This is a genomic window from Longimicrobiaceae bacterium, assembly GCA_036375715.1.
Lineage (GTDB): Bacteria > Gemmatimonadota > Gemmatimonadetes > Longimicrobiales > Longimicrobiaceae > DASVBS01.
The window spans coordinates 56,830-114,500 of record DASVBS010000028.1; the positions used below are offsets into that span (position 1 = coordinate 56,830).

The following is a 57,671-nucleotide window of genomic DNA, read 5'->3' on the forward strand; positions in this document are numbered from 1 at the left end:
CGTGGGCCGCCGGTGCGTCGGCCAGCGGAAGCTCCTCGGCCACAACCGGACGTAACGTCCCCTCCTGCAGCCCTGCGAAGAGTGCCTCGTGGATCGATCGTAGATCGTCGTCGGGGGTGTTGGCCAGGGTCATCCCCCGGACCTCGGTTTCACGCGACATGAGGTCGCGCGGGTCGATCTCCACCTCACCCCGGCTGCCGACCACCACGACCCGCCCACGCGGTGCGAGCACGCGTAGATCGATCGCCAGGTTCCGGTTCGCCAGCATCTCCAGTATGACGTCGAAGCCGCCGGGCGCAGCCTCCGCAAGCCTCTCTGCATGATCCGGCGCATGATGATCGAGCGCGCGGGCCGCACCCTGCTCGATGACTTCGTCGCGTCCTTCCGTCGTCCCACCAGTGCCGGTGACCTCCAGCCCGGCGGAAGCCGCGAGTTGGACGGCGGCGAGCCCGACCCCTCCGGTGGCGCCGTGAACGAGCAGACGCTCGCCCGCACGCGCCTGCCCGCGCTGGAACAGGGCGCGATACGCCGTCGCATATGGCACCCCCAGCGCGGCCGCCGCCGGATAGCCGACCCCATCGGGGATGGGGTGGAGCCGGTCTTCGTGACAGCAGACGTATTCCGCGTACGCCCCCGCGGCGCGGTGATCGGTGTACACCCGATCTCCGACTCTCCAGCGCTCCACACCCGGTCCCAGAGCGACGACCTCGCCGGCTGCGTCCGAACCTGGAGTGTACGGGAGCGCCGGCAAAGCACGATACCGACCGGATCGGCGATAAGCGTCCACGGGGTTCACGCCGATAGCGTGAACCCTCACCAGCACCTCGCCGGCCTGCGGCCGTGGATCGGGGACTTCTTCGAGACGCATCACTTCCGTGGGACCGAATTCTCGTATGACGATCGCTTTCATTTCCGTTCTACGTGCAAACCACTTCCATGAAACCTGGTGCCCGTGAACGATAACCGTTCGCCGTGGCATCACAATTGGCATCACGGCCAGCTTCAAGTTGGCAATGAGGCCAGCTTGACAACTGGCACGATGGCCAGCTCCGCAGGCGCACAGCGGGCGGTTGTGGCGGGTGGTGGCTCGCGCTCCCGCTCCCGTTGGCTTCGCTCTGGCTTATCGTTTCATGGTGCGCTCTGGAGCGGCCCAGCTTGCGGGGTAACTTCGAATTGCCGATGCTTCGGACGACTCGCAGGAGTCCTGCCGCAGAAGCGGGACGACGCGTTATCCCCGAGCGCAGCAACGTCGCCCCGCGGGACCCTCCGCTCAAGCCGGGTGTACTGCTCGCTCCGGTATGTGGCTATCCTCCTAAGGAGTTATCCTTGAAGCATTTCAGCCCGTCAAAGGGGGTCTCCGGCCGCGCCGGAAGACGCCTGGCAGTTCTTGCTACAGGCGGCTTCGCGTTCCTGCTCGCCGGGTGCGCGGAGGAGGAAGTTCGTCAGCTCGGCGCCCAGATGGGCGACCCGTCGGAGGAGCAGGTCGCGGAGCTGACATCTCCCGATCCGGCCTTCGCCCCGGAGGATACTGCTACGCGAACCGTGGCCGAGGCCATCGCAGCCCGCCTCGCCTTCCTGGAGGATTCGCTCGCAAAGGTAGAAGCCGAGCGCGCGGCTGCGGCCGCGGATACCGCCGGGAGCGACAGCCTGACGGCGCCGACCCCGCTAGCGGCTCAGCCGACATACCGGGCCGGCGAGGATCCGGAATTCGCCCGTCGCCACGGCTGGCCGGTGCATGGGCCGCTTCCGCTCCCGGGGTCGATCCTTCCCGAGAACCGCATCGTCTGCTACTACGGGAATCCGAACTCGACCCGGATGGGCGCGCTCGGCGAATACCCCAAGGACGAGATGCTACGCCGCCTGATGTCCGAGGTCGAGCGCTGGCGGCGGGCAGACCCCTCGCGGCCGGTGAGGCCGTGTCTGCATATGGTGGCGGTAGTCGCGCAGGGCGAGCCGGGGAGGAGCGGCCATTACCGCAGTATCATGCAGGATACGACCGTCAAGATGGTCTACTCCTGGGCCCGGGAAATCGGCGGCCTCTTCTTCGTCGATCTCCAGGTGGGTACGGATCGGCTGGAAAACATCCTCCCGCGCTTCGAATGGATCCTGAAGGAGCCCGACGTCCACCTCGCGATCGATCCTGAGTTCATGATGAAGGGAGGCGAGCGCCCGGGCACGAAGATCGGGACGATGGATGCGGCGGACATCAACTACGCATCCGAGCAGCTCGCGCGGATCGTCCGGGAGAACAACCTGCCGCCCAAGATCCTCGTTGTGCACCGCTTCACGCGGTACATGATCACCAACCACGAGCAGATCCGCCTTCGCCCGGAGGTGCAGATCGTCATCGACATGGATGGATGGGGGGCGTCGTGGCTGAAGCGCGATTCCTACCGTGACTACATCGTGCGCGAGCCGGTGCAGTTCACGGGGTTCAAGCTCTTCTACCACAACGACACCAAGAAGGGCGATCCCCTCATGACGCCGGAAGACGTCCTGCGGCTCGAGCCGAAACCACTGTACATCCAGTACCAGTAGCCGACCCGCTTCCAAGACCGGTCACTACCCGGGTGGCTCGGAGCCGCTACATCCCGGAGGGATAGGTCTCGGGCGCCTCGTCGCCACTGTGCCACAATTCGCCCGCCTCCAGAGGCACCACGGCACTGCTACGGTCGATGTGGATCACGGCGTCGAACTGACTTGCGAGTCTGGCCTGGAAGTAGTGGCTGAGGCGCTCCGTTCGCGGCCGGTAGATGACGCCTATGGCGCGCTCGAGTCGGTCGCTGTCGAGCGCCGACTCCAATTCCGGATCGCCCCGCATGACCACGAGGAAGTTCGGATTCCCACCCTGATGGAACAGCGCTTCGTAGCTCCCCCGCAGGCCGGACTGAACGGGCTTGAGCTCAGGCGGTGAATCCCAGTCCGAAGCGGCGGTGACGGTCCCCGAATAGGTGGTGAAGCCGACGTTGAACACCGCTTCCCCCCACTGCTCTCGCGCCAACTGCCCCAGGTTCAGCTCTCCCCGCCTCCCCATATCGGTTGCGCGCGCGTCACCCACGTGGGTGTTGTGCGCCCAGACCACGACCCGGGCATTCCCTCTCGATTCCTCGAAGTAGTGGACGAGCGCCTCCAGCGTCTGCGCCATGTGGCTGTCGCGCAGGTTCCATGAGGAGACTCTCCCCGCGAACAGGCTGCGGTAGTACTCCTCCGCGTTCCTGACCAGGCGTGCGTTCTGTTCGGCATAGAAGTATTCGTCCTCGGGGATCCTTCCGTCCCGGGATGCGAGCTCGGCAGCGCGCTGCCGTAGCTCCTCGAGCTGCTGGACCACCTCGTCCTCGCACGAGCGACTGGCGCCGATCTCCGCCGCATATCCGTAGTCCTGCGAATCGTCCCTGACCTGTTCGAAGCAGGCGTAGCGGTGGCGGGCACGCTTCGCGGCCTCGGGGTCTACCTCCTCGAGATAGCGGATGACCTCGTACATCGAAGCGTACATGCTGTAGAGGTCCAGCCCGTAGAACCCGACCACGCGATGCCGATCGGTGACCGACCGATTGTACTCGCGAAGCCAGTCGACGAAGGTGAGGATGTCGGCGTTGCGCCACATCCAGGCGGGAAACCGGCGGAAGCCGCCCAGGGCGTCGGCGGCGCTGATATCCTCCCCCGTCGCTCGAACGAAGCGGTTCACTCGATAGGCGTCGGGCCAGTCAGCCTCCACGGCGACCAGGTTGAAGCCCTTTTCCTCGATCAGACGTCTGGTGATCAGCGCGCGCTCATGATAGAACTCATGCGTCCCGTGGGTGGCCTCGCCCAGGAGCACAAGGCGGGCATCGCCGAGCGACTGGAGCAGGGGATCGTAATCCGGATGGTGTCCGCTGAGGGGTCGGGCCCGGGAGGAGATCAACGCGGTCAACGGCGTGTTCATCGCCGCCTCCTTTCGTGGTACGGCGCCGTCCTGCTTCGAGACAGACGTCGCACGTTCCGGTCCGAGGGGCGGAAGATCGTGAATTATGAATTACGAATTACGAATTACGAGGACCCCTTTTCAAATTTCAACTTTGAATTTTCAAGCGGCTGTCGAGGCCATTGTCACCCTGAGCGACAGGGGAGGATCCGACGGGAATAGTCCCGGGTTGCGATCCTTCGCTTCCCTCAGGATGACAGGGAGGAGCAAGTAATTCGTAATTCGTAATTCCTAATTGTTTTTTCAATGAGATCTTGCCGTTTGCTGTGCTGGCTGGTCGCTTGGGCGGCCCTCTGCCCGGTGGCGGCTTCGGCTCAATCAGAGAGCGGGAGCGGGGAAGCGCTCTTCACCTCGCGGGACGCGGTCTGGGCGGCGGGATTTGCCGCGGGAACCCTCGTCCTGGCGCCGCTCGACGTGAGCATCGCCACGGCTGTGCGGGACTCGTCCCTCCAGCAGCAGCCCCTGATCTCCCTATCCGCCGGAGGACTCCGCCTGCTCGGCCTGCCCGGTACGTTCCTGATTACCGGGGGGATGTACGCGATCGGGCGCCTGGCGGATCGACCGGTCCTGGCGGACATCGGGCTGCACAGCTCCGAGGCAGTCGCCCTGGCCGCCGCGATCACGCTCGGGACGAAAACGCTCACCGGGCGCGCCCGCCCCTACACAGACGAGGGCAATTCGCTGAACTTCGCCCTCGGACGGGGCTGGATGAACGACGCATACCAGTCGCTGCCTTCGGGGCATGCGACGGTCGCCTTCGCCACCGCGGCGGCCATCACGGCCGAAGTCGAGGAGCGCTGGCCTGAGGCCGAGCTGGGGGTCGGCGGGGCGCTGTTCAGCGCCGCGGCGCTGGTGGGAGCCTCGCGAGTGTACCACAACGTTCACTGGGCAACCGACGTGATGATGGCCGCGGGGCTCGGCACCTTTACGGGCTGGAAGGTCACGCGGTACGCTCACCGCAATCCGGACAACCCTCTGGACCGGTGGTTGCTCGGCGTCACCCTCTCTCCCTCGCCGGCGGGCACTTCCGCCCGCCTGTGGCTCCTGCCCGCCTTCTGAACATGCCTGACCCGGATCGGGTCACACTCGTCCAAATGCTCTACCCGCAGCAGCGCCTGGCAACGCGTCCCCTCCCTGCGCGGGCGCGACCGTCCAGGGACGGAACCGCTGATGTATCCCGTTTCGGGCGGGCATTACCCGGCGCTGTGGGCGGCGTACTCGGCGCGGCCGCGGCGGCAGAGGGGCGGGGCGTGATCGTTGCAGTATGTGCGGCTGTCCTCCAGCCCCACGTGCGATGGCAGCTCCCCCTCCCACCGAGACTCGCCCGCGCGCAGATTCCCGATCCGCCGGTCTGATTATCGGCCGCCTGGCGGAAGTCTCCGAACGCCAGTGCGATCGTGCGGCGCGACTGGCCATCATGCTCCTGCACGCGTCATCCGCGCGGGTGTACACGCGCCTCTCGGGTGAGAGGTTGCGCGTGCTGGGATCGTCGGATCCGCAGGATCAAGGGCTACCCGGACGGATACCGGACAGCGTGGCGGGCCGGGTCATGCGGACGGGGCGGGCGGTCGCCTTGCCGCCGAGCGGGCTGACAGCCCCGGCTGCTCGCGAGGCGGCCGAGCGATCCGACAGCGGCCGACCGCGCGGACAGGAAGCCTGCTTGGGAGTGCCGCTGCGCAGACGAAATGGCACCATCGTCGGAGCCCTGGTAGTGACCGATCGTGGCGAGCGCAGGTGGGAGGAGAGGGAGGTCGACCTCCTCGCAGATCTGGCGGCCCTGATAGGAGATGCCGTTCGCCCGCCGACACCCGACCGACCGCGAGGTGTAACCTCCCCACCCCACGAGTCGGTATCCACCGAGCTCCAAAATGCGACCAGAGGTGGTCCGCGGGGCGGCAGCGCTCCTCCACGGCGGTCGGTGGAGGTCTTTGCGCAGGCAGATGACGCTACGCTCGTCGAGATGATCCGCGAAAGCATCGTGGGAAGCCTGCACCTCGGGGCTCTGCGGGCGGGCGATCGGCTGCCCAGCATCCGTCAGACGGCGCGAGCCTTTTCCGTCACACCCTACATGGTCCTGCAGGCGTACGCCGAACTCGAGTTGGAGGGGCTGGTTGAGCGGCGCGAGCGGTCCGGCGTCTTCGTGGCCAGCTTCGACAGCGGTTCGGTAAGCACGCTTCCCGAAACCGGGGCTTGGCTCACCGAGGTGTTGACACAGGCCTGCCAGCACCAGGTCAAGATTCCTCTGCTCCCGGACCTGATCGGGCGCTGGACGAACGCCAGCCGTATCCGCTGCGCGTGCGTGGAAGCGTGCTACGACAGCCGCTTCACCCTCGCCCTGGAGCTTTCCCAGCAGTTCGGCATTCAGCCCCGCCTGGTCACAGCCGAGCTGAACCCCGCCGAGCTGCAGGGGATCGACTTCGTCACCACCACCGCTTACCACGCGGCGCAGGTTGGCCCGATGGTCGCGGCGGCCGGCAAGCCGATGATCATCGCCACGATCAGCCCGCTGATCCTGAGCTCGGCCCTCAACCACCTGCGCGAGCGCGATCTCACCGTGATCTGTGTCGACCGCACCTATGGCGAGCGGCTCCGGGCGTTGCAGGGCGGCGCGTACCGGGACCGGGTGCGCGTGATCACCACGGACGACGAGACTGCGATCGCCGCTCTGGACCGCCGCGAGGCTGTTCTTCTCACGCCGGCGGCCCGGCAGCGCCTCGTGCAGCCCGACTTCAGGTTGATCGCTCCCATGTACCCCGCCTACTCCCTCGACTTCGCGCGCAAAGTCGCGGAGTCGCTGATCCGGCTGAACCTGAAGGGGTCGCACGCGTGACCCTGGCCGGCGGATCGCGGGAGGGGGAGGCTCGTTCGATCTTCGTGGTGACGGCGCCCGGCCTGGAACGGGTAGCCGCCCGCGAGCTGCTCGACCTGGGAATCTCGGGTGAGGTGCAGGCGGGAGGGGTCGAGGTCAGGGGTGGGCGGAGCACGCTCTACGACCTCAACCTGCGACTGCGCTCGGCCAGCCGAGTGCTGGTCCGAATCGCCGAATTCCGCGCCCGGACCTTCTTCGAGCTCGAGCGCCACGGCGCGCGTGTGCCGTGGAAGGAGTACATCGCGCCCGGGCGCCCGGTACGGGTGAGGGTCACCAGCCGGAAATCCAAGCTCTACCACGAGGGGGCCATCGAGGAGCGATTGCTGAGAGCGATCGGCTCCGAGGCCGCACAGGGCGGGGCCGAAGAGACAGAGGGAGAGGCGGAGCAGCTCTTCGTCGTGCGCACCTTCTACGACCGCTTCCTGATCAGCGTGGACAGCTCCGGTGCCCTCCTGCACCGACGGGGTTACCGGCAGGCTCTGGCGCGGGCGCCGCTACGCGAATCCGTCGGTGCGGCCCTGCTCCTGGCGAGCGGGTGGGATGCCAGAGAGCCTCTGCTGGACCCCTTCTGCGGGTCGGGCACGATCCCCATCGAGGCGGCGCTCATCGCGCGTCGGATCGCTCCGGGGCTGGCGTCGCGGGACCGGTCGGCCCGGAACTACGCCTTCCGCAGCTGGCCCGAATTCGACGCCGACCTCTTCGACGAGCTGGTGGCGCGCTGCCGTGAAGAGGAGCTCCCCACCACGCCGGTGCGCATCGCCGGCTCAGATCGGGACGCGGGCGCGGTCGCCGCCGCGCTCGCGAATGCTGGGCGGGCCGGGCTCGAAAACGACGTCGAGATCACGCAGCGACCGCTCTCCGCCGCGTCCCCCGCGGGCGATGGCGGTTGGATCGTCACCAACCCTCCCTATGGAGCGCGGGTCGGCAAGACCCGAGCGCTGCGCGACCTCTATGCAGCCCTGGGCAAGGTCGCACCGCGCCTCGCACCGAGCGGACGATTGGTGCTGCTCTCCGCCCATCGCGTCCTCGAAGCGCAGACCGGCCTGCCGCTGCACGAGCTCTTCAGCACGCGTAACGGCGGGATTCCGGTACGAGCCCTGATGAGCGACTGTCTGAACGACGGAGGAGGCAGTCGCCGAGACGGGTAAATCGCCAGAGGGCGCCGAGGACTACGCAGAGATAAGGGAGGACGAAGAAACTCGTAATTGGCAATTCGTAATTCGTAATTCGCAATCCGCCGGTGCTTCACCCCGTTATCCGCTCCCGCCCGTATTCCTCCAGCGACTCGGGCTTCATCTCGATGCTGTAGCCCGGCGCGGCGGGCGGCATATAGCGCCCGTTGCGGATCACCACCGGATGGACGAAGTGCTCGTGGAGGTGATCCACGTACTCCACGATCCGGTCCTCCAGTGAGGCGCTGACGCAGATGTAGTCGAACAGCGCGAGGTGCTGCACGTACTCGCACAGGCCGACCCCACCCGCGTGCGGGCATACGGGGACGCCAAACTTCGCCGCCATCAGCAGCACCGCGAGGACTTCGTTCACCCCACCCAGGCGGCAGCTGTCGATCTGACAGAAGCGGATCGCCTCCGCCTGCAGGAGCTGTTTGAAGATCACCCGGTTGTGACACTGCTCGCCGGTGGCGACCCCGATCGGCGCGATTGCCCGCGCGATCGCCGCATGACCCAGCACGTCGTCGGGACTCGTCGGCTCCTCGATCCACCAGGGGTCGAAGCGGGCCAGCTCCTTCATCGCGGCGATCGCCTCGTCGACCCCCCAGCGCTGGTTTGCGTCCATCATCAGCTTGCGATCGGGGCCGATCTCCTCCCGCAGGATCGCGGCGCGCCGCACGTCGTCCTGCAGGTCCATCCCGACCTTGAGCTTGAAGTGGGTCCACCCGGCCTCCACACCCTCCCGGCAGAGCTTGCGGACCTGGTCGTCGTGATACCCGAGCCACCCCGCGGAGGTGGTGTACGCCGGATACCCGTCGCGCAGCATCTCCTGCTCTCGCTGCTCCCGCGTTGGACGGTTACGCCGCAGAATGTCCAGCGCCTCCTCCGGGGTGAGCGCGTCGGTGATGTAGCGGAAGTCGATGGCGGAGACGATCTCCTCCGGCTCCATGTCGACGAGCAGCTTCCAGAGCGGCTTCCCCTCCACCTTGGCAATGAGGTCCCAGACCGCGTTAACCACCGCCGCCGTCGCCAGGTGAATCACCCCTTTCTCAGGTCCTACCCAGCGGAGCTGCGATTCCGACGTGAGCCGGCGCCAGAAGCCCCGCATGTCGGCGCGAATCTCCTCCAGCGTGAGACCGACGAAGAGCGGCGAGAGCGACCGCACCGCCGCCACGCAGAGCTCGTTGCCCCGTCCCAGGGTGAACGTAAGACCGTGGCCACTGAGCCCGTCCGACCGGTCCGTATGCAGGATCACGTACGCCGCGGAGTAATCCGGGTCCGGATGCATCGCATCGGACCCGTGGCGCCCCAGCGAGGTGGGGAAGCGAACGTCGACGACGTCGACATGGGTGATCCGGGTCATCGTCGCCAGGCGCGTCAGTTCGAGCCCCAGGCGCGGAGCCGTTGCCGGGCGGAACCCAGCCCCTCGATCCCCAATTCGACCACGTCGCCGTCCTTGAGATAGCGGGGTGGCTTCTGGCCCAGACCGACGCCGGCGGGTGTGCCCGTGGAGATGATGTCGCCCGGGCGCAGGGACATGAACTGGCTCAGGTAGCTGATCAGCGTCGGGATCTTGAAGACCATGTCCGCCGTCGTGCCATCCTGCATCGTCTCCCCGTTCACCTTCAACCACATCCGCAGGTTGTCGAGGTCGGCGATCTCGTCCGGAGTGGCGACGAAAGGCCCGAGCGGCGCGAAGGTGTCACAGCTCTTACCCTTCACCCACTGTCCCCCCCGCTCGAGCTGGAAGGCACGCTCGGAGTAATCGTTGTGCAGCGCGTAACCGGCGACGTGCTGCATGGCGTCTTCCTCCGAGACGTATAGCGCGGGGCGGCCGATCACCACCGCCAGCTCCACCTCCCAGTCCGTCTTCTGGCTGCCCCGCGGGATGATGACGTCGTCGTTCGGGCCACAGAGCGCGCTGGTGGCCTTGAAGAAGACCACCGGCTCCTTCGGCAGCTCCATGTTCGACTCCTCCGCGTGATCGCGGAAGTTGAGACCGATGCAGATGATCTTGCCCGGTCGAGCAACGGGCGGTCCCAGCCGCACGTCGTCTCCCACTTCCGGAGCCGTAGCACCGTGCCGATCGACCCACTCCGCCAACCGCTCCACGCCGTGGCCGCCGAAGAAGATCTCGTCGAAATCGGACCCGAAGCCCGACACGTCGATACGCTTCCCATTCGGCAGGATCACCCCCGGCTTCTCGAGCCCCGGCTCACCGAAACGAATCAGCTTCATTGAAAGGTTGTCAGATTTTCAGGTTCACGAAGCCGCCATCGATCGGGTAGTTGCTTCCCGTGATGAACGCGGCGTCGTCTGAGCATAAGAAGAGCGCCAGCTTGGCGATCTCCTCAGGCCGACCCATCCGGCCGATCGGCTGCGTCTTTGCCAGCTTCTCGAACATCTCCGCCTCCCGCCCCGGGTAGTTCCGCGCGAGGAATCCATCGACGAACGGCGTGTGAACGCGCCCGGGAGAGATGCAATTGCAGCGGATGCCGTGATCCACGTAATCGGTGGCGACCGAGTAGGTCATGGTCAGCACGGCACCCTTGCTCATCCCGTACGCAAAGCGGTCGGGAATGCCGACCATCGACGCAACCGAGGCCAGGTTGAGGATCACACCGCCGCGCCCCTTCATCGACGGCACCGCCGCCTTCAGGCAGTTGTAGACGCCCTTCACGTTCACGGCGTAGATCCGGTCGAAGTCCTCCTCGGTTGTGGTCTCCACCGTGCCGACGTGCGAGATTCCCGCGTTGTTCACGAGGACATCCACCGGGCCGAACGAGACGCTGACAGCCGCGAAAGCCTCCATTACCTCGTCCTGCCGGCTCACGTCGCATTCGCGGAAGATGGCGCGGCCGCCCTCAGCCACGATCTCTTCCGCCGTGCTCGCACCCCCCTCGGCGTTTACATCCAGAATGGCGACCTGCGCTCCATGGCGTCCGAAGAGCCGGGCGATCTCCTTACCGATCCCGGATCCCCCGCCGGTGATGATCGCCACCCGATCCTGCAGCTTGCCTCCGGCCATGGTCCGTCCCTGCTCAGATTCCATAGAAGCGCAACGCATTCTCACGGTAAAACGCCGCGCGCTCCCCAGGCGTCCATTCCGCGGTGAAACGGCGGGTGAACTGATACCACTCCAGGTAGCTGCCCACCAGCGTAAGAACCGGCCAATCGCCGCCATACATCACGCGGTCGGTCCCGAACTGCTCCACCACGTGGTCGACGTAGGGCAGCAGCTTCTCTTCAGTCCAGTCGACTCCCGCCTCGGTGAGCAGGCCGGAGATCTTGCAGCTGACGTGAGGAAGCGCCGCCAGCTCGCTAATGTGGGCGCGCCAGGGGTCCAGACGGCCACTCGCGATGTCCGGCTTGCCGCAGTGATCCAGAACGAGACGCGTTGCGGGAACCCGCCGGGCCAGCTCGACGACGTCGCCCAACTGGTCGTGCGTGGCACACAGGTCGAAGGTGAACCCTCTCCGACCCACTTCAGTGACCCCCGCGACGAATTCGGAGCTGGTGCAGAAGCCGGGAGGGTTCCCCTGTATGTTGTGACGCACGCCGCGAACGCTGCCGAGCTCCCGGAAGGCGTCGAGCAGCCGCGGAAGCTCCGCGGCGTTAGTGAGGTCCGCATAGGCAACGCTCCCCAGCAGCCGCGGCTCCTCCCGCGCGAGCTCCGCCACCGCCCGGACTTCGTCGAGCGTCTGCCCGGGCGCGGTGTTGCATTCGACGAAGATGAACCCCTGCAGCGGGATCCCCGGTGTCGCCTCCGTGAGCTCCTCCAGGCCGAAAGTGCGGTGAATCCTGGGCAGTGATTCCAACCAGGGGTAGCTCAGCCGAGCCGGATCCCACAGATGCAAGTGGGAATCGATGACTCCGAAAGAATCGGGCACGTCCCCCTCCTTCACACCGCGCGGGTCGAGCGCCAGCGATCCACGGCAACCGCGAGCACGATGATGGCGCCGATGATGATCTCCTGGATGTAGTTGGGCCAACCCATCTGCTGACAGCCGTTGCGCAGGAAGGCCATGATGAGGGCACCGATCATGGAGCCCAGGATGCTCCCCTCCCCTCCGTTCAGGCTGGCCCCACCGATCACCACGGCCGCGATCACATCCAGCTCGGTACCGATGGCGACTGTCGGATCTCCCTGCCGCAAGCGCGACATCTGCATCACCCCGGCGAGGCCGAACAGCAGCCCGGCAATGCTGTAGATCCACAGCTTCAGCCGATCGGTGGCGATGCCGCAGGCCCGCGCCGCGGCTTCGTTCGAGCCCAGGGCGAAGACCCGCCGCCCGAAGACGGTGCTGCGCAGGGTGATGGCGGCCAGCACCGCCAGGATCAGGGTGATCCAGACACCGGGGGCGACCAGCAGCCAGGCCGGCTCGGGAAAGGTGACCAGGAGGCCGTTCAACCAGCTCGCGGGGGCATTGACGGTCTGCTCGTTGGCGAGCCACTTCGCCACCCCGCGCGCGATGCCCAGCATCCCCAGCGTGGCGATGAATGGCACGACCCGCAGCCCCGTGATCAACGCTCCGTTCACGAACCCCACCAGCCCTCCGACCACGACCGCCGCGAGCAGCGCCACCGCGGGGGACCACCCACTCTCCAGGGAGAGCGCCGCCACCACCCCGGTGAGGGCGATCACCGCACCGACGGAGAGGTCGATGCCGGCGCTCACGATGATGAAGGTCATCCCGATCGCGCCCAGGGCAACGATCACCGTCTGGGAGAGAACGATGCGGAGGTTGAAAGCCGAGAGGTAGCGCTCCGGAGCATCGGTGAGAAGCGCAAAGGTCGCGATGACCAGCACGAGTCCCAGAAAGGGACCCACGCGGCTACCCCAGACCCGCAGGGGCCCGGGGGCGGGCAGCACGCCCGGAGGCGCGGTAGGAGCGGCTTCGATGGTCGTCGGCATCCTTGACGTGTGAATCGAACTCGTTTGCTACGCGGCAGCGGTTCCGGAATCGCCGATCGCCGCCGCCATCACCGTCTCCGGCGTCCACTCGTCGATCGGCCTCGTTTCGCTCAGCCTGCCCCGGCTCATCACCGCCAGGCGGTCGCACATGCCGAAGAGTTCCGGCAGATACGAGCTCACCATGAGCACCGCCTTTCCGTCGGCTGCAGCGGCGGCGATGGTCTCGTAGACCTGCGCCTTGCTCCCGATGTCGATGCCGCGGGTCGGTTCGTCGAGCAGGAGCACCTCGGCCTCCTGATTCAGCAGTCGGCCCAACGCCACCTTCTGCTGGTTGCCACCGGACAGGGTCCGCACCGGCTGCGCGGGAGTCCTGGCCTTCACTCCCAGGCGCCTCACCCACTCCGCGGCGCGCGCACGCTGGCGCCCCAGGTCCAGCCATCCCACGAAGCGCGTGCAGGCATCCATGGCCGTCATGGTCAGGTTGTCGGCGATGGAGAGCGGGAGCGCGAGCCCTTCCCCCTTCCGGTCCTCGCTCAGGTACCCGAATCCCTGCCGCAGGCGGAGCGACGGTTGCGCGTGGCGCGCCGTCAGCACCCTGCCGCGCAGTCGGATCTCACCGGCGCGCACCGGATCGAGGCCGAAGAGCGCCCGCACCAGCTCCGAGCGCCCGGACCCCATCAGGCCCGCGATCCCCAGAATCTCGCCGCGCTTCAGCTCGAAGCTCGCCTCCAGGAGGCGCGGCGGCGCGGACAAGCCCCGCACCTCGACCAGGGGTTCCGACTCGGGCGTCCGGGGGCGCTCGGGAAAGAGCCCGCCCATCTCACGCCCCACCATGCACGAGATGAGGTAGGCGTTCGTCACCCCGGCGAGCTCGCCGGAATCGACGGTTCTGCCGTCGCGGAGCACCGTGAAGCGATCGGCGACCTCGCGTACCTCCTCGAGGAAGTGGCTGATGTACACCACCGCGATTCCCTGATCGCGGAGGCGCCGGATCAGCTCGAAGAGCCGTTCGACGTCCCGCCGTTGCAGGCTGCTGGTGGGCTCGTCCATCAGCACCACGCGGGCTTCGGCGCTCAACGCCCGACAGATCTCCACGACCTGCTGGGCGGGCAGCGGCAGCGTGCCGACCAGCCGATCCGGATCCATCTCCGGGTGCTGGAAGTTGCGCAACAGCTCGATGGTGCGCGCTCGCGCCTCCTCGCGATCGAGCCATCCGAGGCGGGCGCTCTCGCGCCCCAGAAGGATGTTCTCGGTGACGGACAGGTGCGGGCAGAGGGAGAGCTCCTGGTGGATCAGCGCCACCGAGCTCCGACGCGCCTCGAGCGTGTTGGCCGGGGCATAGGGCCTCCCGAAAAGCTCCATGCGGCCGGCATCCGGTCGGATCGCACCGGCCACGATGTTCATCAGCGTGCTCTTCCCCGCCCCGTTCTCACCGATCAGCGCGTGCACCTCGCCGGGGCGCACTTCCAGGTGCACGCCATCCAGCGCCACGGTGGGACCGAAGCTCTTGCGGATCCCCTCGAGGCGCAGTGCGGGAGGTGACGCCGACAGGCTCATCGGCTGGATGCGGGGAGGAAGACGGACATCACTGCGTCAGGTACTGCTCGATCGGCGGATCGACCAGCTCTTGCGATTCCGGGTCGTCCAGGTTCTCCGGGGTGATCATCTTCACGCCGGTGTCGATGCGAGCCTCCACGGATTTGCCCTGGAGGTGATCGACCATCGTCCGGACGCCGAGATAGCCCATGCGCATCGGGTTCTGGACCACCAGCCCGTCGATGTCCCCGGCCCGGAGGGCGGCGACGAGGGCCTGACTGGCGTCGAAGCCCACGAAGCTCACCTTGTCCGCCAGCCCCAGGTCCTGGAGCGCCAGCAACATGCCTGAGGTAGACGACTCGTTCGGCGTGTACACGCCGTCGATGGAAGAGAACCGGTTGAGCAGGTTCTCCGAGGCGGTCTTCGCCGTTTCCCGCGTCGCGCCCGCGTACTGGTCGCTGGAGACAACCTGGATTCCCGGGTAGTTGCTACGCAGCCGCTCCAGAAAACCTTCTTCCCGCTGGCGTGTGCTCTCCGATCCTTCCGCGTAGCGGAGCACGATGATGCGCCCCTCCCCGTCCAGCAGCTCGGCCATGCGGTCTGCGGCAAGCTGGCCGCCCAGGTAGTTGTCGGTGGCGACGAAGGAGACGATCTGATCGGACTGCAGCCCGGAGTCGATGATGACCGTGGGCACGCCGGCCCGGCGCGCTTCCTCCACCGGGCGCACCAGGGCGCGATCGTCGAGCGGGGCCAGCACGATCCCGTCCACGCCCTGGGCAATGAATCCTTCCACCACCTGCACCTGCTGCTCACGGTCATCCTCGCGAAGCGGACCCTGCCAGATCACCTCGACCGGCGTCCCCTCCGCGTTCAGCTCCTGCTCAGCCTGCAGTGCGCCCGCGTGAATGCTCCGCCAGAAATCGTGGGTCGTTCCCTTGGGGATCACTGCGATCTGCAGCCGGTCGCCAGCGGCACCGGGACCAGCGTCTCCGCCACAGGCGGAGAGAAGGGCGAGCAGGGTGAGGGCAGCGAGCGATCTCCTCACGTGAGTCCATCCGGTTGAGAGTGAGTGGGATTGGCGGTGGCGTCCGGCATCGTCGCGTCACCGGGCTCGACCACCACCACGTGAAGCTCCTGCGGCCCGTGTACGCCGATCGCGAGTGTCAGCTCGATATCCGAGGTGCGCGAGGGGCCCGTGATGAGGGTGATCGCGGCGCTGGGTACCTCACCCTCCGCAGCTCCGGCGCGCACACGCTGCAGCGCATCGCCGAGAGTCTCACAGACCCGGTCCGCACGCAGCAACGCGATGTGTACCCTGGGAATGAGGGAGACGAACCGGTGCCGCTCGAGCCTCGACTCGAGCACCAGGGTGCCGGTCTCGGCGATGGCCCATTGCGCGGTGCTGATGCCTACGTCGCAGTCGAACAGATCGCGCGGAGAGGCGTCGATGATCAGCTCGGCCCCGGCCCGTTCGCAAGCCCCTTCCACCACGGCCCGAATCTCGGCCGCCTCCGATACCGCCACGCGCCGGGCGCCCGCGGAGCGAAGGATGCGCTCCAGCTCCGCAACCAGCGCATCGGATCCGCGCACCAGAGTGAACGTACCCGCCACGGCCTCGAGACGATAGCGAAATCGCTCCAGCGGATCCCGCGGCAGAGGCTCCACGGCAACCGATGTGGACGGTGCGGCACCGTTCAGGACGGGGAGCGACATGCCGCGGTCGGCGGGAGTGGGCGGTTGATGCCGCTGCGCGTGCGCCGCGTCGTGAGGGGCGCTTTCGGCGAGCCTGCGGCGAATGGCCGCAAGCACGCTCCGGCGTGCTTCCTCATTGCGCGTCATGATCCGTCCCCTCCAGACCGGTCCGCCCTCGTGGCTACGCCGGCCGGAATCCGTTGGGGCGGAGGCGCATCGCGCAGCTCCGTCCGCCAGATGTCGCGGAAGCTCCGAGGGGCGAGCGGACGCAGATCGCGCCACGCCGTCCACGCACCCAGGGGAGGAGCCAACCTCGCGGTCACACCGCCCTGTTTGCCGACGCGCTCCCGGATCCCCAACAGGCGCTGCGCGAGACGCCCGACGCCGGTGGCCACCCGGAGCAGGGCTGGTCGCTCCATCAGGGTAGCGTAAGCGGCGAAGGAGAGGCGCTCGAGCGGCTTCGCCTGCGGCGCATCATCCCCCTCCACCACCTGGCTACGCAGGTGCAGAAGCAGCTCGGGGATGTCGATCTTGACCGGGCAAACGTCGCGACAGGCGCCGCAGAGGCTCGAGGCGTACGGGAGCTGTGAGCTGTTCTCCAGGCCGAAGAGCTGCGGGCTGATTACCGCCCCGATCGGCCCCGGGTAGACGGACCCGTAGGCGTGTCCCCCTACCTGCTGGTACACCGGGCATGCGTTCAGGCAAGCTCCGCAGCGAATGCAGGCGAGCGACTGTCGCGTGGTTGGATGCGCCAACACCCGCGAGCGCCCGTTGTCCATCAGAACGATGTGCAGTTCCTCGGGCCCCTCGTCCCCCGGTGCCCGCCGCGTTCCCGTGATCAGCGATTGGTAGGCGGTCAGCAGCTGCCCTGTGCCTGAGCGCGGCAACAGCTTCAGGAAGACGTCGAGGTCCTGGAAGCTGGGGATGACTTTCTCGATCCCCATCAACGCCGCATGGACCGGGGGCAGGCTGGTGGTGAGCCGGGCATTGCCCTCGTTCTCGAGGATGAGGATAGTCCCCGTCTCGGCCACTCCGAAGTTCACGCCGCTTATCCCCATGTCCGCCTGAGCGAACCGCTGCCGGAGGGCCGCGCGCGCCGCTTCCGTGAGGGTTGCCACGTCGTCCGAGGGCGGAATTCCCAGCTTCTCCACGAAGAGCTCGGCGATCTGCCGCTTGGTCTTGTGGATGGCAGGCACCACGATGTGGGAAGGCGTCTCACCCGCCAGCTGGATGATGTATTCGCCCAGGTCGGTCTCGATCGGCTCGATTCCCAGGCGAGCGAGCGCGGCGTTGAGATGGATCTCCTCCGACGCCATGCTCTTGCTCTTGACCACCGTGCGCACGCCTCGCTCCCGCGCGATCTGCCCGATGATGGCGCAGGCCTCCTCGCCGTCGCGTGCCCAGTGTACCCGGGCGCCCGCTCGCTCGGCGTTATCGGCGAACTCTTCCAGATAGCGGTCGAGCTGGGCGAGGGTTCGGTCCTTGATCTCGCGGGCGCGGGTACGCAGCCCCTCCCAATCGTCCACCGTCCCGATCGCCGCCAGCCGACGCTCGCCGAACAGGCTGGTGGCGTGCCGGAGCGCACCACGGAGCTGCGTGTCGGCGAGCGCCGCGCGCGCGTTGCGGTCGAAGGTCCGGGAGGTGACGCTGTGAGAGCTCATCTATCTTGATCTTGCGATCTGCGAGGGCTGCCTCGAGCGGGGCTCGCCCGGGAGGAGGGACGGGCGGAAAACGCCTACGCGCTCGAGGCGAGAATCTCGGCCAGATGGAGCGCCCGGACGCGAGAGCCGCGGCGACTGAGACGGCCGCCGATCTGCATGAGGCAGCTCGCGTCCGCCGACACTACCGCGTCGATCCCCGCCTGCTCAATGGCGTCCACCTTGTCGTCGACGATGGCGACCGACAGCTCCGGGTACTTGACGGAGAAGGTACCGCCGAAGCCGCAGCACGACTCCGCGTTGGGGAGCTCGACGAACTCCACGCCACGCACCCGCGCGAGCAGCCGCCGCGGCTCACTCTTCACACCGAGCTCCCGGAGGGCGTGACAGGCGTCGTGCCAGGCGACACGGCCGGTGAAGCTCGCGCCCACGTCCTCCACGCCCAGCACATTGACCAGGAAGGCGCTCAGCTCGTGAGTGCGCTCCGCCACCGCCCGCGCACGCTCTCTCCACTCCTCGCTATCCTCGAACAGGTCCTCGTAGTGGTGCACCATGGCCGTGCACGACCCGGAGGGAGCCACGATGGCGTCCGCCGGGTTGCGCTCGTACGCCTCGATGAAGCGTCGGGCGAGGGCACGCGCAGGCTCGCGGTAGCCGGTGTTGAAGGCGGGCTGGCCACAACAGGTCTGGCTTTCGTCGAAAGTCACCTCGCACCCGACCCGCCGCAACACCTCCACCGTGCTGGTTCCCACGGAGGGCCAGAGCTGGTCGACTATGCACGTAACGAAGAGGGCGACGCGCATCAGACCCTCGAGCCGCTCAGAGATCCGCCCAGGGTGACGACCCCCTTCACGAAAGAGGGGTCGCGATAGTCGCGGGCCAGGGCATCCGGCACCTGCTCGAGCGAGGTATAGCGGTGAGAGATGATTGGCCCCACTTCGATGGTCCCCTCCTCCAGCAGCCGCAGCGCCCGGGCGTACGTGCGCGGACGGCCGTCTTCCAGAAAGTCGCCGGACGCCCCGGCCGGGGTGAGCAGCGTCGGCTCGAGAAACTGCACCCCGCTCATGGTGCTCAGATCCTTTCCCGAGTGGCCGTGTCCATAGAGCAGGATGGTCGCCTGCTTCCGCGCCAGCTCCGGAATCGCCGCGAAGGCGGTCGCCGACCCGGAAGCCTCGATGACCAGCTCGACGCGGCGTCCGCCCGTGCGCTCCTGTACCGCCTGCGAGGGATCCACTTCAGCTGGATCGATGACCTCCGCGCCGAAGCGTCGGGCCAACTCCCGCTTGCGCGCGTTGGGCTCCACCGCCAGGAGCAGACCCTCGAAGCCCAGCACCCGCCGAAGATATTGAGTGAACAGCAAACCAGCGGGGCCGGCCCCGAGAATCAGGACGGTGCGGATCGGGCGCTCGCCACCGAAGCGGTAACGGGCCACGGCGCCCACCAGCAACTCGCAGGAGTGAACGATACAGCCCAGCGGCTCCGTCAGCGCCGCCTCCTCCGGGGGGAGTGCCCCTGTGACCGGTATCACGTTGAGCGCGGGGACGATCACGTACTCCGCCAGTCCGCCCGGCAGGCCCGTGATCCCGTGCTCCGCGTAGAACTCACATTGGTGCGAGTCGCCGGTCTCGCAGTACTCGCAACGCGGCGAGCGGCCCGTCCCGACGCACGTTCGGCCCTGGTCCACCACCACACGGTCACCCGGCCGGACATCAGTCACCCCCGCGCCAACCTCCTCCACCACTCCGGTGATCTCGTGCCCCAGTATCTGGGGCGCCTCCGAAAGCGGAACGACACGTCCGCGGTGGTCGCGGTGGTAGTTGGCGTGCCCCGCGTAGATATGCACGTCGGTTCCGCACAGTCCGACGGCCTGCACGCGGACCCGCACCTCCCCGGCAGGCAGAGGCGGAACGGGTACGTCGCGCACGACCAGCTTCCCTACGTCCTCGAGCACGGCCGCCTGCATCGTCGCGGCCGGACCGGCGCGGGGGACGGTGAGTTCGCGCTCGGGCATGCGGTGACTCGGTCCGTTGAAGGGCAGGCTCGGAGCAGGATTGTAGGCCAGGGGGAGGGGCCACGCAACACGCGGGCAGCCCCCGCAGAGTGACCCTGTCGTCCTGAGCGAAGCCCCGCAGGGGCAGCGCGAAGGATCGTGTACAGGCACCGTGGCGGCGCGCGATCCCTGGCTGCGCTCTGATACCGTAGGGAAGCGGGCCGTTGCGTCATATGCTCTCTGTGACCGCCTTCACAGGAGGAGCACATGCGTGTCGCAACGACCCGCTCGCATGGATGACAGATCACTCTCCGGAGCCCGTCCGAGCTCTCGGTCGCGATTGCCAGGCGGAAGAGGCTTGCTCCCGCGCCGCCCGGCAAGGCACGAAGCTACGGCGGCCGGAATGGGGCGGCTCGGAAGGGGGATCCGAGGGTCCGTCAAGCGGCGCTGGCCGAGCGGACCTCCTCGATGCGGGCGCGAGCCAGCGTACGATCGTCCATCACGTAGAGGGCATCGAGGAGGCGCCAGCGAAGCGTGCCGGGGCCATCCGACTGCTCCGCCGCATAGTCCCCGCAGACCCCCAGAGCCGCAAGCGCATGCGCCGCGGCGAGCAGAGCATCCTGCTCCACCGCCAGGCAGGCGCCAATCAAAGCACTGGCCGTGCAGCCGAGCGCGGTGACCTTGGTCATCATCGGGTGTCCGCTGGTCACACTCACCACTCGCGCGCCGTCGGTCACATAATCGGTCGCGCCGGTGACTGCGACCACGCACTCGAGATGGCTCGCGAGATCCCGCGCCACCTCCACCGCGTGCTCCGAGCCGTGCACGCTGTCCACTCCCCGCGTGGTGATCTCGCTCTCTCCCGCCACGGCCAGGATCTCCGAGGCGTTCCCGCGGAGCACCGCGGGGCGTCGGCGGCTGAGATCGCGCGCTACGGAAGTTCGATACGGGGTCGCTCCCGCCCCCACCGGGTCGAGCACCCATGGAACTCCCCGGGAGAGCGCGGTCTCGGCCGCGCGCACCATGGACCGCACCCAGGAGGGCGACAACGTCCCGATGTTGATCACCAGGGCCGCCGAGATCCCCACGAAATCACGGACCTCCTCCTCCGCGTGCACCATGGCCGGAGAGGCGCCGAACGCCAGCAGCGCGTTGGCCGTAAGGTCCATGGCCACGTAGTTGGTGATGTTGTGCACGAGCGGCCCCGACTCCCGGACCTTCCTTACAGTCGCCCACACGCTTTCCGCGTCGTACATCTCTCCTCCCTTGCTCTATTTGGGTCTGCCCCGGGGCCGCGGCGAGACTCAGGAATTCACCGGGAACGGCTCGCGCACACGACTACCCGGGATGAGACCGATCTCTTCGTCGGTCAGGTAGCAGCCCGGGTCCTCCGCCCAGGGGTCGCCGTGCACCTGGAGGGCACGCACGCGGAAGCTACCGCCGCAGATGTCCTGCCATTGACAGGCTCCACAGCGCCCATGCAGCAACGGCGCCCGATTGCGCAGCCCGGCGAGGATGGGATCGGAGAGATCCTGCCAGATGGCGCTGAACGGCCGCTCACGGACGTTGCCGAGCGTGTGGCTCATCCAGAACTGGTCGGGGTGCACGTTCCCCAGCCAGTCGACGTCCGCGATCCCTACGCCCGAGCTGTACAGTCCGCCACCGTTCCACCGCATGAGGGTGAGCACCTCCTCGGCGCGGCGAGGGTCCTCTTCGCGCAGTTTGAGGTACAGGTAAACGTTGTCGGCGTGGTTGTCGACGGTGAAGATCTCGATGGGGAGGCCGCGCTCGGCGAAGTCTCGCGACCGCCGCAGAATCGTGTCCACCGCCGCACGCGCCAGCTCCGGCGGAAGCTCGTCTCGCGTGTTCCCCCGCCCGCTGTAGACGAGATGATAGAAGCAGGCCCGCTGGATGCCCTCCTGCTCGATGAAGTCGAAGATCGAATCCAGGTCCTGGCAGTTGCGTCGGGTGAGGGTCATCCGCAACCCGACCCGCTGCCCCACCGCGCCGCAGTTGCGGAAGCCCGCCATCGCCTTCTCGAAGGCCCCCTTGTGCCCTCGGAACATGTCGTTGGTCTTGCCGATCCCGTCCAGCGAGATGCCGACGTAACTCACCCCGAGGTCGTTCAGACGTTTGGCGACGTCGGGGGTGATCAGCGTGCCGTTGGTGGAGAGGGTGACCCGCAAGCCCCTGTTTCGGGCATGCTCGATGAGCTCGAAGATATCCGGACGCAGGAGGGGCTCGCCGCCGGACAGAAGGAGAGCGGGAATGCCGAAGGCGGCGAGGTCGTCCAGCAGGGCTTGCCCCTCTTCGGTCGAGAGCTCGCCCTCGTAGGGGCGGTTGGCGGAATCCGAGTAGCAATGCACGCAGTGCAGGTTGCAGCGGCGTCCCACGTTCCATACCACCACCGGACGGCGCTCTGCCGCGCTGCGCGGCGGCGTTGCGGTGACGATGTCGCGGGCGCGCACCCCCTCCGTCCGCTGAACTCCGTATCGCAGACCGTCGGAGGGGGTGTTGCGACCTGCGTAGAGGCGGGAGATGCTGATCATGTGTCCGTCGAGGGTTCGTTTCGCGTGGCCCAGCGGGCCGGGATGTGCACGCAGTAGGGGTCGGCGGCCAGTGGGTCTCCGGTGAGGGCGTAGGCGCGGGCGCGGGAGCCGCCACAGAGACTCCTGTACTCACAGACGCCACACTTCCCTTTCAGGCGATCAGGGTCGCGTAAAGCCCGGAAGAGCGGGTGGTGGCGATAGACCTCCACCAGGTCGTCTTTCCGCACGTTGCCCGCGGAGAGCGGCAGGAAGCCGGATGGGAAGATGTCCCCCCGGTGGCTCACGAAGACGAAGCCGTTGCCGTCGTTCACCCCTCGGGCGCGGCCCACGCCGTCCGCCAGGCTGAAGCCGATGCCGGCGGTGAGTGCGGAGGGGGCCTCAGCGCGGCTGCCTGCGCGGCGCTCGGCAACCTGCCGCTGCAGGATCACCCGGCGGTACTGGGGTGCGGCCGTGCTCTTGATGTCGAAGGGCACCACCCGCGAGAGATCGTACATCCGCTGGAAGACGGCCTCGAACTCCTCCGGCGAGGCCAGGTCCTGTGGCCGTGCTCGCCCCGTCGGCACCAGGAAGAATACCGACCACAGCGCGATCCCCAGGGTGGTCATCAGCTCCGCCATCCGCTCGAAGTCGTCGACGTTCTGGCGGGTGACGGTGGTGTTGATCTGGGTGGAGAGACCGAGACCGCGCGCGGCCTGGATCATCCTCAGAGTCCAGGCGAAGGAGCCGTCGACCCCGCGAAAGCCGTCGTGAATCTCGGCCGTGGATCCGTCGAGGCTGACCGCCAGCCGGGTGAGACCGGCTTCCGCCAGATCGGCGATGACCTCCGGGGTCATCAGCGGGGTGCCGGACGGCGTCATCGCCATCCGGAGCCCGGCCGACGACCCATAGCGCACCAGCTCGACCATGTCCGGGCGCTTCAAGGGGTCTCCCCCGGTGAGCACGAAGAGAGGGCGGCCGAACGCCCGCACGCGATCGATCAGCGCCTTGGCCTCGTCGGTGGTGAGCTCCCGGGGGTCGCGCCACGGCCTTGCTTCCGCGCGGCAGTGCAGGCAGGCGAGGTCGCACGCCTGCGTCGTCTCCCAGATGACCAGGAAGGGCGACTTCTCGAAATCGACCTCTGCGAGTGACGGCCGGCGTCCGGCCACGCCTTCAGGCGAGGGCCGGACACCACCCGGGGGACGCGCCATCGAAGCAGGCTTCATTCAGCTCCTGCAGTCATTGCCAACATCGGCCAGCTCAGCGGGCACCTCGGGCGGGCGCAGCTCCTCTGCGGCCAATCGAGGCCGCTGCCACCGAGGGGCTCGCGGGCAAGATACGCCGGGTTTAACCCGCCGCCGTCGGGGCGAACATGTCGCCCCTGTGGGGAATTCCCCCAGGGTCGCGTAGGGAGTCGCCCCACCTGAGGGCTCCTTGCGAAGGCCATCGAGTTCCTCACCCACGAACCCTTCCAGAGATCTCGACGGGGCGCAGGCGGAAGACCGTGGCGCTTGCGGCCCGCAGCACGTCGTGCCTGGAAAACGGTCTAGAGCGAGCGACCAGGCGACCGATCGTGCCGAGGGCATGCAGCCTCTCGCGTACGGTTCGCACCCGCTCGGCGTCTGCGATCACGACTACGGAGCGCCAGCGGTTGCCGTCCGTCACGTCCGCTATCGTGAGGCAAACGCCCGGGGAGGCCTCGAGCGCACGTAACTTCCGCCCCGGACCGCTGGCGATGTAGAGGTCGGTCCCGTCATAGCCGAAGGAGACGGGAACCGCGTAGGGACGCCCCTCGTGGAGGGTACAGAGAACTCCCCAGCGCCCCTCCTGGAGAAGGTTCTCCACCTCCTCCTCACACATCGACCGCACTCCCACCTCAGGAGGAGTTCCGTCCGATAGGTTGGCCACGCTAGCGCGCGTGGCCTCGATGTCGATCCGACGGGTCATCCGTGCAACAAGAGTCCGAGAAAGACGACGACGGAGCCGATGACCAGCACGGCGAAGTGAACGACGACGAACGCCCGGCCGCGCCGCAACGGCGGCTCCAGCCGGGCGATGGTGGGCAGGGCGGTGAGATAGATCACGGCGAGAATGCCCACCAGCGAGAGCTTCAGCAGAAAGATCCGAGGGTACGCTCCGGCGGCCCAGAGGTCGGGACTGAGCAGGCCACGCCAATGGGCCAGGAGCACCCCCGACGCGACAATGGCCGCGAGCGCGCCGCCAACCACCCGGCGCAGCCGCGCCTTCACCTGCCGCAGCAGCAAATACCACTGCGACCGTTCCATCCCCGCGCTGCGCACCGCCGGCCGGAGAACGAGCAGGAAGTACGCGACGGCGCCAAACCAGACCACCACGCCCGCGAGGTGAACCCAGAGCGTAACTGTGCGAATCCAGGGAGATAAATCAGTCAAAGACGGCACGCGAGGTGCTATGTACGGCGCAGTGGCTCGAGCGAGTGAAACGGTCACGGTCGAACCTTCTCCGACCCGCCACACTGGCATAGAGCCTCATCCGTCCGCTGTGACGGGCGTCACAGATGGCGGGTGACGCAGGACACGGAGGCAGCATAGGTTGCAGCGGCATGAACAGCGTCCGAGGGCGGCGCGACGCGGGAATGACGAATGGATGACCGCAGGTTTCACCTCGAGGAGACGGCGAGCGCGCTGACCCACGGGCTGGGTGCGCTCGCCAGTGTGGCGGGCGGAGGCGCCCTCATCACCTTAGCGGCGGCGCGCGGCGATGGCTGGCAGCTGCTGAGTGCCGTCGTCTTCAGCCTCACCCTTTTCATGCTGTACACATCGTCCACCCTCTACCATGCCGTAAGGCGGGAAATCGCCCGCGCGCGGCTACGGGTGGTCGACCACTGCGCGATCTTCCTGCTCATTGCCGGGACCTACACGCCCTTCACCCTGGTGACGCTGCGCGGCGCTTGGGGGTGGAGCCTCTTCGGCCTGGTGTGGGCCCTGGCTGTCGCCGGCGTCGTCTTCAAGCTCTTCTTCACCGGGCGGCTGAAGCGTCTCTCAACGGCGATCTACCTCGGGATGGGATGGCTGGTGATCGTGGCCGTGCGTCCCTTCGTCGAGGCGGTCCCGCTCGAGACCCTCCTCTGGTTGCTCGCCGGTGGCCTCGCCTATACGATGGGTACCGCGTTCTATCACTGCAGGCGCATTCCCTTCTCGCACGCGGTGTGGCACCTGTTCGTCCTGGCGGGGAGCGCCTGCCATTTCATCGCCGTGGCGAGCCAGGTGGCGACTGCCCTCACCTGAGGCCGGCCCTCGATTCCCGAGAAAACCATGACCCAGGTACTTCCTCCGCTGCGGGGAGGACGTCCCCGCCTGCCTTCGCACTCCTTGGTCGCCGTCGGCATCGCGCTGCCGCTGGCACTGCTCCTCACACCCCAGGCCGGCGCCCAGGACATCGGCCGCTGGGAGACGCTGGCTGAGAGCGACCAGCCGCAGCACCGGCACGAGGCCGGGTACGTGCGTATCGGCGACAGGTTCTATCTCGTCGGCGGCCGCGGCATGCGCGCTACGCAGGCTTTCGATCCGGCGACCGGTCACTGGACCGACGGCGCGGAGCCGCCCCTGGAGATGCATCACTTCCAGGCGGTGGAGCACGACGGCAAGCTCTATGTCGCGGGGGCGATGACCGGGAACTATCCCACGGAGCCGCCCATCCCACACGTCTACATCTACGATCCCGCCTCCGACAGCTGGACCCGGGGGCCTGAGATCCCGGAGGATCGGCGCCGGGGCGGCGCCGGGGCCATCGCCCACGAGGGGAAGATCTACGTAGTCGCCGGGATCACCAACGGCCACAGCGACGGCCACGTGGCCTGGTTCGATGCCTTCGATCCGGCCACGGGAGAGTGGACGCGCCTCCCGGATGCGCCTCGACCGCGCGACCATTTTCAGGTCGCCATCCTCGACAACAAGCTGTATGCGGTCGGCGGCAGACGCAGCTCGGCGGCCACGGGGCAGACCTTCGAGCTCACGGTTCCGGAGGTGGACGTCTACGACTTCGAAACCGGAGAGTGGAGCACCCTTCCAACCGAGTCCAACCTGCCCACTCCCCGCGCCGGAGCGACTACGGTGGTGCTGAACGGGGAGATCCTGGTAATCGGAGGTGAGAGCGCGGCGCAGCAGGCGGCGCACGCGGAGGTGGAGGCGCTCGACCCCGCGACCGGTCGCTGGCGCAAGCTGGCCCCCCTGAACACCGGGCGCCATGCTACCCAGGCGGTGGTTTACGACGGCAAGCTGTACATCGCGGCCGGGTCCCGCACGCGCGGCGCCACGGAGATCAACTCCCAGGAAGTATTCACTCCCTGACCCCCGGTACAACCTCGCTCCACATGCTCGCACGCCTCCCGCGCGGGCCCGTGCTCGCGGCTCTCCTGGCCGCCTGCACGAATCCGCAGTCCAGTGAGCGCTCCGGTCCGCTCGCCATCGACGAGCCGGTTCGCGGTTGGACCATCCTTTCCGACAGCGATACCGACGCCCTGACGGTGATCGCCGCCGCGGCGGACTACGACATCAACCATCTCCAGCTCTCACACGAGATCGTCCACAACCTCAACGAATTGCGCGACGAGGAGAAGCGGGCCCTCACGAACCGGCTCACCCGGGCGGCGCACGAGGCGGGCATCGAGGAGGTGGTGCTCTGGGACCACGCCCTCTACGACCTCGACTACTATCCCGAGCGATTCCGAACCGGGCCGCAGGGAACGATCGACCTCGACAACCCGCAGTTCTGGGAATGGCTCAAGGCGGACTACCGATCGATGCTCGACCTGGCCCCCGACATCGACGGCATCGTGCTCACCTTCATCGAAACGGGGGCCCGGGTGGAGCGCCAGTACTCGCGTCGGCTTCAATCACCCGAGGAGAAGCTGGCGGCGGTGGTGAACGCCGTGGCGGACGTGGTGATCGGTGAGCGGGGTCTGAACCTCTACGCCCGCACCTTCGCCTACACGCACGAGGAGTACGAGAACATCACCCGCGCCATCGAGCGGTTCGAGCGTCCGGAGATCCGTTTGATGATGAAGGAGGCGCCACACGACTTCTTTCTGACCCACCCGAACGACTTCTACGCCGGGTCGATCCCTCGGCCCACGCTGATGGAGTTCGATGCGGCGGGCGAGTTCAACGGCCAGGGAATCATCGCCAATACCTGGCCTGAGTACATCCTGCGACGGTGGCGGGACTTCGCCTCGCGGCCGCACATCATCGGCTACACCGCCCGAACCGACCGATACGGCGACACCCGCCTGATTGGCCGACCCTCTGAGGTGAACCTATGGGCGCTCAAGCGAGGGATGGAGGATCCCGAGGTCACCGCAGACCAGGTGATGCGCGAGTTCATCTCCCGCCGCTACGGGGAGGCGGCGGTCCCGCACCTCTCGGCCGCCTTCGGCAATGCATTCGACATCGTCACCTCGGCGCTCTACACGCTCGGAACCAACACCGCCAACCACTCGGCGCTGGACTACGACCCCTACGCCTCCGGCTACGCGCGCCACGTCAGCGGCAAATGGATCGATCCTCCCATCGCCAGGGTCGGCCACGGTGTTGACCGCGAGTTGCATTACTGGCGCGATGTGATCGACCACCTGGCGCCGCCCTGGGCAAAGGCCCCTGGCGGGGCGCAGTGGGACGAGGTGCCGTGGGTGCTCGAGCAGGGATGGATCACCCCGGGCGAGCGGATGGACGAGGAGTATCTCGGCTACATCCTCACCGAGAAGCGGCACGGTATTGCGCTGGCGGAGGAGTCGCTGGCCCACGTGGGTTCGGCGCAGCCCGTGCTGGATCCGCAGGACTACGAAGACCTCCGGCATTACTTCGCCCGCACCCTGCTGACCGCCCGGCTCCATCTGGCGGTAGCCAAGGCCTACTTCGGGTTTCGCGTCTGGTCGAGAGGCGGGAGCCATGCGACTCCCGAAGTCGAGCGCATCGTGTCGGACGGTCTGCGGGAGATCGACGAAGTTGGCAGCGCGATCGAGAGCTACCCCATCAAGCCGCAATCCGGGCAGTGGACGTGGAACGAGGATGCATCCACGGCCCGCCGCTACGCGGAATGGATCACCACCGGCTGGCCGGAAGAAACCCGCAACTTCGAGAATCCCAACGGAGGGGTGCGGTTCACCCCTCGCTGGGTGGACTCCGCCGGCTCTCCCTTGAGGGACGGGTTCTCGGGCCGGGATTGAACGCCTTGGTGCGCAATCCGGGCGGCGTGCGCGATCTATGGTTCGATGGCTGGCTATGCCAGCCGCGCCACGTAGTAGTCGTTCATCACGTCGTGCGGCAGCTGCTGCACGGTGATCTCTCCGAAGCCCGCTTCCCTTAGCATTCGTAGCGCCTGTTCCCTCCCCCACATCGTTCCCAGACCGTCTCCACCCTGCGCGAGCGACACCGGCATGCAGTGCAAAAGCGAGACGGTGTAGAGGAACGGTCCGAGTGGGTGCGCGAGATTGTCTCGGACATCCGTGGCGGCGTGGATGTCCTGCATCAGATAGACGCCGTCGGGCCGCAGGGTGCGGGCGATCCCGCGCAGCAGACGCGCGGGCTTCGCCTGGTCGTGTACCGCGTCGAAGGTGGTGACCAGGTCGTAGGCGTGGGGCTCGGCCGTCTCGTCGAAGTCAGTCAGATCACGGACCTCGAAGCGGATGTTGCGCAGCCCGCGCTCGCCCGCCTGTTCGCGCGCCCAGCCGATCGCCTCCGCGGAGAGGTCGTACCCGGTGAACCGGCTCGCCGGGTAGCGTGTCGCCATCTCCAGGAGTGCGCACCCGCGGCCGCAGCCGAGATCGAGCACTCGGATGCCGGCGGCGAGCCGCTCCCGGATGCCCGGCACGAGCGGAAGGATCAGCTCGTCCAGCACGTCCACCACGCTCTGCCCGCTGTCCTCGGCCATGATCTCGTGGAAGCGGGGGTAGGCGGAGTACGGCACCCCGCCGCCCTCGCGAAAGCAGCCGAGAATCTCGTCCTCGACACCCGCGAGGGCGGGAAGATACTGGGCGAAGACCGCCAGGTTCTCCGTGCCCCCCGGCGTCAGCAGAGGAACGTACTCGGGGGGTAAGGAGAACCGGCCGTCGTCGTGCAGTACTACCACCCCGCTGGTGGCCAGGCCGGCGAGCCACTCGCGCAGGTAGCGCTCGGACATACCTGCGAGCCGCGCCAGCTCCTCGCTGGTGACGGGACCGCTGCGCGCCAGGAGATCGAACAGGCCCGCGCGGTGACCGAGGGAAAGGAGCAGCAGGAGTGCTGATCCGTTCAGCGCCTGCAATACGCCTTCGGCGAAAGCTTCGGCGGTAACGGGGGTCGAGGGCGCGGAGCCGGGAGTTGCCGTTGCCTGGTCGTCGGGGATGGTTGCTGCCCTGCTGGACATCGCGGTGCCTCCTGAAAGAGCGATCGAGCGCAGCTACATACCAACTGGTCGGTATGTAACAACTGTCGGTGAAGGAGTCAAGGCTGACGAACGTCCGGAGGCCTGATCGGATCCGCGGCTCGGAAACCAGCTTGAGGGGCGGCCTCGCGGCAATGTCCAGCGAAATCCACGGGGCATGGAGCGAAGGGTGCGACGCCGCCTTCAGGTCAACCGAGGCGAATACACTCCGGGACGCGGTAGGGCGGAACGAAGCAAAGAGTCGCGCTCAAGCCGGTCATCCTACGGGGTCCCTCGCTGTCGCCCAGAACCGCAGAGGCGCCCCGCGCCTTGAAAGATACCGTCCGGTATGCTAACGTGCCTTCATGGCTCGAAACGCAACTGAGACACGGACCGGAATCCTCGACTCGGCGCACGCGCTGGTCATGGAGCAGGGCTTTGCGGCCACCTCGGTGGACGCGATTGTGGAACGTGCGGGGGTCACGAAAGGGGCGTTCTTCCATCACTTCCCGAGTAAGAATGCGCTGGCCCACACCCTGGTGGAGCGCTACGCCGAGCTCGACGAGCGGCAGTTGCGGAATACGCTGGAGCGGGCGGAGCGACTCGCCCGTGACCCGCTCGACCAGCTCCTGCTCTTCGCCGGCTTCCTGGAAGAGTACTGGGAAGCGCATGAGCCCCCCGCTACAGGCTGCCTCTTCGCCTCCTGCCTCTACGAGGCGCAGCTCTTCGACGAGCAGACCCACGGCATCATCCGTCGGGCAATCCTTTCCTGGCGGGAGGCCCTGGCGGACAAGCTTCGCGAGGCCATCCGCCTGCATCCGCCCCGCCTCCCCATCGACCCGGAATCGATCGCCGACCTGGTGACCGTGCTGTTCGAAGGGGCTTTCATCGTTTCCCGCTCGACCGGCGAATCCAGCACGGTCGCCGCCCAGCTACGTCACTTCCGCAACTACCTGGAGCTGCTCTTCGGGAAGGTGAGGTGAGGGGGTGACGGAGTGACGGGGTGAGAAGGTGAGAGGCAGCAAGACAAGAAGACCCGTTCACCTTGTCACCTTGTCACCCCGTCACCAACGTCCACGCCACCGCCTCTGTATCCTACACCACGCCTTGGCTTCAACTCGCTACCAGGAGAATGTCGATGCTGAACCGTCGCCAGTGGCTGGGCCGCACGCTCGGTATGAGCGCGGCGCTCACTCTGGACCTGCGCTGGTTGGAGTCCCTCACCCAGGGCGAGCTCCTGACCCGCGCCATCCCGTCTTCCGGCGAGCGGCTCCCCCTCGTGGGACTCGGTAGCTCCGCGACCTTCTCGCAAGTCGCGCGCAGCGAAGACTACTCGGCGCTGCGCGAGGTGTTGAAGGCACTCGTGGACAACGGCGGGAAGGTCTTCGACACGGCTCCCGGCTACGGGGCCTCGGAGGAGGTGGCCGGCACGATCGCGCGAGAGCTGGGCATCACCGATCGGATCTTCTGGGCCACCAAGGTCAACGCGGCTGGACGTGGTGGGGGGAGAGCCGATCCCGCGGCCGCGCGTGCACAGATTCAGACCTCCTTCGACCGGATCGGCAAATCGCCTATCGACCTCATCCAGGTTCACAACCTGTCGGACGTGCCGACCCACCTGGCGGTGCTGAAAGAGCTCAAGGAGCAGGGGCGGGTGCGTTACATCGGCGTCACCAGCACCAGCGACCGGCAGTACGGGGAGCTGGAGAGCATCATGCGGAACGAGCCGATCGATTTCATCGGGGTAGATTACGCCATCGATAACCGCAACGTCGAAGAGACCATCCTGCCGCTCGCGCAGGAGCGGAAAATCGGGGTCCTGGTTTACCTCCCCTTCGGACGGAGCCGGCTCTGGAGCCGTGTGGAGGGCCGTGAAGTGCCGGAGTGGGCGGCCGAGTTCGATGCCACCACCTGGGCGCAGTTCTTTATCAAGTTCGTCGCTGCTCACCCTGCGGTCACCGTGGTCACCCCGGCAACCAGTCAGGCGCGGCACATGATCGACAACCTCGGTGCCGCTCGCGGAAGGCTACCGGACGAGGCCACCCGACGCAGGATGATCGAACTCGTGGAATCACTCCCCCAGGCGTGATCCTGCGCGCGCGGCGACGGTGGGCTTCCGGGGTGACGCTCTGTCGAACTGGAGGGAAAGATGCGTCCTGGTAGACGATTGCGTGCAGGCGCGGCAGGGTTCGGGCTCCTGGCCGCCTTCGCGCTGCATCAGGCGGCGGAGCGCGCCCCGGCGAGCACCGCGGACACACGGGGGGAGGCAGGCTCAGGAACGATGACGGCGGGTACACAGGAAGGACGTGTCGTCCTGGTCACTGGCTCGACCGGCGGCCTCGGACGGGAAGTGGCGCTGCGGCTCGGAGCGGCCGGCGCGCACGTGATCGTGCACGGCCGCAATGTCGAACGCGGCCGCGAGGTCGTGGAGCAGATCGAAGCTACCGGCAAGGGCAGCGCCCGCTTCTACCCGGCCGATTTCGCATCGCTGGCGGAGGTGCGGCGCCTCGCGGAGGAGATCCGGCGGGACTACGACCGCATCGACGTGCTGGTGAACAATGCGGGGATCTTCCTGCCCGAAGGGGAGCGACAGCTCAGCGAGGATGGCAACGAGCTCCATCTGCAGGTGAACTATCTTGCCGGCTTCCTCCTCACACGGGCGCTGCTGCCGCTGCTCGAGCGCGCCGCGCCCTCCCGGATCGTCAATGTGGCCTCGGGTGCGCAGAGGGCGCTGGATTTCTCGGATCCCAACCTGGAACGCGGCTACGACGGCTGGCGCGCCTACGCGCAGAGCAAGCTGGCCCAGGTGATGTTCACGATCGACCTGGCCGAGGAGCTGAGAGACCGGGGCATCACGGTGGTCAGCCTGCACCCCGCCACCTTCATGGACACCGACATGGTGCGGGAGGCGGGAATCACCCCGAGGTCCACGGTGGACGAGGGCGCGGACGCCGTCATGCACCTGATCGACTCTCCCGACATGCGTAGCGGGCAGTACTTCGAGGGTATGCAGCCCGCCACCCCCGCCGCCCAGGCGCTCGACCCCGAAGCCCGCCAGCGGCTGAGAGAGCTGACCGAACAACTGCTGGATTGAAAGACTACACACCTCTGCGCCCTCCGGCGTCATCCTCCGTGGTCCTCCGCGGTTTGCCGTTAGAAACAGCTAGGAAGCAGAAGGGTCCGGAATCGCTCCCGGACCCTTCTGCGCCGTTTTCAGGCCTCCCCGCCTCAGTGGGCCATCGGCCCGTCCTTCCCTTTGAAGATGGCCACCTCCGGCGTGCCTTCCACATGGATGGTGCCGAGAGCACCCTTCTGTGCCCGGAAGATCGAGTGGTCGACGAAGTGGAAGTCCCCAGGCGCTTCCGCCCTGAACTCGACGATCGCCGCTCCGCCGGCCGGGATCAACGTCGTCTGCACGTTGTGCGATACGGTGGTCCCCCCTTCCTTGTACACGTTATCGAATACCTCTCCGATCACGTGGAAGCTGCTGCTCAGGTTGGGGCCACCGTTGCCGACGTAGAGCCGGACCGTCTCGCCCTTCCGCACCTGCAGCGCGTGGTCGCCCGTCAGCGCCCCCACGCGGCCGTTGAAGACCACGTAGTCGGGAGTCTCCCCCAGGGCCTCCTCCAGATCCAGCGACTGCAGCCCCTTCTCACCGAACTCGCCCGCGGTGTAGAAATCGCCCTGCATCACGTAGAACTCGTGGTCGACCGGCGGCAGGCCCTCCTTCGGCTCCACCAGGATCAACCCGTACATCCCGTTGGCGATGTGCATGCCCACCATGCCCGGCATGGCGCAGTGGTAGACGTAGAGCCCGGGGTTCAGAGCGGCGAACTCGAAGGTTGTGCGGTCACCCGGCATCGTGATGCTCGCCGCGGCGCCCCCGCCGGGGCCAGTCACCGCGTGCAGGTCGATGTTGTGCGGGAACTGACTGTCCTCCGCGTTGATCAGGTTGAAGATCACCCGATCACCCTCGCGAACGCGGATGAAACGTCCCGGCACGGTGCCGCCGAAGGTCCAGAACCGGTAGGTGGTGCCGTCGGCGATCTCCATCTCCTTCTCCACCACCTCGAGGTTCACCTCCACAGTGGTAGGATAATCTCGCGCGATCGGCGGGGGCACCATCGGCGGCGCGGTGAGCGCCGCGACCTCGTGACCCCTCACCTCCGGGGCCACCCGAACCGGAATATCCGCATTGTAGAAGGGGCCGGTTCCCGCACCAGTGAGGCGGAAGCCCATGCTTCCTCCCACCGCCAGCGCCGCAACCACCCCACCCATGACCCAACCGGCCTTGCTGGTCTTCGAACGAATATCCATTTTACCGTCTCCTCGTCTCGTTTTCGTCGCTCTTGGTGAGCGTCCAGCCGGTAGTGCCGGGGGATGTTACGCCGGCTTGCTGTTCCGCTACGGTCGAAATATGCGACGGGACGACGGGGCGGTCTGTCGGCGGGGATGTGATATTTTCGAGGGAACAACCCTCACCGGTGCACGCACAAAAAGAGGGAATTAACCGGACATGCAGGTGCGGTTTTCCGGGGCAGACCAAACCGCACCTGAGTCGCGCCTTTCAATGAAAGGAACCACCCGATGGATCGCGGCAGATTGCCACTTGGGTCCCGGATCTCGCGACGGAGTACCCGGGCGCCTCGATGGACCTGAGGTGTGAGAGTGCGGGAGGGAGAGAGAGTTCGCTCGTACGAGTTCATCGCGGAGACTTTCCGGTCGACCTGAGCTCGCCCAGGCCGACCGGAAAAGCCGCTCCGCTCACGCCTTCACCAGCTCGCCGCGCTTCAGGGCGTTCACCGCGTAATCCGCCGCGCGGGCAGTGAGCGCCATGTAGGTGATGCTGGGATTCACGCACGAGCTGCTGGTCATGCAGGCGCCGTCGGTCACGAAGACGTTCGGCGAGGCCCACACCTGGTTGTAGCCGTTCAGCACCGAGTTCGACGGGTCGCGGCCCATGCGCGCCGTCCCCATCTCGTGGATGCACAGGCCCGGCTCCGCCCCGTAGCTGCCGTCTTCGAAGTTGTCGAAGGTGGTGACGTTGCGGCATCCGGCGGCCTCGAGCATCTCCGCTGCCTGCTGCGCCATGTCGCGACGCATGGCGAACTCGTTGGGTCCCCACGTGCAATTGATCTCGAGCAGGGGGATGCCCCACTGGTCGGTCTTGTCGGAGAGCAGGGCGGTGTTGTCTTCGCGGGGGAGGCACTCGCCCCACGAGCCGATGCTGATCCTCCAGGGTCCCGGGTCACGCAGCGCCTGCTTGAGCTCGGCGCCCAGCTCGGCCATGCCCGCACCACGGCTCCACCCTGCGCGGCTGGCACTCCCCTGGTATCCGTAGCCTCGCACGAAGTCCAGCCTGTCGGAATCGGGCCCCGCGAGGTTGCGGAAGCGGGGGATGTAGATCCCGTTCGGGCGCCGGCCCTCATAGTAGCGGTCGAGGAGCCCCGGGATCTCTCCACTGGCACCGACCCGAAAATGATGATCCATGAGGTAGCGCCCCAACGCTCCGCTGTTGCCGCCGAGCCCGTCAGGGTGCTCTGAGGTCCGCGTGTTCAGCAGGACTCGCGTGCTGCCCAGGGCGGAGGCGCAGAGGAAGATCACCTGGGCATAGACCTCGTGCATGTCACCGGTCTCGGTATCCACGAAGCGGACACCGGTCACCCGGTTCAGATCCTCGTCGAAGATCAGCGAGTGAACCAGGCTATGCGGCCTCAGGGTGAGCCGGCCGGTGGCGAAAGCGGCGGGAAGCGTCGAGGACTGGCTGGAGAAGTAGCTGCCAGTGGAGCAACCGCGTGAGCACTCGCCACAGTAGTGACAGGCGGCACGATTGCCGATCGGGCGAGTGAGGACGGCGCTCCGGCCGATCGTGACTTTGCGCCCCGGGAAGGCACGCTCCACCCCCTCCTTCACGAACTTCTCCCCGGCGTTCAACTCCATCGGCGGCTGGAACTCGCCGTCCGGCAGCTGCGGCAGGCCCAGCCGCTCACCGCTCACCCCGATGAAGCGCTCGACGTACGAGTACCACGGAGCGATGTCGGCGTAGCGGATCGGCCAGTCGATGCCGTGCCCATCCCGGAGGTTTGCCTCGAAGTCGAGGTCGCTCCACCGGTAGCACTGGCGGCCCCAGAGCAGCGAGCGGCCACCGACCACCTCGGCCTGCACCCAGGTGAACGGCGCCGCCTCGATGTAGGGATGACGCTTGTCGTTCTGGTAGAAGTGCCGATTCCCGGAGTCGACGGTATTCCCCCGGATCTGGACCGCCTGTTCGGGATACATCTCCGGCGTGATCCGCCGGTTGCGGTAAGGCATGTCCCACGGCGGGACGTGCTCGGTGATGTAGTCCTTCTGGTGCTCCACGTTGCGACCGCGCTCCAGCACCAGGGTGCGCAGGCCCTTCTCTGTCAGCTCCTTGGCGGCCCAACCGCCACTCACGCCGGAGCCGACGACCACGGCGTCGTACTCTTCTCTTTGTAGGTAGAACATCGTAGCGGGGACGGAGATCGATGAGCGTGTGCCTCGGTCAGGCCCAAGCGCGTCCGACTTCGGAGTAGGGCATGTCTGCGATCCAGCTGCCCAGTGGGTTCATCCGGAGCTCCTGCGTCGCGCCGATCTCGGACGTGTAGTAGCCGACCAGCACCAGCTCCTTCAGCGTGCGGAAGAAGGACTGCCGTCCGACGTCTTCGGGGTCCCAATCGCGGTCCAACTCGACCGCGCCCGAGGCCGCCTGCACCGCCTCGGCATCGCTCCGACCGGTCTCGGTTCCCGTCTCACGCAGCACCGGCTCCTGGGCGGACGAGGTCTGCCGAGCTGCCGGATCGCTGAAGGCGTGGCGGTTGTACGCCTCGACCAACTGGAGCTGCTGCTCCGGGGTGGCGTCCAGGAAGCGAACTCCGAAGACCCGCTGAGCGCGCGCATCCAGCCGATCCAGTCCGGCAATGAAGCGATCGCGCTCCTCGGCGGGATAGTAATCCGTCATCATCACGTCGATGAAATCCTGGACCCGCGCGGCGCGCGCCCCGGGCGTATCGGTTTCCGGCAGGATGTGCTCACCGATCGTGGCCACGAGCTCCTTACGATCGGGGCCCAGTGCAGAGGCCGCCGCCTCCGGTGCCGCGTTCCGGTCACAACCGGCGAGGACCCCGGCGACGGTGCTGGCGGAGACGGCGCCGCCGAGCAGGTAGGCCACGCGCGCGATGGCAGCGCGCCGTGTCATCAGGTCGTTCATCGTTCTTCAGCGATGGGCGATGAGAAGGACTGGACTGCGGGGCCGGCCAAAACGCGCGCAAAGGCGGCGATCTCGGCCGGATGTTTCTGCAACTTGGCAAGCCACCCCGGGGCGTGCAAGTCAGCGGGGCTCAGGCACGCGTCTGCTGCTCCAGCATGCCGTCGACCAAGCGGAGCAGCTCCTGGATGTCGAACGGCTTGGTGATATAGGCCGAGGCACCCATGTCCATCAACCGCTGCACCTGCGAAGGGATGGCGTCGCCGCTGATCATGATGACCGGGATCTCGCGCAGCCCCGACTCGCTCCGCAACTCCCGCAGGACGACGTCACCGGCCACATCGGGGAGGTTCAGATCCAGCAGGATCAGGTCGGGCCGGTGCTCGCGCGCGAGTTGGAGGCCGAGGCTTCCCTGCATCGCGGTGATCAGGCGCACGAATGGCCGGCGCTGGAAGATCCGCTCGAGGAGCCGCACGTTCGCGAGGTTGTCCTCGACGAAGAGAACCGTGTGCGTCGACTCCAGCTCCTCGGGTGGCGCGGCCGGAGCTTCCTCACCATCCTGGGGCTCCGGGACCGCGGGGGGTTCGGCCAGCGGCAGCTCGACCCAGAAGCGACTCCCCTGTCCCGGCTCGCTCTCCACCCCCAGCGAGCCCCCCATCGCCTCCATCAGGCCACGTGAGAGGGCGAGACCGAGGCCGGTTCCCTCCACGCCCCGCTGCTCCGCATCCAATCGTTCGAAGGGCCTGAAGAGCCGCTCCAGCTTGCTCGGCTCGATACCGAAGCCGGTGTCTTCTACGCATATCCGCAGGAGGCCATCCGACTCCTGCTGACAGCTCACCTCCACCAGCCCTCCGCGGCGGTTGTACTTGATACCGTTGGACAGGAGGTTGAGGAGCACCTGCTTGAGCCGCTGTTGATCCGCCTTGACGTACAGCTCGCATCCCGAGTTGCGGGAGCCACGCACGGTGACGCCGCGATCGGCGGCGAGCAGCCGCACCAGGTCGATCGCCTCCTTCACGGTGGCCTGCACGCTGACTGGCTCCACCGAAAGGCTGATCTGGCCCGACTCGATGCGGGCGATGTCCAGCACCTCGTCGATGAGGGACAGGAGGTGCTTCCCCGCCTTCAGGATCTGCTCGACGCTCTCGCGGTTCTCTTCCGATTGCACGTCGAGCTGCAGGAGCTGCCCGAAGCCGAGCACCGAGTTGAGGGGGGTGCGCAGCTCGTGGCTCATGCGGGAGAGGAACTCGCTCTTGGCCAGGTTGGCGGCCTCCGCCGCCTCCCGCGCCACCTCGAGCCGCCGGTGCTCACTGATGTCGGTAAGAACGCCCACCACCTCCTTCGGCCGACCCTGGTCGTCCCGGAGCAGTCGCTGGTTGTCTCTCACCCAACGGTACTGTCCGTCCGCGTGTCGGAGCCGATACTCAAGGGTAGTGCGCCCCTCCTCCTCGAGCCGGTGCCAGCCCTCCCGGAAGGTGTCGTGGTCGTCAGGATGGCGAAGTCGCCGCCAGAAACCGGGCCGTTTGGCATCCTCCACCGAGTAGCCCAGGAGGCGCTCCACGCTACCGCTCACCCAGTCGATCGCGATCTCCCGGTCGGCGATGCGATAGGTATAGAGGATGGCGCCGCTGGAGCTGATCACGTGATCCATGCGCTCTCGCGTCTTGCGATCCCGTGCCTCGCTCGCGGCCAGCTCCGCCACCTTGCGCTCCAGCTCCCGGTGGGTCTCCTCGATGTTGGCCGCCATGGCGTTGAAGGCATTGCCCAGCATGCCAATCTCGTCGGAGCCCGTCACGGTCGTCCGGTGGGAGTAGTCGCCGGCGCTGATGGCCCGTGCGGCGCTACCCAGCTCCTCCACGGAGCGGGTCAGTCGGCCGCTGAGAATCCACGCCACGCTGGCCGCGGCGCCCATGATCAGGAGGCCGAACAGCGCCATCTCCCCCATCGCCCGCTGCGGACCGCTGAGGAGGAGCGAATGTGGAGCGGCAAGAGCGACCACCCAGGGGGTAGCCGGAACTGCGGCGGCGGCGAGCAGCTGCCCGTTGCGGTTGGCGGTGAGCGATCCCTGGGGAGGAATCGCCGACACGTCCAGGCCGGGTGGATCGACGGGGCCGACAAGATCCGTCCAGGGGTCCCCGTTCCGATTGGTAAGGTAGATGGACGCGCCCGAGATGATGAGCCGGGCCTCGTCCAGGCGCCGCCAGAATACCAGCGTCCCGATGGTGCGGTCCTCGGACCGAACGGGAGCGACCACAGGGTAGACCGGAACGTCGCCGTGCATGAGGATCGCCCCCACGCCCCCGCCGTCTTCGAGCGAGGTGTCGGGCCGGACGGCAGCCAGGGCCTCCTGCGTCGCTGCGGGCGGGAGCTCGCTGCCCGTGGCCAGCACACGGGCGCCGGCGGTGTCACGCAGCTCGGCCGCGACGGGGGCGCCGTCGCCGCGGAAGGCGAGCGCAGACTGCGCGGCTACTCTAGCGGCGCTATCGGGGGCGAGCAGCAGAGCCCGAAATGCCGGATCTCTCGCCCGCGACGCGGCCTCCCGTACGCGGTCCTGCAAGGCAACGTTGAGAGCCGCGGCGAGCTGCGTCGAGGCGGCCTCGATGCGCCCGCTCGCGGCGGAGATCGCGGCCCGACGAAGCTGCTCGTAAGCAGTGGTAGCGAAGGTCACCACCACTGCCAGGAGGAGCCCGCAGATGACGAGAGTCGCCCGAAGGCGCAGCGAACGGACGTTTCTCACGAGGCTTTCTCGACTCGGAGGGCGGAGTCGACAGGAAGCAGCACTCCCGCGCGAAAAAGCGGCCGGGAGCGCCTCTCGTGATACTCGTTGCCCGCTCGGCTCAAGTCAATACGAAGCGACAGGTCGTGCAGAGCGACCGATCGTCGCGAGCCGGCGGCATGACGCGTTCTCAGGGTAGGCGTCCCGGCTGTGGACGTTCCGGCACGCGAGGTGTCCGCGGTGGGGGACGGTGGAGATACCGTACACCGGCGACGCATCCCGCCAAGGTCCTGCAAACAAGCGATTTTTGCCGAGTTGATGCCGACGGTACGGGCGATGCCAGTCGGATAATCGGGGAACACCTCAGGAAGGACGACTATGATGGCTCCTCCAAGATCCAGACGAGCGCTGTCCGCAGAGGACGAGGCGGAGCGGAGAGCGCTGCGCCACGAGCTTGCCGCCCTGGCCGACGCCCTGGTTGATGCGCGGGCCACCGACCGCGCCGTGCTCTGCGAACGTATCCGGCGGGCGGTCGACGAGCACGCGGACCTGTTGAGTGCCCAGGACGACCTCGGTCGGTTGCTGCGGTACATGGTGAACGACCTGTCGGGAGAGGGTGCCCCGGTGGACACCCTCTACTATGCCCGACAGCTCGCGGCGGTGGCCGATCGGCTGCCGAACTGACAGGCGATCGGCGCTTCACCCAGCGCGCACGCTTCCTCACGCGTCGGCCAGCAGCTTCAGCGGGGCCTCGGCCGGCCGCACATCCTCACGAATGGTGAGCCAGTCGGCTCGCACCCGATCCCACTCGTGGATCACGAGGCCATGGGCCTCGAAGAACGCGCGTATCTCCTGCGGACGGTAGCCTGCGATCTCCTCGAGAATCGGAACGAGCACGCTGAGCGCGTCGTCGCTGAGGACGGTTCGCTGTGCCACCTCGGTGATGCTGCGCGTCTCCGATACCGCGATCGTGAAGCCCTCCCCGCGGTTGACGTGCAGCATGACATGGAGGTCGGAGCTCCCGTCCCCGACGTAGACCACGCGGTCGCGCGGCACCCCCAGCTTCAGCCTCAGATCCTCCACCGCGGTCACCTTGCCGTAGCCCGCAGTCACGCGCTCCACGGCGTCGATCTCACCGCTCTGCGGGTGATACTGGAAGCGTGAGCCGATGATGTGATCCTTGGGGAGCACGCCTTCCAGCGCCGAATGGATCACCTCTTCCGGCGCCGCCGAGACCACGTAGCAGTCGAAGCGGAAGCCCGGTATGCCGCTCTGCAACAGCTTCGGCAGCAGCGCGATATTGCGCTTCAGACGGATGTGGCGCCCCACCTCGACCAGGTCGTCACGCCGGATCCGGCGGAACTCCGGATCGTGCCTCAGCAGGTAGGCGAGCTCTGCCCCCTGCTGCACGAGGTTCTGCCGGGCCAACCCCGCCACCCTCTCGGCGAAGCCGGGAATCCCCAGCATCTCGCTCAGGGCGTGACCCGAGTCGTGCAGGCTCAGGGTCTGATCGAAGTCGCTGACGAACAGGTAGTTCTTGTCCATGATATCTCCTCGGCCCTAAAGCGGGCCGGTTTCTTCCCAACCGGCGGCCGGCAGCCCGCCCACAAGCACGGGCGCGGCCGCAAACGACACCGCCTCCGGCGATGAATCGACGGAGGCGGCGCTGAACGAGCATCCTGGCGGAGCGTCAAAGTAGCCCGAGCCCGGGCGATGCACCCAACTGGAAACCGCGTCCCGCGCGGCTCCCGCACTCGCCGCCTCCCTTCTGGCTGAAGCCCGTTTGTAGTTGTTGCATCGCTCCTCTCTTCCCCGCGGCCCATCGCCGCGTCTCCTGGAAATACTCGACTATGAAAACGTTTGCAAGAGCGGGGCCGGCGATCGGAGGCCGCGTTGCGCACGACCTGTCCATCGCGGGGTACGACATGCCCTGGGCGGTGGCTTCCGGCCCATCGCGCTGCTCCTGCGGCGCATTCGATATCCCGAGCGCAGCACCAACGTCGTGATGCTGCGGCCGGAGCTGAACACCCGAGGATCTTCGCGCGCGGCGGGCCCCGCCGAGCAGGTACAGGTGAGCGTAGAGTGATGAACCAGATCGAACAGGCTCCGCCGAGCTTCGAAGAGCTCAGCCCGACACGAGCCATCCGTTTGCTGGCTCGCGGCATCCGCCTCCGGTGTCCCCATTGCGGCAAGGGCCGCATCCGTCAGAGCTGGCTGCACCTCAAGCCGAAGTGTCCCGAGTGCGGGCTGCGCACGGATCGGGGAGAGGAAGACTTCTTCCTTGGCGGGATGATGTGGAACATCGTCTTCGCGGAAGGGACGCTGCTGATCATGGGGCTGCTGGTGGGCATCCTCACCTGGCCCGACGTCCCCTGGACCCTGATGCAGTGGGTGGGTATCGCCTTGATGGTGGTCGTTCCCTTCGTCTTCTACCCCTTCTCACTGGGATTCTGGCTGGCGAACGACATCTGGATTCGCCCGGTCACCGAGGAAGAGATGCGCTGGCACCGCGCCAGCCGGCCGGGTGAGTTCAGGAATTTCCGGGATCGATGAGGCCTTATCGTGTCATATCGACCGGCCCGCTGGACTGCAATCGGCCTCCTCAGGGCAGCTCCCGTATGCGGATGCTGCGGAACTCGACCGGAGCCCCTTCCGCCTCCAGGCAAAGGTAGCCGCTGGCGGGGTCGGCCCCGTTACCACCCGACACCTCCTCGCCGTTCACCCAGAGGCGAATCTCGCCATTGATGGCGCGCACGTAGTAGTGGTTCCATTCACCCGCACCGCGGCTGCGCTCGGCGCGCGGGAAGCTACGGGAGCCGTCGGGTGAGAGGGGTGGGAACGGCGAGAGCCGCGAGCTCCCGACCGCAAACACGTCTCCGTGAGTGGTGAACCAATCCCCCTTCTTCCCGGTCCTCTGCTCGTACTGCTGGCGGTAGCCGTGGTCGAGCATCTGCACCTCGATCCCGGCTTCCGGTAGCTTCCCCGCCTCGAGCCCCTCGAGCGCCTCTTCGGGCACCCAGACGAATACGCCCGAGTTGCCCCCTTCCTGCAGGTGGCGCCACTCCACCACCAGCTCGAAGTTGGTGAAGCGCTCGCGCGTGCGCATCACCCCGATGGGCAGGCCGCTACCCTTGAGCAGCCCGCCTTCCCACATCCAGGTATCGGGCTCGCCGTTTACGTCGACGAAATCGGCTTCAGTGAGGGCGCGCCAGCCGGGACCCGCTCCGTCGATGTAGGCGCGAGGCGCAGGCCCGGGCGCCTGCGCCAGCAGCGGAGCCGAGACGAACAGCGCCGCCAGGGCCAGGAAACACGTCCGCATCGGCTACAGGTTCCGGCGCTTCAGCTCTTCGACAGCATGGTTCGCCGCGCGCGCCGTGATCGCCATGAAGGTGATGCTGGGGTTCTGGTTGGGGCAGCTCGTCATGCAGGCGCCGTCGGTGACGAACACGTTGGGGGAGTCCCATACCTGGTTCCAGGCGTTCAGGACGCTGGTGCGCGGATCCCGTCCCATGCGGGCCGTCCCCATCTCGTGGATCGCGCCGCCCGGCATCGCGTTCATCGCACCGCTCGGCAGGCTGTCGTACGAGCTGACATCCTCGCAGCCGGCCCGCTCCAGAATCTCCTGCGCCTGCGCGCGCATGTCCTCGCGCATGCGCAGCTCGTTCTCGCCCCAGGTGGCGTGAATGCGCAGGACCGGGATTCCCCAGGGATCCGTCTCCTCCGCCAGCTCCACGTAGTTGTCTTCCCGCGGGAGGCACTCGCCCTGGGCTCCGAGGCCCACCGTCCAATCTCCGGGGTCGCGGAGGATCTGCTTGAGCTCCGACCCGATCTGCGGCAGACCGGCTCCGCGGCCCCAACCCTGCCGACTGGCTCCCACCGTGAGGTGATAGCCGCGCACGAATCCCAGCCCGTCGGAATCGGGCCCCCGCACGTTGCGGAAGCGTGGGATGATCTGCCCTGTGGGCCGGTTTCCCTGGTAGTAGCGGTCCCGCAGGCCCGGAATTCGGCCGCTCGCACCGACCCGCATGTGGTTGTCCATCAGGTAGCGTCCGAGCACTCCGCTGTTGCCCCCGAGGCCATTCGGATGACTGGCGCTGCGGCTGTTGAGCAGGATGCGCGTGCTCGCGAGCGTCGAGGCGCAGAGGAAGATCACCCTGGCGTAGGCCTCGTGCATGTCGCCGGTCTCGGTATCCACGAAGCGGATGCCGGTCGCCTTCCCCTGCTCCTCGTCGAAGATGACCGAGTGCACGATGCTGTTGGGCCGCAACGTAAGGCGGCCCGTGGCCCTTGCGGCGGGCAGGGTGGAGCTCACGCTCGAGAAGTAGCTTCCCGTGCTGCAGCCTCGTTCACACGGACCGCAGTAGTGGCAGGGCTGCCGGTCGCCGATCGGCTGCGTCAGCACCGCGAAGCGGCCGTGAATCATCACCCGGTCGGTGTAGAGCTCCCTGATCCGTGCCTGCAGCCACTTCTCCCCCGCGTTCATCTCCATCGGGGGCTGGAACTCGCCGTCGGGAAGCTGAGGTAGGCCCTCGCGCGTTCCGTTGATGCCGACGAAGCGCTCGACGTAGGAGTACCAGGGGGCGATGTCCTTGTAGCGGATCGGCCAGTCGATTCCGTGACCGTCGATCAGGTTGGCGGTGAAGTCGAGGTCGCTCATGCGATAGCAGCCCCTTCCCCACATCAAGCTCTTGCCGCCTACCTGATCGCCCTGCACCCACTGGAAGGGCTTCGCCTGGATGTACGGGTTCTTCGCGTCCTTGATGTAGAAGTGCTTGGTCGCCTCGCGGAAGCCGGGGCTGCCAGATTGGATCGGGTGTTCGGGGGCCTGCTCTGCGTTCAGCCGGCGCTCGCGGAAGGGGAATTCCCACGCGGGCACGTGCTCGGTCGGATAGTCACCGTGCTCCAGCGGTCTGCCACGCTCCAGCACAAGGGTTTGGAGACCCTTCTCCGTCAGCTCCTTGGCGGCCCAACCGCCGCTCATCCCGGAGCCGACCACGATAGCGTCGTATTCGAGTCTCTGCTGGTAGAACATGAAACCGAGCGATCAGTGTGAGAGGGCAGGGGTCCGATACCGGAGGTCGATCCACTTCGCGATCGGCCCCACGAGGAACAGCGCAAGGAACGCCGGGGCGGCGTTGAACGCGATCGGCAGCGGCCACGCCTGGTCAGAGGCGAATCGTATAAGCGTTTCCGCCAGCGCGATCAACACGGTGACCCCGATCTGCGCCCGCCGGCCACGAACGACGGTACGCGGGTCGGTGATCATGAAGAAGATGAACAGCTGGTACATCGGCCCGGTGAGCGGGGCGATCTCCGGGAGAATCGCCTGCCCCAGCAGGTAGGCGCGCGCACTGTTCATCACCAGGAAGCTCGCCACGTAAGTGAGGGTGATGTGCAGCACGCGCACCCGAGCGGCGATGACCAGCCCGAAAGCCCAGATGATCAGGTTGGTCACCAGGTCGTTCCCCCACTGGTGGCTGAGCACCGAGATCCGCTCCGGCGCCGCGAGCAACAGGACGACGATGGCGAAGTTGGTGGGGTTCCAGAGATGGTTGTCGCGGTACCGCAGGACGTACTTCGACGAGATCGCCAGGTAGCCGCCGAGCAGGAACGGCCAGAGCATCGCCCCCTGCGGCTTCAGCAGCAGGGTGAGGCTGATTCCGCTGATGTAGGCGCTCTGCAGGTTGACCAGCTTCCCGCGCGTGAACTTGGAGAGCACGGCCTCGGTGGCCATGCACGTGGTCAGCGCGAGGGCCAGCCTCTCATACCCCCCGATCACGTGGTAGCGGAACTGCGCCACCACCAGGACCAGCGTAATCAGGAACGCGATGAGGTATCGCGGGTCGAGCAGCCCGCTCCGCTCCCACCAGCGAGCCAGCGCAGGTCGTCGGGCCGTTGCCTCGATCGTAACGTTGCCCATCGCTCAGCGGGTGGGTTCGACGATGGTATGGAGCTGGTCGATCTCGGGGCGCCGCAGCACCTGCTGCTCCCCGGAAGGCCAGTGGATGATCACCCGATCGACCCACTCCCTGGGGCCCAGACCAAAGTGAAGGCGCCGGTCATTCTGGCTGGAGAAGCCCATCCCCCCATCGACCACACGGCGCTGCTTCATCTCCCCCGCCTCGACGACGACCTCGGCGCCGATTGCGCTGCGGTTACTGCGCGTACCGACGAGCTTGAAGGCGATCCAGTGGTACGCGGAGTCGGGAATGGCGCGGTAGATGACCGCCGGCTGGTTCTGGTTGGCCACCACCACATCCAGGGCCCCGCGGTTGGAGAGATCCGCGAGCGCCACGGCGCGGCCGTCATACCGATCGGTCACACCGACACGCTCCGCCACGTCCACCCACCCCCCGAGCCCCCGGTTCAGGAAAACGCGAGAGCGCTCGTAGCCGGACAGGCTCAGATCGCCGAAAGGCGGCCAGTTTCGCGCATCCTCGAAGAGCGCCCCGTTGGCCCCGGCGATCTTCGACATCGAGTACCAGTAGCTCCGCTCGGGATCGGCCGAGATGAAGCCGTTGGCCACGAACAGCTCGTTGCTGCCGTCGTTGTTGAGGTCGCCGAACTGCGCGCCCCAGGCCCATCCCGCGTCCGCTACCGCGTCGTCGGCGATGTTCCGGAAACCTCCGGCTTCCGTCATCAGGTTCAGCCGGAGGTTGTTATTCTGGAAGAGGTACCCCCGCTCGGAGATGTTCGTGACGAAAACGTCCAGAGTGCCGCGATTGTAGACATCGCCCAGCGCCACGTTCATCCCGCTCTTCGATTCACTCTCGAGCCCGGCTTTGAACTGCTGGAAGCGCTTCCCCTCGACGTTCAGGAAGAGCTCTTCGGGACCGTAGTCGTTGGCGAGGTACAGGTCTGGCCAGCCGTCAGCGTTGAAATCGGCCGAGGCGGCGGCCATGGTCCAGCGGGTGCTCCCGGTCCCGGTCTCCTCGGTGACCTCCACGAACCGACCGTCGCCCGTGTTACGGAAGAGCAGGTTGCGCCCTCCATTGGTGGCGAACTCGAAGCTGTCGTGCATGATCCGCGTGGTCGACAGGTTCCACAGGTCGATATCGCCACGGAAGTACGCGGTCACGTACAGGTCCAGCAGCCCGTCGCGATCGTAGTCGAACCAGATCGCTCCGTTGCTGTTGACCCACCGCCGCAGGCCGGCGTCTTCGGTCACCTCCTCGAAACGGCAGTTGCCTTCGTTCCGGAGAAGCGAGAGATATCCGTACCGATAGAGGAGAAGGTCCTCGTCCCCATCGTTGTCGTAGTCACCCCAGACGCTCCCCATGGAGGCCCCGATACCAGGGGCGTTCATCGCCGCCACTCCCGCCTTGGCGCCAATCTCCTCGAAGGTGCCGTCTCCCCGATTGCGGTAGAGAGCGTTGGGTGAGCCGAAGCGGCTGCTAGTGAAGTACAGGTCGACCCAGCCGTCGCTGTCGCAATCGGTGACCGAAACCGCCGCTCCGAGCGCCGCCACGTGCGGCTCGACGTTGGCAATGAGCGGGTCGAGCTCGGCTCGCTGATGGGTGAACTGGATCCCCAGGTTCGCGCTCACCTCCTCCAGCCGGAACCCTGGGCGGGCGGCATCGGCGGTGGAGCGAATGGGCCCCCGGTCGAGGCGCGCGGCGAGAGCGATCGCGGCGAAGAAGGGAATCGCCACGATGGCCCTGCGCACCCGGGGATCGCGAAATCGCGACATGAGATCCTCCGATGGACGCGGCGCGGGCTGCTCAGCGCCGCGTCACGATGCGGGTGTTGTACTCGCGAAGGTACCGCTGATGCTCGGGGTCATCGGGATAACTCTCCCCCGGAGCATAGGGGTATTCCTTGATGCCGTGGAACGGCAGTGGCTCTACCGTATCGCCGAAGGCGGTGTTGAGATCCGAATCCTTGATCCAACCCACCGTGTAGAGCAGGAAGTCGCGCTGCCACCCTTCGCCCGCCGTATCCGGACCGGTCTCGAACTCGATGGTGGTCTCGTCTCCCGGGGCCATGACCACGTACTTGTCGTCCGCCTCGGTGAGAAGCGACAGTACGTCGCCGAAGCGGGTGAACGCCCCGGTGATCGGCCGCCACGGGGACTCCTCGTTGACCTCCTGGTAGTCGAACCAGTGCGGACCGTAGCGCCCGCCCTTCCGGTACATGCGGGAGAAGCCGCGATAGTGCAGATCGGCCGCAGCCATGGGGAGCTCCTGGACGTGCAGCTCCGCCTGCGGCACCTCCCGGGCGACGAAGGCCTGATCCCAGTAGATCTGCAGGTTCGTGCGGAGCCGGACGCGGTGGTCGGAGGTGGGGAAGATCCCGCCCAACTCGACTACGATGGTCTTATCCTTCCCCGAAGGAAAGCTCAGATCCACGGCTTTGACCCACTCGCCCGCCGCGTTCTTCACCTCCAGCACCGGTGCCTGCGGCACCAGCTGGGTCTGCTGCGAGAGGGCGACGTTGATGCTCGCGTCCGTCGGGTAGATCCAGCCTCGCAGCACCAGCACGGCGCCCGGTTCGCCGGCCACCTCGCCGAGGTCTAGAACGAGATCGTGCGGATCGACGATCCCCTGGTAGCGGGTGGGGACCAGGTTGTCGACATACACGTCGTCCTTGTTCCGCAGTGCGGCGAGCAGATCGTTGCCGTGATCGTCGGTGGCGCTCAGCGGAGGCGCGATTCCGGTAAGCGCATAGATCCTCAGATCCACCGGGCCGGGCGGGACGAACCGCTCGTCGACGAAGATCTCGACCGAGTCCGGGCGGTCCACGGCCAGCAGACGGACCTCGTCCAGGTAGGCCGTCTCCCACAGCTCCTCGGTGAGCTGAAGGACGTAGTGCCCGTCTCGCGGAACGAGGGCCTCGCCTGGCAAGCGCAGGTATTCACGCGATGCCCCGGGGGGGGCAAACATGGTGGAACCGCGCTGCCCCATGAGCCCCAGGGGCATCCCGAGCGCACTGCGCCACATGACATCGGTTACGAAGCGGAAGCGCTCGCCGTCCCAGGTATAGAGGAAGGCGCAGGAGCCCTTGAGGGTCTCCAACTCCAGTACGTCCTGATCGGTCCCGGGGAGGTACACCAGTTGCGGGACGCCGTTCGGCCACTCGACGCGGAGTACATCCGCCTTCAGGTGCGGCCCCAACCCGAAGTGGGTCACGGGCTCGGTGACGACACGCGTCTGCAGGGTATCGCCCACGCGGAGCTGTAGCAGGGCGCCAATGCCGAAGTCGTTGTTCTTGCCGCTGCCGGCCCCCAGCGCATTCAGCTCCACGCGCACCGCGCGATTCAGGTTCCCGCCCTCGTTGCGGAGCACGCGTACCCCGCCGGAGGGTTGTCCGAGCAGGAGGTCCAGGTCCCCATCCCCATCGATATCCACCACCAGGAGCCGCCCCCCGGGCTCAACACCGTCGGGAAGCGCCGCCGACTTGTTTTCCAGGACTGCGTCACCCGTGTTGCGCAGCAGAACGAGCGAGGAGCTCCCGGCCCCTTGCGGGGAGACGGCGACCAGGTCGAGCCAGCCGTCGTTGTCGAAGTCGAGCGGCCGCAGCGCCGCGGCGTCGGCGGGGAGCGTACTCAACCCCGCGTCGGATCGGGTCTCACGGGTAAAAGTTCCATCGCGCTCTCCCCGCCAGAAGGCAGGCGGCGACTCGCCACCACCGGTGATAACCAGATCCAGAATGCCATCGTTGTCCAGGTCCGCGATGACCGCCGGGCCGCTCCCTCCCCCGTCCAGGCCGACTGCGTCGGTCGCATCGGAGAAGCCTCGCGCCCCCTGGTTGCGGTAGACGCGAAGACCCGCCTCGCCGCCGCTGAGCACGAGATCGATGCGGCCGTCTCCGTCCAGATCGCCGAAATCCACGACGGCAGCCGCGGCGCCCGCCAGCCCGAACTCGCGAGTCACATCCGTGAAGGTCCCGTCCAGGTTATTACGGTGCAACGAGACGCCTCTGCCGGTCGGGAGCAGGAGGTCGAGATCGCCATCGTGATCGACGTCCACGAAAACGGGCTGCGCCCCGCGCGAAGTAGCGATGCTGGCCCACGGCCCCGGCTCGAAGGAGCCGTCGCGGCGGTTACGGAGGAATTCGACGGCGCCCGATCCCGTGGTCGCGGCGAGATCCAGCCAGCCGTCGTTGTCGAGGTCAGCAAACGCCACCGCCGTGGCCGACTGCTCGAGCGGAAGCGAGAAGTCCCCGCCCAGCGGCAGGAACTGTCCCCCTCGTTCGCGATGGAGCGCCGCCGGCGCATCGTCGGCCGGCGAGACGAACAGCTCGGGTCGGCCGTCCCGGTCGATATCGGCAGCCGCGACGACGGCAGCGCCACCGCCGGCCTCCGGCAGGCCCGATCCGTCGGTGGCGTCGACGAAGGCGATCCCAGCCGCCTCGGCCGAGTCCCGCATGCCCAGCATCGCCACGAAATCCTCGGGGGCGAAGGTCAGCACCGGATTGCCAACCAGCGGGCCCTCCACCCACCCCATCTCGACCAGCTCCGCCTGATACGGTGCGGTGACCTCGACCGCCTGGTGGAATCGGGAGAGGGCATCCCGGGCGGCGGGAATGTTGCCGTCACGAACTTCCTCGAGCGCGGTTTCGAGGAGCGGCAGCGCCTCGGTCGGCGGCTCGGGCGGAATGCGCCGGATCTCTTCCAGCTCTCGCAGCGCGTCGTCGGTTTGACCCGCCTCGAGCAGGGCCTCCGCGAGCCGCAGGCGCACCGGCAGATTGACCGCGTCGATTTCCAGGATGCTCCGAAGCCGGTCCAGGTAGCGCGCGCGGCCGCTCGCATCCGTTGCCGCCGAATCGAGTTCCGCGAGGGCGTAGAGAAGTCGCACGTCCGAGCCGGAGTCGCCCATCTCTTCCAGAAGGGCGCGAGCTTCGTCCGGCCGATCCGTCACCACGTAGAGGCGGGCCAGGATCAGAGCGACCTCCACGTTCCCGGGGTCCAGTCTGCGCGCTCGGGTGAGATGCGACTCCGCTTCCTCCGTCCGCCCTGCCCGCAGAAGGGTCAGGCCCAGGTTCGCGTGGCCGAGAGGCTCGTCCGGCGCGAGCTCGACCAGTCGGGCGAACTGAGCCTCGGCCTCCTCGAGCTGTCCGCGCTCCAGATGCAGAAGACCCTGGTTCCTCAGCGTGAAGAGCTCCTGCACGGGCACTGGCTCCTCGCGGCAGCCCGCAACGGCGGCGAGGAGAGCGAGAGTGAGAAGTACCCGCTTGACCTCCTTGCCGGCTCCCTTCATGCCTTCGCCGCGCCGACGACCTGGGCGAAGCGGGCCGCGTATCCCTGCTCGGCCATGCGTTTCCCCATCTCGGCGTACGCCTCGGGGTCGCTCGGCGCCCAGGTGGCCAGACCGTCTACGTACCGGTTGTACATGCTGAACGCCGCGGCGATCAGAACGGTGTCGTGGATCTCTCGATCGGTGGCACCCTGCGCGCGAGCCGCCTGGATATCGTCTTCGGTGACCAGGCGGCCGTTCTGCTGAACCTTCCCGGCGATCCGGAGCAACGCCCTCAGCTTCTCGTCCACAGGGGCGGTCTCCAGATCCGCGATCACGGCGTCCACCACCGACGCTCGCTCCCCGTAGAGGTGGCGCGAGGCCGCCGCGTGGCTGGAGGTGCAGAACAGGCACTCGTTGCGGGAAGACACATAAGCCGCAATCAGCTCTCGATCGGCAGGGCTCAGCGTAGACTCGGAGCGGAGCAGCCGTTCAGCCAGCTCGTACAGCAGCTGACCCGTATCGGTGCGATACGCCACCAGCGAGCGGATGCCGGGGAGATCCTGAGGGAGTGAGATGTGCGGCAAAGCAGCCTCCGAACGTGGAAACCGGGGTGTGGCCCGGTCGGTGAACGGGCCTGGCTGAAGGGGCAGCCAACGTCGGTCGCCACCGGGGTCCGCCAGCGGAAGGAAAGGCGCGGCGCGGACCGGAGTGCGAGGCGAGTAAACGAACGCGGCCGTGCCTGGGAAGGTAGGTGGAGGCTCCTCTACGCGCCAGTGGCCGCCCCGGGTCGCCGGGGTCTCTGGCCCTGCGGCCGGCGGCGTCCGCCAGAGTTGACCGAACCGTAATGCCGGAGCGGATTTTCGGCCCGCTGTCGCCGCGTGAGCGGCGGCACGATACCGTTGACACGCCACAAACCCGCCTTATACTGAAAGGCGACTCATCCAAGATGGCGATGGTTTCCCTTCCGTAGCGGCCATCTGTCCAACCACCAGAGGGTCGGCCTTTGCCGCATTGGGTCCCTCGTACCTGCTCGAGCAATCTCTCGCCGGCTCTCCCTGGCCATAAGCGAATTTCAACGGAGTCTCTTCTCGATATCGGTCGGTCCTAGCGGTTCGCTGGGCCTGTAGTTCGAGGTGCAGTCGCGTTGAAAGGTCGGTTGGTTCCCCCGCCGATCCGGCGGGTTGCGCGGAGGCCGTGGCCCCCACGGTCCGTGCGAGCGCGTCCCGCCGTGTCGGCCAAATCCATCCCCAGGAGAACGAAGGAAGGGAACATGAACAAGTCTCGTCCGAGTTGGGGGGCAAGGCTGCTATGGGTCGCCCTGCTCACCCTGGTGGGCGGCACATTCGCCGACCCAGCACCACTTGCCGCGCAGCAGGTGACGGTCTCGGGAACGGTGACCGATTCCCAGACGGGCGAGCCGCTCACCGCCGTCACCGTCACCGTGGCCGGCACCAGCACAGCCACGCTGACCGACGCGGCCGGTCGGTATTCGATCCAGGCTCCTCCCAATGGCTCCCTCTCGCTCGCCCGGATCGGCTACGCCACGGTAGAGGTGCCGATTCAGGGCCGCAGCACGGTCGATGTGCAGCTCGAGGCCACGGTCACCCAGCTCGAGGAACTGGTCGTGACCGGGTACAGCGCGCAGCGGCGGGGCGACATCACCAGCGCGGTCGCCACGGTGAACATGGAGGCGGTCGAGGAGCAGACCTCCGCCAGCGTGATCCAGCGCCTCTCCGGCCGCGTCTCCGGCGTGACCGTGGAGAACAGCGGCTCGCCGGGATCGCGCAGCACCGTGCGCATTCGCGGGATCAGCTCCTTCCAGAACAATGACCCCCTCTACATCATCGACGGCGTTCCGGTCGAGGAGACGTACGCCAACTTCCTCAACCCCAACGACGTCGAGTCGATCCAGGTGCTGAAGGACGCCTCCGCCGCCTCCATTTACGGCTCGCGCGCGAACAACGGCGTCATCATCATCACCACCAAGAAGGGGCAGCGGGGTTCGGGTCCGCAGGTGAACGTCGACCTGGCGTACGGCATCGCGAACGCCTACCGCGGCTATGACGACTTCCTGATCCTGGACCCGCTGGACTACTTCGAGTTCGAGAAGCGCCGCTACGAGAACGCGGGGCTGGACATTCCGGAGAGCCTCACCTCCCTCTACGGCGACCCCAACAACCCCACCATCCCCGAGTACATCTACGCGCACCCTAACACGGTCGTCTCGCGCGACCAGTGGGGTCGTCCCGTGGTGGACGAATCGCTGTACCGCTTCCCCGACCAGCTGATCATGCGGGGCAGCAACGGGACGAACTGGTGGGACGAGGTCTTCAGGACGGGTGAGACCCGCGACCTCAACGTCTCGGTGCGCGGCGGCGGCGACAACGAGCGGTACAGCGTCGGCTTCAGCTACTTCGACCAGGATGGTACCGCGATCGGCAACCGCTTCCGGCGTGGAACGGTGCGGGTCAACACGGATTTCAGCCGCGGCCGCTTTACCGTGGGTGAGAACCTCACCGTGGCGCTGGAGGATGCGTACGGTGGCATCGCCGGCGACAACTTCGGCGAGGGCAACCTGATTGGTAAGAACATCCTGTCGCAGCCGGTAATCCCGGTCCGGGACATCGGCGGCTGGTGGGCATCCGGTAAGGGGCCAGGTCTGGGCAACAACACCAACCCGGTGCGTGAAGCCTCGCTCGGGCCCGATCGGCGGAACCGGAACACTCGCGTGTTCGGTAACGTCTTCGGACAGATCCAGCTGACGGAAGGGATCTGGACGAACAGCAGCCTGGGTCTCAACGCGGGTGAGGGCGCCTCCCGGGGTTGGACCCCAATCCGACCCGAGGACTCCGAGCCGAGCCTGGTCAACAGCATCAACGAGAGCAACAACTACTTCACCAACTGGACGATCACCAACACGCTGAACCTGCAGCGTACGCTGGGAGACAATCACAACTTTTCGGCACTGGTCGGCCACGAGGCGATTCACAGCCGCAGCCGGAGCATCGGCGCCAGCATGGCGAACCTGGTCACGGACGACGAGAACGCCCGCTACATCCAGGCAGCCCTCGGTGATCCGGACACTCGGGACGTGAGCAGCTCGGGTGGAGTCGCCGCCCTGCTCTCCTGGTTCGGGAAGGTCGACTACAACTTCGCTGGCCGCTACTACCTGAGTGGCACGCTGCGTTACGACGGGTCCTCACGCCTCGGCGAAGCCTACCGCTGGGGAACCTTCCCCTCCTTCAGCCTGGGTTGGCGTGCCTCGCAGGAGCCCTTCCTCCAGGACAACGACGTGATCACGAACCTGATGTTCCGGTTCGGCTGGGGGGTCACGGGCAACCAGAACATCCCGGCGGGTCGCACGATCAGCGGCTACGGCGGCTCGATCGCCAGCTCCTTCTATGACATCAGCGGTTCGGAGAACAGCGTGGTCACCGGGTACCGGCAGACCTCCATCGGGAACCCGAACCTGAAGTGGGAGGAGAACCGGACGGTCAACGTGGGCATGGATCTCGAGCTCTACGGCCGGACCACTCTCGAGATCGACGTCTACCAGCGCGACTCGGACAACCTGCTGTACAACCCGCCGCTGCCGGCCACCGCGGGTGCGGCCGCCCCGCCGATCGTCAACATCGGCCAGATGAAGAACACCGGCGTGGACGCGTCGCTGGGCTTCGGGGGCAGCTTCGCCAACGGGCTGGTGTGGGACGTGAGCATCAACGCGTCTCACTACAAGAACGAGATCGTCCGCATCGACGGGCAGCAGGACCAGGTTCCGGGCCCGGTCGCCGGCCGCGCGGGAACGATGGTAATGAACCGCGTCGGCCACCCGATCGGCGCCTTCTACGGCTTCAAGGTTGACGGCTACTATCAAACGCAGCAGGAGATCGACGAACTGAACGCGACCGCCCGGCAGAAGACCGGACGCGCTGACGCGCTCTACTTCGCCGGTGCCGCTCCCGGCCGTCTGAAGTTCGTTGACATCAACGGCGACGGCGTGGTCGACGCGGAAGACCGCACCATCATCGGCTCGCCGCACCCGGATCTCACCGGCGGAATCAACCTGGGGCTGCGCTACAACAGCTGGGACTTCTCGGCCGACCTGTTCGGCACCTTCGGGAACGACATCTGGGAGATGCAGAAGGAGTTCTACGTCTTCCGCGTCTTCCCGACCAACGTCCGCCGCGACCTGCTGACGGACTCGTGGACGCCGGACAGGCCGAACGCGAAGTACCCGATCCTCGACGCGAACGACAACGTCAGCAACCAGCCGAGCGAGTTCTACATCGAGGACGGCTCCTACATCCGGCTGCGGGCCCTGCAGATCGGCTATACCGTGCCGCCGCAGCACACCTTCGCCGGACTCAACAACCTGCGCATCTACCTGCGCGGGGAGAACCTGTTCACAATCACTGACTATCCGGGACTCGATCCCGCGCTGCCGGCGCTCGCGGCTGGTGGCAGCGCCGGTGATATCCGCGACCAGGCGCGGGGCATCGACCGCGGCGTCTACCCCACGAGCAGAATCTTCACCCTCGGTGTCGGTATCGGCTTCTGAGGAAGCCCCACGGAGCAGAGGTCACAGCGACTACATCGACTACCGACACCGAACGACTTCTAACAGGTGATGACCATGAGAGGACTGAACAGGCACGCTGCCGTGGGGCTGGTGCTGATGGCGGGTTTCGCCTACGGCTGCGACGACTATCTGAACACGCCCCCACAGGGCGCGCTCGACGAGCTGACGCTCGCGAACGAGGCCGGGGTGGAGGCGACGCTGGTCGGCGCCTATCGCATGCTTGGCGGGAACCCCGATGGTTGGCAGGGGGCGCCGAGCAACTGGGCGTACGGCAGCATCACCACCGATGACGCCTACAAGGGGTCGGAGGCGTCCGACCAGCCCGACGCCAACGCCCTCGAGTACTACAGCTGGGGCAGCCCGGGCGCTCACAACTACCTGAACGGGAAGTGGTCCGCGGTCTACGAGGGAGTCTCCCGAGCAAACAACACGATCCGCCTGCTCGACCGCGTGCTCGCCGACGACGCGGGCGCGATCAGCCAGGAGACCGCCGATGGGATTCGCGGAGAGGCGCTCTTCCTCCGGGCGCACTTCCACTTCGAAGCCTGGCGGATGTGGGGAAACATCCCCTACTACACGGAGACTGACGAAGACTTTCGCAAGCCCAACACCGGTACGGACCCGGTACCGCTGATCCTGGCCGACCTGGACGCAGCCGCCAGCCTTCTGCCCGAGTCACCACGCAAGGGCGAGGTGGGGCGCGTCACCGCCTGGACCGCGCGTGCGTACAAGGGCCGGGTGCAGGTGTACATCGGCGACTATGCGGGCGGCGCCGAGACGCTGCGCAACGTCGTGCAGAACGGACCATACGCCCTGGAGGAGGACTTCCACCGTGTCTGGACGGCCTTCCGCGAGTTCGCCAACGGCCCGGAGACGATCCTCGCCTACCAGGCCTCGGTGAACGACGGAGAGCCGAACGGCCAGAACGCCAATTCCGCCGAGCGCCTGAACTTCCCGCACTCGGGAAGCCCGCTGGGCTGCTGCGGCTTCCACCAACCGTCGCAGAACCTCGTCAACTTCTTCAGGGTCGATGACAACGGCCTGCCGCTGGCAATCAGTGTCGGCGATCTCCAGCCCCTCAGCGCGCTGGAGGATTGGAACGGGAACGACAACAACTTCACCGCGGCCAACACGGCTCCGGTCGACCCGCGCCTGGACTGGACGGTCGGCCGTGACGGCGTGCCCTACCTGGACTGGGGGATCCATCGCTCCGACCTCGGTTGGGTTCGCGATATCTCCTTCGGCGGCTACTACAACGGGAAGAAGCACGTTCACGAGAAGTCGGCCAACGCCGGGAGCAACGTGGGGTGGAATCCGGCACACCTCAACTCCGTGAACATCCACATCTTCCGCTATGCGGACCTGCTGCTGCTGCTGGCGGAAGCCGAGGTCGAGCTCGGGAACCTCGACGCAGCGCGCCAGATCGTGAACCAGATCCGCGAGCGCGCCGGCAGGGTCGTTCAAGGCCCGGGGACGAGCGCCTCGGACATCGCGGTGCCCATCGACGACCCGAGCATCACCTGGGCGAACTACAGGATCGGCCTCTATCCTTCGTTCCCCAGCCAGGAGTACGCCCGCACCGCCGTGCGTTACGAGCGGCGACTCGAGCTCGCGATGGAGGGCCAGCGGATGTTCGACCTGCAGCGCTGGAACACCTTCATTCCGGTGCTGAATGACTACGTGACCGTCGAGAAGACGCGCCGTCCGCACAAATCCGCATCGCTCGAGGTCACCGACCGGCACCGCTGGTTCCCGATCCCCGACCGCCAGATCGAGCTGAGCGAGGTGGACGGGGAGAGCCGGCTGCAGCAGAACCCCGGCTGGTAACGGCAGAGGAGGTGACAAGGTGACAGGGTGACAAGGTGAACGGAGGTGCTGGCCGGCAGGTAGCCACGCCTCCCACCTTGCCTCCCCGACCTGAGTGTTCGTCTCCCGCTCCTGATGCAGGTTAAAGCAAGAGGCCAGTATCCACCCGGATGCTGGCCTCGCCTTTTATTCCCCTTGTCCCCTTCCCCCCTTGTCCCCTTGTGCCCTCGTCTCCCTGTCACCTTGTCACCTTGTCACCTCGTTACCCGAAACGCCCGCACCTCCCCCCCGCTGTTCCCCACCACCACCACCGACCCCGCCGGCGTGCGTACCACCGCGAGGTCCCGTGCCTCGTCGGGGGCGAGGAAGCCGCTCAGTGTGGGCGAGAGGGGCTGGAAGGCGCCCGATCCATTGCCGCGCACGAACAATCCCTTGCCCGCGTCCAGGGGCGGGGTGTTCGGTTCGGTGTGTAG

45 protein-coding genes (2 of these 45 only partly in view) are annotated in these 57,671 nt (G+C 67.0%); 14 read left to right on the forward strand and 31 right to left on the reverse strand.

Features of this window, described 5'->3' with window-relative positions:
* Nucleotides 1-910 carry the 5' portion of an NADPH:quinone reductase gene (locus tag VF167_05110; protein HEX6924782.1) on the reverse strand. Its footprint begins 50 nt before the window's first position, so the window shows 910 of its 960 coding nt (coding positions 1-910); it begins with the start codon at nucleotides 908-910; the stop codon falls past the left edge of the window.
* A 416-nt stretch (nucleotides 911-1,326) separates the two neighbouring features.
* Between VF167_05110 and VF167_05115 the strand changes: the two genes are divergently transcribed.
* On the forward strand, nucleotides 1,327-2,538 hold the full coding sequence (locus tag VF167_05115) for a hypothetical protein (protein HEX6924783.1): 1,212 nt from the start codon (nucleotides 1,327-1,329) through the stop codon (nucleotides 2,536-2,538).
* A 46-nt stretch (nucleotides 2,539-2,584) separates the two neighbouring features.
* Here VF167_05115 and VF167_05120 read toward each other — a convergent pair whose 3' ends face one another.
* Nucleotides 2,585-3,922 (reverse strand): erythromycin esterase family protein, encoded by a 1,338-nt coding sequence (locus VF167_05120; GenBank protein ID HEX6924784.1) that lies wholly within the window; start codon nucleotides 3,920-3,922, stop codon nucleotides 2,585-2,587.
* A gap of 285 nt (nucleotides 3,923-4,207) precedes the next feature.
* On the opposite strand from VF167_05120, the gene VF167_05125 reads away from it, so the two are divergent.
* The 3 genes from VF167_05125 to VF167_05135 all read left to right on the forward strand — a co-directional run bounded on the left by VF167_05125 (nucleotide 4,208) and on the right by VF167_05135 (nucleotide 7,978).
* Entirely contained in the window at nucleotides 4,208-5,020 is an 813-nt protein-coding gene (locus VF167_05125; protein ID HEX6924785.1) for a phosphatase PAP2 family protein, read from the forward strand.
* Nucleotides 5,021-5,921: 901 nt separating this feature from the next.
* Complete coding sequence (locus VF167_05130) at nucleotides 5,922-6,791, forward strand: winged helix-turn-helix domain-containing protein (protein ID HEX6924786.1); 870 nt, start codon at nucleotides 5,922-5,924, stop codon at nucleotides 6,789-6,791.
* Nucleotides 6,788-7,978, forward strand: coding sequence for a hypothetical protein (locus VF167_05135; GenBank protein ID HEX6924787.1), 1,191 nt, complete (start codon nucleotides 6,788-6,790; stop codon nucleotides 7,976-7,978). The genes VF167_05130 and VF167_05135 overlap by 4 nt, the downstream gene beginning before the upstream one ends.
* A gap of 97 nt (nucleotides 7,979-8,075) precedes the next feature.
* Here the strand turns inward: VF167_05135 and VF167_05140 are convergent, their stop codons facing one another.
* From VF167_05140 to VF167_05215, 16 genes are all read right to left on the reverse strand, one after another.
* The gene (locus VF167_05140) at nucleotides 8,076-9,365 is read right to left on the reverse strand and encodes an L-fuconate dehydratase (protein HEX6924788.1); all 1,290 of its coding nucleotides are present in this window, start codon (nucleotides 9,363-9,365) and stop codon (nucleotides 8,076-8,078) included.
* Between the two features lie 14 nt (nucleotides 9,366-9,379).
* Complete coding sequence (locus VF167_05145; GenBank protein HEX6924789.1) at nucleotides 9,380-10,240, reverse strand: fumarylacetoacetate hydrolase family protein; 861 nt, start codon at nucleotides 10,238-10,240, stop codon at nucleotides 9,380-9,382.
* Nucleotides 10,241-10,250: 10 nt separating this feature from the next.
* A complete protein-coding gene (locus VF167_05150; protein ID HEX6924790.1) occupies nucleotides 10,251-11,030 on the reverse strand; it encodes a glucose 1-dehydrogenase in 780 nt (259 codons plus the stop codon).
* 13 nt (nucleotides 11,031-11,043) lie between these two features.
* Nucleotides 11,044-11,892: an amidohydrolase family protein gene (locus tag VF167_05155; protein ID HEX6924791.1), complete on the reverse strand. Its 849-nt coding sequence runs from the start codon at nucleotides 11,890-11,892 to the stop codon at nucleotides 11,044-11,046.
* Between the two features lie 11 nt (nucleotides 11,893-11,903).
* The gene (locus tag VF167_05160) at nucleotides 11,904-12,917 is read right to left on the reverse strand and encodes an ABC transporter permease (GenBank protein HEX6924792.1); all 1,014 of its coding nucleotides are present in this window, start codon (nucleotides 12,915-12,917) and stop codon (nucleotides 11,904-11,906) included.
* Between the two features lie 27 nt (nucleotides 12,918-12,944).
* Entirely contained in the window at nucleotides 12,945-14,474 is a 1,530-nt protein-coding gene (locus VF167_05165; protein ID HEX6924793.1) for a sugar ABC transporter ATP-binding protein, read from the reverse strand.
* A gap of 28 nt (nucleotides 14,475-14,502) precedes the next feature.
* A complete protein-coding gene (locus tag VF167_05170) occupies nucleotides 14,503-15,498 on the reverse strand; it encodes a substrate-binding domain-containing protein (GenBank protein ID HEX6924794.1) in 996 nt (331 codons plus the stop codon).
* On the reverse strand, nucleotides 15,495-16,292 hold the full coding sequence (locus VF167_05175; protein ID HEX6924795.1) for a lactate utilization protein: 798 nt from the start codon (nucleotides 16,290-16,292) through the stop codon (nucleotides 15,495-15,497). Before VF167_05175 ends, VF167_05170 begins: the two co-directional genes overlap by 4 nt.
* Complete coding sequence (locus VF167_05180) at nucleotides 16,289-17,806, reverse strand: LutB/LldF family L-lactate oxidation iron-sulfur protein (GenBank protein ID HEX6924796.1); 1,518 nt, start codon at nucleotides 17,804-17,806, stop codon at nucleotides 16,289-16,291. Before VF167_05180 ends, VF167_05175 begins: the two co-directional genes overlap by 4 nt.
* A gap of 74 nt (nucleotides 17,807-17,880) precedes the next feature.
* The gene (locus tag VF167_05185) at nucleotides 17,881-18,606 is read right to left on the reverse strand and encodes a (Fe-S)-binding protein (GenBank protein HEX6924797.1); all 726 of its coding nucleotides are present in this window, start codon (nucleotides 18,604-18,606) and stop codon (nucleotides 17,881-17,883) included.
* Nucleotides 18,606-19,814 carry an alcohol dehydrogenase catalytic domain-containing protein gene (locus tag VF167_05190; GenBank protein ID HEX6924798.1) on the reverse strand — a complete coding sequence of 403 codons (1,209 nt, stop codon included), beginning with the start codon at nucleotides 19,812-19,814 and terminating at the stop codon, nucleotides 18,606-18,608. Before VF167_05190 ends, VF167_05185 begins: the two co-directional genes overlap by 1 nt.
* 416 nt (nucleotides 19,815-20,230) lie before the next feature.
* Nucleotides 20,231-21,049, reverse strand: a complete 819-nt coding sequence (thiM, locus tag VF167_05195; GenBank protein HEX6924799.1) for a hydroxyethylthiazole kinase — start codon at nucleotides 21,047-21,049, stop codon at nucleotides 20,231-20,233.
* Between the two features lie 48 nt (nucleotides 21,050-21,097).
* Nucleotides 21,098-22,342 (reverse strand): radical SAM protein, encoded by a 1,245-nt coding sequence (locus VF167_05200; GenBank protein HEX6924800.1) that lies wholly within the window; start codon nucleotides 22,340-22,342, stop codon nucleotides 21,098-21,100.
* The gene (locus tag VF167_05205) at nucleotides 22,339-23,544 is read right to left on the reverse strand and encodes a TIGR04053 family radical SAM/SPASM domain-containing protein (protein HEX6924801.1); all 1,206 of its coding nucleotides are present in this window, start codon (nucleotides 23,542-23,544) and stop codon (nucleotides 22,339-22,341) included. The genes VF167_05200 and VF167_05205 overlap by 4 nt, the downstream gene beginning before the upstream one ends.
* A 229-nt stretch (nucleotides 23,545-23,773) precedes the next feature.
* Nucleotides 23,774-24,265: a pyridoxamine 5'-phosphate oxidase family protein gene (locus VF167_05210; GenBank protein HEX6924802.1), complete on the reverse strand. Its 492-nt coding sequence runs from the start codon at nucleotides 24,263-24,265 to the stop codon at nucleotides 23,774-23,776.
* Nucleotides 24,262-24,729, reverse strand: a complete 468-nt coding sequence (locus VF167_05215) for a hypothetical protein (protein HEX6924803.1) — start codon at nucleotides 24,727-24,729, stop codon at nucleotides 24,262-24,264. The genes VF167_05210 and VF167_05215 overlap by 4 nt, the downstream gene beginning before the upstream one ends.
* Before the next feature lie 210 nt (nucleotides 24,730-24,939).
* On the opposite strand from VF167_05215, the gene VF167_05220 reads away from it, so the two are divergent.
* The 3 genes from VF167_05220 to VF167_05230 are packed head-to-tail and all read left to right on the forward strand — an operon-like array spanning nucleotide 24,940 to nucleotide 28,520.
* Nucleotides 24,940-25,584 carry a hemolysin III family protein gene (locus VF167_05220; protein ID HEX6924804.1) on the forward strand — a complete coding sequence of 215 codons (645 nt, stop codon included), beginning with the start codon at nucleotides 24,940-24,942 and terminating at the stop codon, nucleotides 25,582-25,584.
* A 27-nt stretch (nucleotides 25,585-25,611) separates the two neighbouring features.
* Entirely contained in the window at nucleotides 25,612-26,646 is a 1,035-nt protein-coding gene (locus VF167_05225) for a kelch repeat-containing protein (protein HEX6924805.1), read from the forward strand.
* A 23-nt stretch (nucleotides 26,647-26,669) separates the two neighbouring features.
* Nucleotides 26,670-28,520, forward strand: coding sequence for a hypothetical protein (locus VF167_05230; protein ID HEX6924806.1), 1,851 nt, complete (start codon nucleotides 26,670-26,672; stop codon nucleotides 28,518-28,520).
* Nucleotides 28,521-28,573: 53 nt separating this feature from the next.
* Here VF167_05230 and VF167_05235 read toward each other — a convergent pair whose 3' ends face one another.
* Nucleotides 28,574-29,698, reverse strand: a complete 1,125-nt coding sequence (locus VF167_05235; protein ID HEX6924807.1) for a class I SAM-dependent methyltransferase — start codon at nucleotides 29,696-29,698, stop codon at nucleotides 28,574-28,576.
* A 362-nt stretch (nucleotides 29,699-30,060) separates the two neighbouring features.
* Here VF167_05235 and VF167_05240 point away from each other — a divergent pair, with 362 nt between their 5' ends.
* The 3 genes from VF167_05240 to VF167_05250 all read left to right on the forward strand — a co-directional run bounded on the left by VF167_05240 (nucleotide 30,061) and on the right by VF167_05250 (nucleotide 32,789).
* Complete coding sequence (locus tag VF167_05240) at nucleotides 30,061-30,678, forward strand: TetR/AcrR family transcriptional regulator (protein ID HEX6924808.1); 618 nt, start codon at nucleotides 30,061-30,063, stop codon at nucleotides 30,676-30,678.
* A 155-nt stretch (nucleotides 30,679-30,833) separates the two neighbouring features.
* Entirely contained in the window at nucleotides 30,834-31,784 is a 951-nt protein-coding gene (locus VF167_05245) for an aldo/keto reductase (protein ID HEX6924809.1), read from the forward strand.
* Between the two features lie 60 nt (nucleotides 31,785-31,844).
* Nucleotides 31,845-32,789, forward strand: coding sequence for an SDR family NAD(P)-dependent oxidoreductase (locus VF167_05250; protein ID HEX6924810.1), 945 nt, complete (start codon nucleotides 31,845-31,847; stop codon nucleotides 32,787-32,789).
* Between the two features lie 134 nt (nucleotides 32,790-32,923).
* Here VF167_05250 and nirK read toward each other — a convergent pair whose 3' ends face one another.
* The 4 genes from nirK to VF167_05270 all read right to left on the reverse strand — a co-directional run bounded on the left by nirK (nucleotide 32,924) and on the right by VF167_05270 (nucleotide 39,657).
* Entirely contained in the window at nucleotides 32,924-34,012 is a 1,089-nt protein-coding gene (gene nirK, locus VF167_05255) for a copper-containing nitrite reductase (protein ID HEX6924811.1), read from the reverse strand.
* Nucleotides 34,013-34,459: 447 nt separating this feature from the next.
* Nucleotides 34,460-36,181 (reverse strand): GMC family oxidoreductase, encoded by a 1,722-nt coding sequence (locus VF167_05260; protein ID HEX6924812.1) that lies wholly within the window; start codon nucleotides 36,179-36,181, stop codon nucleotides 34,460-34,462.
* A gap of 37 nt (nucleotides 36,182-36,218) precedes the next feature.
* On the reverse strand, nucleotides 36,219-36,923 hold the full coding sequence (locus VF167_05265; protein HEX6924813.1) for a gluconate 2-dehydrogenase subunit 3 family protein: 705 nt from the start codon (nucleotides 36,921-36,923) through the stop codon (nucleotides 36,219-36,221).
* A gap of 130 nt (nucleotides 36,924-37,053) precedes the next feature.
* Entirely contained in the window at nucleotides 37,054-39,657 is a 2,604-nt protein-coding gene (locus VF167_05270) for an ATP-binding protein (protein ID HEX6924814.1), read from the reverse strand.
* A 357-nt stretch (nucleotides 39,658-40,014) separates the two neighbouring features.
* Between VF167_05270 and VF167_05275 the strand changes: the two genes are divergently transcribed.
* Nucleotides 40,015-40,320 (forward strand): hypothetical protein, encoded by a 306-nt coding sequence (locus VF167_05275; protein ID HEX6924815.1) that lies wholly within the window; start codon nucleotides 40,015-40,017, stop codon nucleotides 40,318-40,320.
* Nucleotides 40,321-40,356: 36 nt separating this feature from the next.
* Here the strand turns inward: VF167_05275 and VF167_05280 are convergent, their stop codons facing one another.
* Entirely contained in the window at nucleotides 40,357-41,181 is an 825-nt protein-coding gene (locus VF167_05280) for an HAD family hydrolase (protein ID HEX6924816.1), read from the reverse strand.
* Nucleotides 41,182-41,721: 540 nt separating this feature from the next.
* On the opposite strand from VF167_05280, the gene VF167_05285 reads away from it, so the two are divergent.
* Entirely contained in the window at nucleotides 41,722-42,189 is a 468-nt protein-coding gene (locus VF167_05285; protein ID HEX6924817.1) for a DUF983 domain-containing protein, read from the forward strand.
* A 49-nt stretch (nucleotides 42,190-42,238) separates the two neighbouring features.
* On the opposite strand, the gene VF167_05290 is transcribed toward VF167_05285, so the two are convergent.
* From VF167_05290 to VF167_05315, 6 genes are read right to left on the reverse strand one after another with little or no spacing between them, the layout of a single operon-like run.
* Nucleotides 42,239-42,955: a DUF1080 domain-containing protein gene (locus tag VF167_05290; protein ID HEX6924818.1), complete on the reverse strand. Its 717-nt coding sequence runs from the start codon at nucleotides 42,953-42,955 to the stop codon at nucleotides 42,239-42,241.
* A gap of 3 nt (nucleotides 42,956-42,958) precedes the next feature.
* Nucleotides 42,959-44,668: a GMC family oxidoreductase gene (locus VF167_05295; GenBank protein ID HEX6924819.1), complete on the reverse strand. Its 1,710-nt coding sequence runs from the start codon at nucleotides 44,666-44,668 to the stop codon at nucleotides 42,959-42,961.
* Nucleotides 44,669-44,680: 12 nt separating this feature from the next.
* Nucleotides 44,681-45,556: an RnfABCDGE type electron transport complex subunit D gene (locus VF167_05300; GenBank protein ID HEX6924820.1), complete on the reverse strand. Its 876-nt coding sequence runs from the start codon at nucleotides 45,554-45,556 to the stop codon at nucleotides 44,681-44,683.
* Nucleotides 45,557-45,559: 3 nt separating this feature from the next.
* Nucleotides 45,560-47,326, reverse strand: coding sequence for a CRTAC1 family protein (locus VF167_05305; protein ID HEX6924821.1), 1,767 nt, complete (start codon nucleotides 47,324-47,326; stop codon nucleotides 45,560-45,562).
* A 31-nt stretch (nucleotides 47,327-47,357) separates the two neighbouring features.
* Nucleotides 47,358-50,834 carry an FG-GAP-like repeat-containing protein gene (locus tag VF167_05310; protein HEX6924822.1) on the reverse strand — a complete coding sequence of 1,159 codons (3,477 nt, stop codon included), beginning with the start codon at nucleotides 50,832-50,834 and terminating at the stop codon, nucleotides 47,358-47,360.
* Entirely contained in the window at nucleotides 50,831-51,397 is a 567-nt protein-coding gene (locus VF167_05315; protein ID HEX6924823.1) for a peroxidase-related enzyme, read from the reverse strand. The genes VF167_05310 and VF167_05315 overlap by 4 nt, the downstream gene beginning before the upstream one ends.
* A gap of 686 nt (nucleotides 51,398-52,083) precedes the next feature.
* On the opposite strand from VF167_05315, the gene VF167_05320 reads away from it, so the two are divergent.
* Together VF167_05320 and VF167_05325 are read left to right on the forward strand one after the other, a co-directional pair.
* Nucleotides 52,084-55,371, forward strand: a complete 3,288-nt coding sequence (locus VF167_05320) for a TonB-dependent receptor (GenBank protein ID HEX6924824.1) — start codon at nucleotides 52,084-52,086, stop codon at nucleotides 55,369-55,371.
* A gap of 75 nt (nucleotides 55,372-55,446) precedes the next feature.
* Entirely contained in the window at nucleotides 55,447-57,219 is a 1,773-nt protein-coding gene (locus VF167_05325; protein ID HEX6924825.1) for a RagB/SusD family nutrient uptake outer membrane protein, read from the forward strand.
* A 233-nt stretch (nucleotides 57,220-57,452) separates the two neighbouring features.
* Here VF167_05325 and VF167_05330 read toward each other — a convergent pair whose 3' ends face one another.
* On the reverse strand, nucleotides 57,453-57,671 hold the final stretch of the coding sequence (locus VF167_05330; protein ID HEX6924826.1) for a VCBS repeat-containing protein. 3,138 nt of this gene lie beyond the right edge of the window; 219 of the gene's 3,357 nt are visible here — the last part of the coding sequence; the start codon falls outside the window, past its right edge — the gene reads right to left on this strand; its stop codon occupies nucleotides 57,453-57,455.

Coding starts and splice junctions, on each gene's coding strand:
- VF167_05120 (HEX6924784.1), bottom strand. CDS start 3,922: ATGAACACGCCGTTGACCGCGTTGATCTCCTCCCGGGCCCGACCCCTC.
- VF167_05125 (HEX6924785.1), top strand. CDS start 4,208: ATGAGATCTTGCCGTTTGCTGTGCTGGCTGGTCGCTTGGGCGGCCCTC.
- VF167_05130 (HEX6924786.1), top strand. CDS start 5,922: ATGATCCGCGAAAGCATCGTGGGAAGCCTGCACCTCGGGGCTCTGCGG.
- VF167_05140 (HEX6924788.1), bottom strand. CDS start 9,365: ATGACCCGGATCACCCATGTCGACGTCGTCGACGTTCGCTTCCCCACC.
- VF167_05145 (HEX6924789.1), bottom strand. CDS start 10,240: ATGAAGCTGATTCGTTTCGGTGAGCCGGGGCTCGAGAAGCCGGGGGTG.
- VF167_05150 (HEX6924790.1), bottom strand. CDS start 11,030: ATGGCCGGAGGCAAGCTGCAGGATCGGGTGGCGATCATCACCGGCGGG.
- VF167_05160 (HEX6924792.1), bottom strand. CDS start 12,917: ATGCCGACGACCATCGAAGCCGCTCCTACCGCGCCTCCGGGCGTGCTG.
- VF167_05165 (HEX6924793.1), bottom strand. CDS start 14,474: ATGAGCCTGTCGGCGTCACCTCCCGCACTGCGCCTCGAGGGGATCCGC.
- VF167_05175 (HEX6924795.1), bottom strand. CDS start 16,292: ATGACGCGCAATGAGGAAGCACGCCGGAGCGTGCTTGCGGCCATTCGC.
- VF167_05180 (HEX6924796.1), bottom strand. CDS start 17,806: ATGAGCTCTCACAGCGTCACCTCCCGGACCTTCGACCGCAACGCGCGC.
- VF167_05185 (HEX6924797.1), bottom strand. CDS start 18,606: ATGCGCGTCGCCCTCTTCGTTACGTGCATAGTCGACCAGCTCTGGCCC.
- VF167_05190 (HEX6924798.1), bottom strand. CDS start 19,814: ATGCCCGAGCGCGAACTCACCGTCCCCCGCGCCGGTCCGGCCGCGACG.
- thiM (HEX6924799.1), bottom strand. CDS start 21,049: ATGTACGACGCGGAAAGCGTGTGGGCGACTGTAAGGAAGGTCCGGGAG.
- VF167_05200 (HEX6924800.1), bottom strand. CDS start 22,342: ATGATCAGCATCTCCCGCCTCTACGCAGGTCGCAACACCCCCTCCGAC.
- VF167_05205 (HEX6924801.1), bottom strand. CDS start 23,544: ATGAAGCCTGCTTCGATGGCGCGTCCCCCGGGTGGTGTCCGGCCCTCG.
- VF167_05210 (HEX6924802.1), bottom strand. CDS start 24,265: ATGACCCGTCGGATCGACATCGAGGCCACGCGCGCTAGCGTGGCCAAC.
- VF167_05220 (HEX6924804.1), top strand. CDS start 24,940: ATGGATGACCGCAGGTTTCACCTCGAGGAGACGGCGAGCGCGCTGACC.
- VF167_05225 (HEX6924805.1), top strand. CDS start 25,612: ATGACCCAGGTACTTCCTCCGCTGCGGGGAGGACGTCCCCGCCTGCCT.
- VF167_05230 (HEX6924806.1), top strand. CDS start 26,670: ATGCTCGCACGCCTCCCGCGCGGGCCCGTGCTCGCGGCTCTCCTGGCC.
- VF167_05235 (HEX6924807.1), bottom strand. CDS start 29,698: ATGTCCAGCAGGGCAGCAACCATCCCCGACGACCAGGCAACGGCAACT.
- VF167_05240 (HEX6924808.1), top strand. CDS start 30,061: ATGGCTCGAAACGCAACTGAGACACGGACCGGAATCCTCGACTCGGCG.
- VF167_05245 (HEX6924809.1), top strand. CDS start 30,834: ATGCTGAACCGTCGCCAGTGGCTGGGCCGCACGCTCGGTATGAGCGCG.
- VF167_05250 (HEX6924810.1), top strand. CDS start 31,845: ATGCGTCCTGGTAGACGATTGCGTGCAGGCGCGGCAGGGTTCGGGCTC.
- nirK (HEX6924811.1), bottom strand. CDS start 34,012: ATGGATATTCGTTCGAAGACCAGCAAGGCCGGTTGGGTCATGGGTGGG.
- VF167_05260 (HEX6924812.1), bottom strand. CDS start 36,181: ATGTTCTACCTACAAAGAGAAGAGTACGACGCCGTGGTCGTCGGCTCC.
- VF167_05265 (HEX6924813.1), bottom strand. CDS start 36,923: ATGAACGACCTGATGACACGGCGCGCTGCCATCGCGCGCGTGGCCTAC.
- VF167_05275 (HEX6924815.1), top strand. CDS start 40,015: ATGATGGCTCCTCCAAGATCCAGACGAGCGCTGTCCGCAGAGGACGAG.
- VF167_05280 (HEX6924816.1), bottom strand. CDS start 41,181: ATGGACAAGAACTACCTGTTCGTCAGCGACTTCGATCAGACCCTGAGC.
- VF167_05285 (HEX6924817.1), top strand. CDS start 41,722: ATGAACCAGATCGAACAGGCTCCGCCGAGCTTCGAAGAGCTCAGCCCG.
- VF167_05290 (HEX6924818.1), bottom strand. CDS start 42,955: ATGCGGACGTGTTTCCTGGCCCTGGCGGCGCTGTTCGTCTCGGCTCCG.
- VF167_05295 (HEX6924819.1), bottom strand. CDS start 44,668: ATGTTCTACCAGCAGAGACTCGAATACGACGCTATCGTGGTCGGCTCC.
- VF167_05300 (HEX6924820.1), bottom strand. CDS start 45,556: ATGGGCAACGTTACGATCGAGGCAACGGCCCGACGACCTGCGCTGGCT.
- VF167_05305 (HEX6924821.1), bottom strand. CDS start 47,326: ATGTCGCGATTTCGCGATCCCCGGGTGCGCAGGGCCATCGTGGCGATT.
- VF167_05310 (HEX6924822.1), bottom strand. CDS start 50,834: ATGAAGGGAGCCGGCAAGGAGGTCAAGCGGGTACTTCTCACTCTCGCT.
- VF167_05320 (HEX6924824.1), top strand. CDS start 52,084: ATGAACAAGTCTCGTCCGAGTTGGGGGGCAAGGCTGCTATGGGTCGCC.
- VF167_05325 (HEX6924825.1), top strand. CDS start 55,447: ATGAGAGGACTGAACAGGCACGCTGCCGTGGGGCTGGTGCTGATGGCG.